46 protein-coding genes, 2 tRNA genes, 2 pseudogenes and 1 riboswitch are annotated in these 51730 nt (G+C 71.2%); of the genes and pseudogenes, 12 read left to right on the top strand and 38 right to left on the bottom strand.

Features of this window, described 5'->3' with window-relative positions; translation table 11 throughout:
• The 4 genes from VH969_RS30095 to VH969_RS30080 form a co-directional block, all read right to left on the bottom strand.
• Positions 1-1274: circularly permuted type 2 ATP-grasp protein (locus VH969_RS30095; RefSeq protein ID WP_331980404.1), on the bottom strand; the 1274-nt coding region annotated here is incomplete at its 3' end.
• 13 nt (positions 1275-1287) lie between these two features.
• Positions 1288-2148, bottom strand: a complete 861-nt coding sequence (locus VH969_RS30090; RefSeq protein ID WP_331980402.1) for an EamA family transporter — start codon at positions 2146-2148, stop codon at positions 1288-1290.
• 93 nt (positions 2149-2241) lie between these two features.
• The gene (locus tag VH969_RS30085) at positions 2242-3798 is read right to left on the bottom strand and encodes a hypothetical protein (protein WP_331980400.1); all 1557 of its coding nucleotides are present in this window, start codon (positions 3796-3798) and stop codon (positions 2242-2244) included.
• The gene (locus VH969_RS30080; RefSeq protein ID WP_331980398.1) at positions 3783-4538 is read right to left on the bottom strand and encodes an ABC transporter ATP-binding protein; all 756 of its coding nucleotides are present in this window, start codon (positions 4536-4538) and stop codon (positions 3783-3785) included. The genes VH969_RS30085 and VH969_RS30080 overlap by 16 nt, the downstream gene beginning before the upstream one ends.
• A gap of 71 nt (positions 4539-4609) precedes the next feature.
• On the opposite strand from VH969_RS30080, the gene VH969_RS30075 reads away from it, so the two are divergent.
• From VH969_RS30075 to rpsT, 3 genes and pseudogenes are all read left to right on the top strand, one after another.
• Complete coding sequence (locus VH969_RS30075) at positions 4610-5530, top strand: SPFH domain-containing protein (RefSeq protein ID WP_331980396.1); 921 nt, start codon at positions 4610-4612, stop codon at positions 5528-5530.
• 15 nt (positions 5531-5545) lie between these two features.
• Positions 5546-5737 (top strand): annotated as a pseudogene (locus tag VH969_RS30070) (type II toxin-antitoxin system antitoxin); the annotation flags it as partial.
• Between the two features lie 282 nt (positions 5738-6019).
• Positions 6020-6280 carry a 30S ribosomal protein S20 gene (gene rpsT, locus VH969_RS30065; RefSeq protein WP_331980394.1) on the top strand — a complete coding sequence of 87 codons (261 nt, stop codon included), beginning with the start codon at positions 6020-6022 and terminating at the stop codon, positions 6278-6280.
• A gap of 361 nt (positions 6281-6641) precedes the next feature.
• Here the strand turns inward: rpsT and holA are convergent, their stop codons facing one another.
• Complete coding sequence (gene holA, locus VH969_RS30060) at positions 6642-7619, bottom strand: DNA polymerase III subunit delta (RefSeq protein ID WP_331980392.1); 978 nt, start codon at positions 7617-7619, stop codon at positions 6642-6644.
• A 139-nt stretch (positions 7620-7758) separates the two neighbouring features.
• A riboswitch (SAM riboswitch) is annotated at positions 7759-7885 on the top strand.
• Positions 7886-7896: 11 nt separating this feature from the next.
• On the opposite strand from holA, the gene thrC reads away from it, so the two are divergent.
• The gene (gene thrC, locus VH969_RS30055) at positions 7897-9150 is read left to right on the top strand and encodes a threonine synthase (protein ID WP_331980390.1); all 1254 of its coding nucleotides are present in this window, start codon (positions 7897-7899) and stop codon (positions 9148-9150) included.
• Positions 9151-9850: 700 nt separating this feature from the next.
• Here the strand turns inward: thrC and VH969_RS30050 are convergent.
• The 7 genes and pseudogenes from VH969_RS30050 to nadD all read right to left on the bottom strand — a co-directional run.
• Positions 9851-12235, bottom strand: a pseudogene (locus tag VH969_RS30050) (DNA internalization-related competence protein ComEC/Rec2); the annotation flags it as partial.
• 2 nt (positions 12236-12237) lie between these two features.
• Positions 12238-13197 (bottom strand): ComEA family DNA-binding protein, encoded by a 960-nt coding sequence (locus VH969_RS30045; RefSeq protein ID WP_331980386.1) that lies wholly within the window; start codon positions 13195-13197, stop codon positions 12238-12240.
• A gap of 141 nt (positions 13198-13338) precedes the next feature.
• The gene (locus VH969_RS30040; RefSeq protein ID WP_331980384.1) at positions 13339-14196 is read right to left on the bottom strand and encodes a DegV family protein; all 858 of its coding nucleotides are present in this window, start codon (positions 14194-14196) and stop codon (positions 13339-13341) included.
• A gap of 6 nt (positions 14197-14202) precedes the next feature.
• Entirely contained in the window at positions 14203-14946 is a 744-nt protein-coding gene (gene octT / locus VH969_RS30035; RefSeq protein WP_331980382.1) for a diglucosylglycerate octanoyltransferase, read from the bottom strand.
• Between the two features lie 4 nt (positions 14947-14950).
• Positions 14951-15565 (bottom strand): histidine phosphatase family protein, encoded by a 615-nt coding sequence (locus tag VH969_RS30030; protein WP_331980380.1) that lies wholly within the window; start codon positions 15563-15565, stop codon positions 14951-14953.
• Positions 15562-15963, bottom strand: coding sequence for a ribosome silencing factor (gene rsfS / locus VH969_RS30025; protein ID WP_331980377.1), 402 nt, complete (start codon positions 15961-15963; stop codon positions 15562-15564). Before rsfS ends, VH969_RS30030 begins: the two co-directional genes overlap by 4 nt.
• Before the next feature lie 71 nt (positions 15964-16034).
• Positions 16035-16625, bottom strand: coding sequence for a nicotinate-nucleotide adenylyltransferase (nadD, locus tag VH969_RS30020; RefSeq protein WP_331980375.1), 591 nt, complete (start codon positions 16623-16625; stop codon positions 16035-16037).
• A 110-nt stretch (positions 16626-16735) separates the two neighbouring features.
• Between nadD and VH969_RS30015 the strand changes: the two genes are divergently transcribed.
• The gene (locus tag VH969_RS30015; protein ID WP_331980373.1) at positions 16736-18841 is read left to right on the top strand and encodes a RecQ family ATP-dependent DNA helicase; all 2106 of its coding nucleotides are present in this window, start codon (positions 16736-16738) and stop codon (positions 18839-18841) included.
• Between the two features lie 62 nt (positions 18842-18903).
• Here the strand turns inward: VH969_RS30015 and VH969_RS30010 are convergent, their stop codons facing one another.
• Complete coding sequence (locus tag VH969_RS30010; RefSeq protein WP_331980371.1) at positions 18904-20220, bottom strand: FAD-dependent oxidoreductase; 1317 nt, start codon at positions 20218-20220, stop codon at positions 18904-18906.
• Between the two features lie 114 nt (positions 20221-20334).
• Between VH969_RS30010 and VH969_RS30005 the strand changes: the two genes are divergently transcribed.
• Positions 20335-20970 (top strand): TetR/AcrR family transcriptional regulator, encoded by a 636-nt coding sequence (locus VH969_RS30005; RefSeq protein ID WP_331980369.1) that lies wholly within the window; start codon positions 20335-20337, stop codon positions 20968-20970.
• 40 nt (positions 20971-21010) lie between these two features.
• Here VH969_RS30005 and proB read toward each other — a convergent pair whose 3' ends face one another.
• From proB to VH969_RS29975, 6 genes are all read right to left on the bottom strand, one after another.
• Positions 21011-22120 (bottom strand): glutamate 5-kinase, encoded by a 1110-nt coding sequence (gene proB, locus VH969_RS30000; RefSeq protein ID WP_331980410.1) that lies wholly within the window; start codon positions 22118-22120, stop codon positions 21011-21013.
• A gap of 17 nt (positions 22121-22137) precedes the next feature.
• Entirely contained in the window at positions 22138-23580 is a 1443-nt protein-coding gene (gene obgE / locus VH969_RS29995) for a GTPase ObgE (RefSeq protein ID WP_331980367.1), read from the bottom strand.
• Positions 23581-23670: 90 nt separating this feature from the next.
• Positions 23671-23928 (bottom strand): 50S ribosomal protein L27, encoded by a 258-nt coding sequence (rpmA, locus tag VH969_RS29990; protein ID WP_331980365.1) that lies wholly within the window; start codon positions 23926-23928, stop codon positions 23671-23673.
• Positions 23929-23940: 12 nt separating this feature from the next.
• Entirely contained in the window at positions 23941-24252 is a 312-nt protein-coding gene (gene rplU, locus VH969_RS29985; RefSeq protein WP_331980362.1) for a 50S ribosomal protein L21, read from the bottom strand.
• A 148-nt stretch (positions 24253-24400) separates the two neighbouring features.
• The gene (locus VH969_RS29980; RefSeq protein ID WP_331980360.1) at positions 24401-27358 is read right to left on the bottom strand and encodes a translation initiation factor IF-2 N-terminal domain-containing protein; all 2958 of its coding nucleotides are present in this window, start codon (positions 27356-27358) and stop codon (positions 24401-24403) included.
• A 258-nt stretch (positions 27359-27616) separates the two neighbouring features.
• Positions 27617-28339 (bottom strand): TIGR03936 family radical SAM-associated protein, encoded by a 723-nt coding sequence (locus VH969_RS29975; RefSeq protein WP_331980358.1) that lies wholly within the window; start codon positions 28337-28339, stop codon positions 27617-27619.
• Positions 28340-28580: 241 nt separating this feature from the next.
• On the opposite strand from VH969_RS29975, the gene VH969_RS29970 reads away from it, so the two are divergent.
• Entirely contained in the window at positions 28581-30098 is a 1518-nt protein-coding gene (locus VH969_RS29970; protein WP_331980355.1) for a S8 family peptidase, read from the top strand.
• Here VH969_RS29970 and VH969_RS29965 read toward each other — a convergent pair.
• From VH969_RS29965 to ndk, 5 genes are all read right to left on the bottom strand, one after another.
• Positions 30095-32008 (bottom strand): TIGR03960 family B12-binding radical SAM protein, encoded by a 1914-nt coding sequence (locus VH969_RS29965; RefSeq protein ID WP_331980353.1) that lies wholly within the window; start codon positions 32006-32008, stop codon positions 30095-30097. The genes VH969_RS29970 and VH969_RS29965 overlap by 4 nt on opposite strands.
• Positions 32009-32105: 97 nt before the next feature.
• Complete coding sequence (locus tag VH969_RS29960) at positions 32106-32945, bottom strand: ABC transporter permease (RefSeq protein WP_331980351.1); 840 nt, start codon at positions 32943-32945, stop codon at positions 32106-32108.
• Positions 32942-33766, bottom strand: a complete 825-nt coding sequence (locus VH969_RS29955) for an ABC transporter permease (RefSeq protein WP_331980349.1) — start codon at positions 33764-33766, stop codon at positions 32942-32944. The genes VH969_RS29960 and VH969_RS29955 overlap by 4 nt, the downstream gene beginning before the upstream one ends.
• Positions 33766-34692: an ABC transporter ATP-binding protein gene (locus VH969_RS29950; protein ID WP_331980347.1), complete on the bottom strand. Its 927-nt coding sequence runs from the start codon at positions 34690-34692 to the stop codon at positions 33766-33768. Before VH969_RS29950 ends, VH969_RS29955 begins: the two co-directional genes overlap by 1 nt.
• Positions 34693-34775: 83 nt before the next feature.
• Entirely contained in the window at positions 34776-35183 is a 408-nt protein-coding gene (ndk, locus tag VH969_RS29945) for a nucleoside-diphosphate kinase (RefSeq protein ID WP_331980345.1), read from the bottom strand.
• A gap of 144 nt (positions 35184-35327) precedes the next feature.
• Between ndk and VH969_RS29940 the strand changes: the two genes are divergently transcribed.
• Entirely contained in the window at positions 35328-35690 is a 363-nt protein-coding gene (locus VH969_RS29940; RefSeq protein WP_414638636.1) for a GntR family transcriptional regulator, read from the top strand.
• A gap of 95 nt (positions 35691-35785) precedes the next feature.
• Here the strand turns inward: VH969_RS29940 and VH969_RS29935 are convergent, their stop codons facing one another.
• The 3 genes from VH969_RS29935 to VH969_RS29925 are packed head-to-tail and all read right to left on the bottom strand — an operon-like array spanning position 35786 to position 40158.
• The gene (locus VH969_RS29935) at positions 35786-36169 is read right to left on the bottom strand and encodes a DUF4233 domain-containing protein (protein WP_331980343.1); all 384 of its coding nucleotides are present in this window, start codon (positions 36167-36169) and stop codon (positions 35786-35788) included.
• A complete protein-coding gene (folC, locus tag VH969_RS29930; RefSeq protein ID WP_331980341.1) occupies positions 36166-37527 on the bottom strand; it encodes a bifunctional tetrahydrofolate synthase/dihydrofolate synthase in 1362 nt (453 codons plus the stop codon). Before folC ends, VH969_RS29935 begins: the two co-directional genes overlap by 4 nt.
• Positions 37528-40158 (bottom strand): valine--tRNA ligase, encoded by a 2631-nt coding sequence (locus tag VH969_RS29925; RefSeq protein WP_331980338.1) that lies wholly within the window; start codon positions 40156-40158, stop codon positions 37528-37530. It abuts the gene before it with no gap.
• A gap of 156 nt (positions 40159-40314) precedes the next feature.
• On the opposite strand from VH969_RS29925, the gene VH969_RS29920 reads away from it, so the two are divergent.
• Positions 40315-41298: a hypothetical protein gene (locus tag VH969_RS29920; RefSeq protein WP_331980336.1), complete on the top strand. Its 984-nt coding sequence runs from the start codon at positions 40315-40317 to the stop codon at positions 41296-41298.
• An 82-nt stretch (positions 41299-41380) separates the two neighbouring features.
• Positions 41381-41632 carry a mycoredoxin gene (locus VH969_RS29915; RefSeq protein ID WP_331980334.1) on the top strand — a complete coding sequence of 84 codons (252 nt, stop codon included), beginning with the start codon at positions 41381-41383 and terminating at the stop codon, positions 41630-41632.
• A 47-nt stretch (positions 41633-41679) separates the two neighbouring features.
• Here VH969_RS29915 and VH969_RS29910 read toward each other — a convergent pair whose 3' ends face one another.
• The 3 genes from VH969_RS29910 to VH969_RS29900 all read right to left on the bottom strand — a co-directional run bounded on the left by VH969_RS29910 (position 41680) and on the right by VH969_RS29900 (position 44014).
• Complete coding sequence (locus VH969_RS29910; protein ID WP_331980332.1) at positions 41680-43200, bottom strand: phytoene desaturase family protein; 1521 nt, start codon at positions 43198-43200, stop codon at positions 41680-41682.
• Positions 43197-43373 carry a hypothetical protein gene (locus tag VH969_RS29905; RefSeq protein WP_331980330.1) on the bottom strand — a complete coding sequence of 59 codons (177 nt, stop codon included), beginning with the start codon at positions 43371-43373 and terminating at the stop codon, positions 43197-43199. The genes VH969_RS29910 and VH969_RS29905 overlap by 4 nt, the downstream gene beginning before the upstream one ends.
• Before the next feature lie 71 nt (positions 43374-43444).
• Positions 43445-44014 (bottom strand): ArsR/SmtB family transcription factor, encoded by a 570-nt coding sequence (locus VH969_RS29900; protein ID WP_331980328.1) that lies wholly within the window; start codon positions 44012-44014, stop codon positions 43445-43447.
• An 84-nt stretch (positions 44015-44098) separates the two neighbouring features.
• Here VH969_RS29900 and fdhD point away from each other — a divergent pair, with 84 nt between their 5' ends.
• Positions 44099-44926 (top strand): formate dehydrogenase accessory sulfurtransferase FdhD, encoded by an 828-nt coding sequence (gene fdhD / locus VH969_RS29895; RefSeq protein ID WP_331980326.1) that lies wholly within the window; start codon positions 44099-44101, stop codon positions 44924-44926.
• On the opposite strand, the gene VH969_RS29890 is transcribed toward fdhD, so the two are convergent.
• The 6 genes from VH969_RS29890 to VH969_RS29865 all read right to left on the bottom strand — a co-directional run bounded on the left by VH969_RS29890 (position 44913) and on the right by VH969_RS29865 (position 50054).
• Positions 44913-45509: an RBBP9/YdeN family alpha/beta hydrolase gene (locus VH969_RS29890; RefSeq protein WP_331980324.1), complete on the bottom strand. Its 597-nt coding sequence runs from the start codon at positions 45507-45509 to the stop codon at positions 44913-44915. The genes fdhD and VH969_RS29890 overlap by 14 nt on opposite strands.
• 61 nt (positions 45510-45570) lie before the next feature.
• The gene (gene clpX, locus VH969_RS29885; RefSeq protein ID WP_331980322.1) at positions 45571-46872 is read right to left on the bottom strand and encodes an ATP-dependent Clp protease ATP-binding subunit ClpX; all 1302 of its coding nucleotides are present in this window, start codon (positions 46870-46872) and stop codon (positions 45571-45573) included.
• Between the two features lie 246 nt (positions 46873-47118).
• Positions 47119-47751 (bottom strand): ATP-dependent Clp protease proteolytic subunit, encoded by a 633-nt coding sequence (locus VH969_RS29880; RefSeq protein WP_331980318.1) that lies wholly within the window; start codon positions 47749-47751, stop codon positions 47119-47121.
• A 26-nt stretch (positions 47752-47777) separates the two neighbouring features.
• Positions 47778-48368 (bottom strand): ATP-dependent Clp protease proteolytic subunit, encoded by a 591-nt coding sequence (locus tag VH969_RS29875; protein ID WP_331980406.1) that lies wholly within the window; start codon positions 48366-48368, stop codon positions 47778-47780.
• A 131-nt stretch (positions 48369-48499) separates the two neighbouring features.
• Positions 48500-49861: a trigger factor gene (gene tig / locus VH969_RS29870; RefSeq protein WP_331980316.1), complete on the bottom strand. Its 1362-nt coding sequence runs from the start codon at positions 49859-49861 to the stop codon at positions 48500-48502.
• A 116-nt stretch (positions 49862-49977) separates the two neighbouring features.
• A tRNA-Pro gene (locus tag VH969_RS29865) sits at positions 49978-50054 on the bottom strand.
• Between the two features lie 74 nt (positions 50055-50128).
• On the opposite strand from VH969_RS29865, the gene VH969_RS29860 reads away from it, so the two are divergent.
• Positions 50129-50202: transfer RNA gene (locus VH969_RS29860), tRNA-Gly, on the top strand.
• 289 nt (positions 50203-50491) lie between these two features.
• Here VH969_RS29860 and VH969_RS29855 read toward each other — a convergent pair.
• Positions 50492-50659, bottom strand: a complete 168-nt coding sequence (locus VH969_RS29855; RefSeq protein WP_331980314.1) for a hypothetical protein — start codon at positions 50657-50659, stop codon at positions 50492-50494.
• Positions 50660-51185: 526 nt separating this feature from the next.
• Positions 51186-51404, bottom strand: coding sequence for a hypothetical protein (locus tag VH969_RS29850; protein ID WP_331980312.1), 219 nt, complete (start codon positions 51402-51404; stop codon positions 51186-51188).
• Positions 51405-51730: the final 326 nt, after the last annotated feature.

The following is a 51730-nucleotide window of genomic DNA, read 5'->3' as shown; positions in this document are numbered from 1 at the left end:
GGGTTCGCCCGGATGCGGCGGCGCAGTGCGGTCAGCTCGCGGCTGTTCGCGTTGGGCCCGAAGACGATCCCGTACCCGCCGGAGCCCTCGACGGGCTTCACGACCAGCTCGGCGACCCGGTCGAGGACCTGCTGCTTCTCGTCGGGCAGCCAGCAGCGGAACGTGTCCACATTGGGCAGGAGCATGCTCTCGCCGAGGTAGTACTTCAGGATGTCCGGCAGGTAGGTGTAGACGAGCTTGTCGTCGGCGACGCCGTTGCCGACCGCGTTCGCGATGACCACGTTGCCCGCGCGCGCGGCGTTGAGCAGGCCGGCGACGCCGAGCACGGAGTCCGGCTTGAAGTGCACGGGGTCGAGGAACTCGTCGTCGATGCGCCGGTAGACGACGTCGACGGCACGCTCGCCCTGCGTCGTGCGCATGTAGACGGTGTTGTCGCGGCAGAACAGGTCGCGGCCCTCGACGAGCTCGACGCCCATCAGCCGTGCGAGTAGCGAGTGTTCGAAGTAGGCGGAGTTGTGGACGCCGGGCGTGAGCACGACGACGTTCGGGTCGGGCACGTTCGCCGCGGCCGCGGCCCGCAACGCGCGCAGCAGGTGCACGGCGTAGTCGCCGACGGCGCGAACCCGGTGCTTGGCGAACAGGTCCGGGAACACCCGGGCCATCGTTCGCCGGTTCTCCATCACGTAGGACACCCCGGAGGGGCTGCGCAGGTTGTCCTCCAGCACGCGGAACACGCCGTCCTCGTCGCGCACGACGTCGATGCCGGCTACGTGCACGCGCACCCCGTTGGGCGGCACGAGGCGCGTGGCCTGGCGGTGGAAGTGCTCGCAGGACGTGATAAGCCGCTTGGGCAGCACGCCGTCGCGGATGATCTGCTGGTCGGTGTAGACGTCGGCGAGGAACGCCTCGAGCGCGCGGACCCGCTGCGCGATGCCGCGCTCGAGGCGGGCCCATTCGGCCGCGGTGATCACCCGCGGGATGAGGTCGAGCGGGAAGGGACGCTCCTGTCCGGACAGGGAGAACGTGATGCCCTGGTCGACCAGCGCGCGGTCCAGCGCGTCGGCCCGCGCGCCGAGCTCCGCGGGCACCGCCGGGGCGAGCGACTCGTACAACCGCCGGTAGGCCGGGCGCAGGGTCTCGTCGGACGCGAACATCTCGTCGTAGGCGCCGGCGTGCGCCCGTTTCGGGTCGAGGTAGCCGTCGAACAGCTCGCCCTTCCGCCCGGCGCGGCGCGACGTGCTGGCGGACCGGGCGGAGGCTGCTGATCGCGTCATCTGCGCATCTTGGTCAGGCGGCGGCGATGGCCGCAACCCCGGCGACCACGATGACCGCGCCGGCGAGCCGCCGCGCGGGGTTCGGCTCGCGCAGCAGCAGCCAGGCGCCGATGCTGCCGAGCACGATCGAGAGCTCCCGGGCGGGTGCCACGAGGCTGACCGGCGCGAGCCGCAACGCGAACAGCACGAGCACGTAGGCCAGCGGGGACAGTACGGCCACGGCGAGGACCGCGAGCCTGTTCTCGCGCCAGATCCGCGCCACGTCCGCGCGCCGGGCCAGCGCGTAGGGGGCGAGCAGCGCGGCCTCGAAGATCGAGGTGCCGCCCATCAGAATCAAGGGGGACACGGCGAACACCGTCACGGCGTGCGCGTCCCACAGCGTGTACGTGGCGATCGTGGTACCGCAGAGGATCCCGTACCCGACGCCGCCCGCCCACGAGCCCTCGCCGGAGGAGCCGAGCCCCCCGATGATCCACACCCCGAGCACGACGGCGGCCGCACCGGCGAGCGCGAGGCCGGCCGGTCGCTCGTGGAACAGCCAGATCGCGGCGGCGACCGACAGCATGGGCCCGGTGCCGCGGGCGAGCGGGTACACGACCGACAGGTCGCCGACGGCGTAACCCCGTTGCAGGATCACGAAGTACGCCGTGTGGATCACCCCACTGACGACCGCCGCGAGGAACCAGACGGCCTCGACGGGTTCGCCGGTGAGCAGTACCGCACCGACCGCGAACGGCAGCTGGATGGCCGCCGAGCACACGGCGGTGAGCCAGACGAAGAGCGCGCCGCCGCCGGGCACCCGCTTGGCGAACAGGTTCCACCCGGCGTGGGCGACCGCCGCCGCGAGCACGAGGGCGATCGCGGCGGGATGCATCCCTCCACCATGTCAGAGGGGCCGGATCCGCCGCGCGTGGTCGGTAGGCCAAGGGTGGCGAGGATCACCGGGCAGGTGCTCGGACGAACACGGTCACACCTGCTTCCGGACTTGGGCGAGCAGCTCCGGTCCCTTCCCGGCGAGCCGCCGCTGCGCGAGCCCGCCCAGGCCCCACCAGCACAGCACGCCGACGCCGATCCCGACGGGCAGCGCGAGCCACTGCACGGCCGGCGTGCCCGAGCCGAGCGCGAGGATGGCGATCTCGGGCAGCGCCACGACGCCCAGCAACAGGGCGATGGCCAGCTGCATGAGGCCGCGCACGAGGCCGGGGTTGCCGCCGGCCGCGAACGGGCTGGCCCGCTGGTCGGGCATCGGGTACGCGAGGTAGACCGACAGCACCATGATCAGCCCGGCACCGCCGCCGAGCAGCGCGGGCGCGAGCCCCACCACCCACGGGTAGAGCCCGGGATCGGTGACGCCGGGCAGCACGAGCGCGAGCACGAGCGTCACCGGTCCGACGATGAGCAGCCACGCGAGCTGGCGGCCACGCACGTCGACCGCCTCCGCGCCGGGCACGACGAGCGTGTGCCACAGCGCGCTGCCGTCCATGCCGTACAGGTTCCCGGCGAGCAGGCAGGCCATCGTCACGACCACGAGGCCGGCGAACGGCAGCGGTCCGGTGTCGCCCCCGGTGATCGCGGGCACGACGCCGACGACCACGCCCACGATCAGCATCGACAGCAGCGCGACCCGGCGGCGGGCGTCGCGCGCCCAGGTGCGCAGCTCCTTGCCGGCGACCGCGCCGATCCGTGTGGGCGGCAGCCGGTGCCCGATGCCGGACCGGGTGCGGCCCCGTCGCGGGCCGATGCTGACCGCCACGCGGGTCGTCCGCCGCTCCAGCAGCACGCCCCAGAGCGCGAGCAGCCCGGCGACGACGAGGAGGAGCGCGGCGACGCAGCCGAGTACGAGCGGCCACTGGCCGTCCGCGGCCGCGCCCACCGCGACGACTCCCCAGCCGGACGGCAGCACCCGCAGCACCGTGGACAGCGCCGGCGAACCGCCCTCGACGAGCAGGGGCCCGACGGTGTTCAGGGCGGCCTGGATGGCGAAGCCGGACAGGCCGACCAGCGCGGCGAGCAGCACGCCGAGGTCGCGGCCGCGGCGGGACCGCAGCACCGCGCCCAGCCCCGCCATCACGACGCGGGACAGCAGCACGACGAAGACGAGCTGCAGCGGCAGCACGACGAGCGCGACGACCGTGGCCGCGGCGCCGTCGGCGAGGACGACGAGCCCGGTGAACGCGAGGAACGTGACGATCGCGGGCACGCCGGCGAACGCCGCGCCGAGCAGGCCGCCGGCGAGCCGGCGCGGGGTGATCGGCAGGGCCGCGAAGTGCTCCGGGCGCAGGGTCTCGTCCCCACCGCCGGTGAACACCGGGCCGAACAGCCAGCCGACCGTCCACAGCAGATAGACCGCGGCGAGCACGTCCACTCCGACGCCTGGGCGGCCGAAATCCATGGTGGCGACGAGGATCGTGACCACCGCGGCGCACAGGCCGACGAGCGCGCCGGCACCGGTGAGCCCGGCCTGCGTGCCGCGCAGCGAGTGGCGCAGCACCCGCAGCTTCATCCGGATCAGGATGCCAACCACGACAACCCCTCCGAGCCACCGGTGCGCCCGCCGACGATGTGCACGAAGGCCTCCTCGAGGCTCGTGCCGCCGCGGACCTCGGCCACCGGGCCGGCGGCCACGACACGGCCGCGGGTGATCACGGCGACGTGCGAGCAGAGCTGCTCGACGAGGGCCATCACGTGGCTGGACAGCACGACCGCGCCGCCGGCGGTCACGAAGCGCTGCAGGATCGTGCGGATCGTGGCGGCGGACACCGGGTCGACGGCCTCGAACGGCTCGTCGAGCACGAGCAGCTTGGGGGCGTGCAGCAGGGCGGTGGCGAGGCCGATCTTCTTGCGCATGCCGGCGGAGTAGTCGATCACCAGGCGGTCACGGGCGTCGTCGAGCTCGAGGACGGCGAGCAGCTCGCCGGTCCGCTGCGCGACGGTGTCCTTGTCCATCCCGCGCAGCAGTCCCATGTAGGTGAGCAGCTCGGCGCCGGTGAGCCGCTCGGGGAGCGACATCCCGTCCGGCAGCACGCCGGTCAGCGCCTTGGCGCGCACCGGGTCCGCCCACACGTCGACGCCGAAGATCGTCGCGGTACCGCCGTCGGGGCGCAGCAGGCCGACCGCCATCGAGAGCGAGGTGGTCTTGCCGGCGCCGTTGGGGCCGACGAGCCCGAAGAACGAGCCGGCGGGCACGGAGAGGTCGACGTGGTCGACCGCGATGGTCGGGCCGAACTGTTTGAAGAGGCGTTCGAGCCGCAGCGCTTCCGTCATGGCGCCAGGCTACTATAAAGTGATATCACTTTGATAGTCAGTTCCGTCCGTCGAACCGTCGAGGAGGGGCCATGGAGACCGTCGACGCACCGATGCCCGAGCCACACGTGCGGGAGCGGCCCGCGTTCGGCGCCGCCGGTCTGCCGCTGCTGGCCCTGGCGATCGTGCTGGGCCTCGGCGGGGCCACGATGCTGCTGGTCGGGGTCCTCCTGCTGGCCGCCGACGGGCCCGGTGCCGGCCTGATCGTGCTGACCGTGGCCGGCGGCCTGGTGATCGTCGCCGGGTTCGTCGTGGGCGGCGGGCTGATGCAGGTCGCGCCCGGCGAGGCGCGGGTGGTGCAGTTCCTCGGCCGGTATGTGGGGACCGTGCGGCTGGACGGGCTGCGCTGGGTCAACCCGTTCACCGTCCGGCGGCGGATCTCCACGCGGATCCGCAACCACGAGACGGCGGTGACCAAGGTCAACGACGCGGACGGCAGCCCGATCGAGATCGCCGCGGTGGTGGTCTGGCGGGTGACCGACACGGCGCGGGCCATGTTCGAGGTGGACGACTACAACGAGTTCGTGACCATCCAGGCGGAGACCGCGGTCCGCCACATCGCGACGAGCTACCCGTACGACTCCCACGGCGCCCTGTCGCTGCGGGAGAACACGACGGAGATCACCGACAAGCTGTCCGCGGAGATCGCCGCGCGGGTCGAGTCCGCCGGCGTCGAGGTGATCGAGTCGCGGATCACGCACCTGGCGTACGCGCAGGAGATCGCCGGGGCGATGCTGCGCCGCCAGCAGGCCGGGGCCGTCGTCGCCGCGCGGCAACGAATCGTCGAGGGTGCGGTCGGGATGGTGCAGATGGCACTGGACAAGCTGGCCGACGAGGAGGTCGTGGACCTGGACGAGGAGCGCAAGGCGTCCATGGTGAGCAACCTGCTGGTCGTGCTGTGCGCGGACCGGGACGCCCAGCCCGTGGTCAACACCGGCACGTTGTACAACTGAGGCCGGTTTCGCTTCGTGGCCGAGCGGAAGAAGCTGCTGCTGCGTCTGGACCCCGCGATCCACGACGCGGTGGCGCGCTGGGCGAGTGACGAGCTGCGCAGTACCAACGCACAGATCGAGTTCCTGCTGCGCAGGGCGCTAGCCCAAGCCAACCGCCTCCCCGACGATGCCGGCCGCCTCCCCCGCCGCGGCCGCCCCCCGAAGTCCGCCGCTTCCCCGAAGTCCGCCGCTTCCCCGACCCCTGCGGCCTCCCCAGACGCTGCGGTGTCCCCAGACTCTGCGGCGTCCCCGGCACCTGCGAACTCACCAGTGCCCTCGGACACCTCGGACTACCCGGTCGAGGACCCCGACGACTAGCCCGCCGGTGACCCGCTGTTATCCTCGCCCGGTCGTGCCGTGTGGCATTCCGCCCTGGAGGAAGCTCACCGTTCCGGTGAGGCCACCTGAACGCGGCACGGACTTCCGTGATCGACATCGAGGAGTACACGCGTGGCAAACATCAAGTCCCAGATCAAGCGGATCAAGACGAACGAGAAGGCGCGCCAGCGCAACAAGTCCGTCAAGTCCTCGGTGAAGACCGCGATCCGCAAGTTTCGCGAGGCCGCCGAAGCCGGCGAGAAGGACAAGGCGATCGAGCTCATGCGCGACGCCGGCCGGAAGCTCGACAAGGCGGCCAGCAAGGGCGTGATCCACGCCAACCAGGCGGCGAACAAGAAGTCCGCCATGGCCAAGCGCGCGAACCAGCTCTGAGCTGACTTCCACTGTGCCGGCCGTCCCAATGGGGCGGCCGGCACAGTCGTCTCCGGCCTCCCGGCTGACCAGTACACAGCGCGGCTCTCGCCGGCGATTTCCGTCGGTACCCACCCGTAGTCTGGAACTCGGGGGATCCCCGGCCGGTTGTCCACAACCCGCGAGCCTGTCCACAGATTCGCAAGCACTGCCCGAAATCGTCAGCGAGCGCCACTACGGTGGAAACGGGGGGACCCCGGGGACTTGTCCACAACTCGCCGGTCTGTCCACAGATTCGCATGCGCCACCCGGAATTGTCGGCGGCCGCCACTAGGCTGGTGATCGGGGGCCGGCGGCCGACCTCGTCACCAGATCAGGTGGCTCAGCTGCGGCGACGGGCTTCGGCGAGGCGGAGCACCGCGTGCTGCAGCGCGTAGTCGGCGTCCACCGCGACGCCCTTGACGTCCGCGTTCACGTCCGCCACGACCTGCATCGCCGCCACCAGACCGGCCGGGTGCCAGCCCCGTGACTGCGATAGCGCCTTGCGCACCTTCCACGTCGGCATGCCCAGCTCCGACGACAGCCGGTACGGGTCCGCGCGTCCCGCACCCGCGACCCGGGCCACGGTCCGCACGGCGTCCGCCAGCGCGTCCGCGACCAGCACGTGCGGCACGCCCAGCTGCATCGCCCAGCGCAGCATCTCCAGCGCGCCCGGCACGTCGCCGGTGATCGCCTTCTCGGCCACCGCGAACCCCGTCACGTCGGCCCGGCCGCGGTGGTACCGGCGTACGTCTTCCACGGTCACCTGGCCGCCCGTGTCGGCGACGAGCTGCGCGGCCGCCGAGGCGAGCTCGCGCAGGTCCGACCCGACCGAGTCGATCAGCGCGCTCACCGCGTCCGCGTCGGACTTGCCGCCCGCGCGGCGGATCTCGTTCCGCACGAACGCCTCGCGGTCGGCGGGCTTGGTGATCCGCGGGCACTCGACCACATCCGCGCCCGCCGCACGCAGCACGCCCACGAGGTCCTTGGCGGGTTTGCGGCCACCGCCGGTGTGCAGGACGACCAGCTGCAAGCCGTCAGCCGGCTCCTTGACGTACGAGCCGATCGCCGTGGCGATGTCCTTGCCGGCGTCGTGTGCGCCCTCGAGGACGATCACCCGCCGCTCGGCGAACAGCGACGGGCTGACCAGCTCGGCGAGCTCCGGCGGCGTGAGGTCGGTGACCTTGACGCGGGTCAGCTCGGCGGCCGGGTCGGCGAGCTTGGCGGTGTCGACCGCGGCCCGGACGGCGCGCTCGACCAGCAACTCCTCCTCACCGAGCACGAGCTGCAGCGCTGGTGGGGTCACGGCTGGGGCCTTCACACCGCCATCCTCGCACCCCCGTGCGGGCCCGCGTCGGCGGCCACGCTCCGTGTCGGTCGAGGACTTCTCGAATGATGGACCTCAGATTGGCCCAGCACCCCGGCAGTGCCGTACCGTGTTCGGCGGGATAACTGAATACAGCTCATCCAGAGGGGCAGAGGGACCGGCCCGAAGAAGCCCCGGCAACCGGCGTCAGCCAACGAGTTCCGCGAGGAACGGCTACGACCACGGTGCCAATTCCGACCCGCACGCGGGACAGATGAGGAGAAACCTCGCGATGACGATCACTGCCACCACCACGACGCTGGACCTCGGGCCCGCACGTGCGCTTGCCTGCCGGGAATGTGGCAACCAGGTACCGCTCGCCGCCGAGTTCGCCTGTGCGGAATGTTTCGGCCCGCTGGAGGTCGCCTATGACTTCGGCGACGTGTCCCGCGCGGACATCGAGTCCGGCCCCAAGTCGATCTGGCGCTACCGGCGGCTGCTGCCCGTACCGTCCGATGTGGACCGCCACCCGAACACCGAGCCGGGCCTCACCCGTCTGGTGAAGGCCGACCGGCTCGCCGCCGCGCTGGGCGTGAAGTCCTTGTGGGTCAAGGACGACACCGGCAACCCGACGCACTCGTTCAAGGACCGGGTGGTCGCCGTGGCGCTCGCCGCCGCGCGCCAGCTCGGGTTCACCGTGCTCGCCTGCCCGTCGACCGGCAACCTCGCCAACGCGGTGGCCGCCGCGGCCGCGCGAGCAGGCTGGAACTCGGTCGTGCTGATCCCGTCCTCGCTCGAGCGCGCGAAGGTCCTCACCACGGCCGTGTACGACGGCGCGCTCATCGCGGTCGAGGGCAACTACGACGACGTCAACCGGCTCGCCACCGAACTCGCCGCAGAGCACGAGGACTGGGCGTTCGTGAACGTCAACGTGCGGCCTTACTACGCCGAGGGGTCGAAGACGCTCGGCTTCGAGGTCGCCGAGCAGCTCGGCTGGCGGCTGCCCGACCAGGTCGTCGTGCCGGTCGCCTCGGGCGCGCAGCTCACCAAGGTGGACAAGGGTTTCCGTGAGCTGACCGAACTGGGCCTCGTCGACGGCAGGGACTACCGCGTCTTCGGTGCGCAGGCGACCGGCTGCTCGCCGGTGGCCGCCGCGTTCAAGGCGGGCCAGGACGTGGTGCGCCCGGTGAAGCCGGATACGATCGCCCGCTCGCTCGCGATCGGCGCACCCGCGGACGGCCCATACGTACTCGACGCCGTCCGCCGCACGAACGGCGCGGTCGAGGACGTCTCCGACGAAGAGGTCGTCGACGGCATCCGCCTGCTGGCTCGCACCGAGGGCATCTTCGCGGAGACCGCCGGCGGCGTCACCGTCGCGACGGCGAAGAAGCTCATCGACACCGGCCAGCTCGATCCCGACGCGGAGACCGTCCTGCTGATCACGGGCGACGGCCTGAAGACGCTCGACGCCGTGGAGGACAAGATCGGACCGAAAGCGATCGTCCCTCCGTCGAGCGACGCTGTGCGCGAAGCCCTTGAGTCCTGACGCCCGGACGGGTAGGTCTTACTGCCGGGGAGGTGTCCGGAGACGTGAGAAGGGTGTTCAGGATCCCTCGGTGACGACCTGAGCACCCTTCTCACGGCGGTCGGTCTCGTGACGAGCGGTCCGGACAGCCTCGGAAGATCGCCTCCACCACGTTCCGGATGAAGCCCGGCGCGCCAATTCCGAGCGTCATGCCCAGGCGATGCCCACAGTCGCGTCGGCGTCCGCGCCACGATCGCAGGTCGCGGAAATCGTGCGACCGGAGTCCGATGTGGACAGCCAGGCAACCGGGCGCCGTCGCGCTCCAGGCTGGCCGTGCCACCGGCGTTCGTGGCGCAGCACGTACTCGCGGCCCGCCACGGTCGCCCACACGTCGTAGTCGCTCGGCGCATCGCACACCGACCGCAGCCCAGCGGCGCGGCCACGCCGTCCACCTGCAGCGTGAAGGTGTCCTGCTCGTCGGCGTGATTCGAGGTGGCGGCACGAGCCAGATCGGGCGTCGTGTGAGCGTTTCCGGCAGCGACGTCTCGGCGCTCAGCGTCACAGTGGTCGGCCACGGATCCCACTGGCCCGTGACGGCGATCGTGCCGAACCGGGCGTCCGGCACCCGGCTCGGTGGGCAGGTCCGCGCCGACGATCGAGTTGCGCAGCTGTCGAACACGGACACGCACGCCATCGGCTCCGCCGTGATCCACCTGCCCGCGGGCGGGGCCCGCGCCGACCCGCGCGTCACCGCACGTGGACCGGTATCGCCGGGCACGATCGCCGCGTCACCGGTGATATCCGTGCGCAGGACGAGCGCGCCCGCGTGGCGCAGTGCGCGGAGCGTGAGCGGACTCGGATGGCCGTACCGGTTGCCCGCCCCGACGCTCACCACCGCGATCCGCGGCCGGACCGCCGCGAAGAGCTCAGCCGTCGTGTACCGGCTGCCGTGGTGCGGCACCTTGAGCACGTCGGCGGACAGGTTCGTGCGCGCGTTGAGCAGGTGGGCCTGTGCGGCCAGCTCGACGTCACCGCTCAGCAGGATCCGCCCGGCAGGCGTGGTCGCACGCATCACCAACGACGCGTCGTTGATCTCCGTGCCGTCGGCTCCTGCCGCCGGCATCACCTCCCTTTCATCTGGTGCCAGCACCTCCATCGACAGTCCGGGCCAGTCCAGCCGCCGCCCGGCATCCATCTGCACGAGCGGCACCCCGGCCGCCGCGGCCTTCGCCCGCACCTCCTTCCACGCCCAGTCGGGTTCGCGGGCCGGGCCCACGCCAACGGCCCCGACCTCGTGATCGGCCAGCACCGCGTCAAGCCCGCCGACGTGGTCAGCGTGCAGGTGGGTGAGCACCACCAGCGGCACTCGGGACACGTCGAGCCGATCCAGGCACGCGGCCAGCGGGCCCGGCTCCGGCCCGGTGTCCACGACGACGGCCCGGCCCTCCTCGGCGGTCGACAGCACGAGCGCGTCGCCCTGGCCGACGTCGCAGGCGACCATCGCCCAGCCGGGCGGCGGCCAGCCCGGTGCGATCACCCGGATCGGGATCAGCACGACCAGCAGCCCGGCGAACGCCGCGCCGATCAGCACCCGCAGCCGCCGGCGCCGCAGCGCCGCAACGAGCAGCAGGACGCAGACCACCAGCAGCAGCCCGCCCCACCACCCGCTGGGCCAGGAGATCACCGCCCCCGGCGCCCGGGCGGCGTGCCGCGCGACGAGGATCAGCCAGTCCGCCTCCGGCCCGGCCAGCCGGACCAGCAGCTCCGCGAACCATGCCCACGCCGGGGCGACCAGCGCCGCGAGCACGCCGAGCACCGTGGCGGGTGCGACGACCGGCGCGGCCAGCATGTTCGCCAGCACCGACACGAGGCTGACCTGCCCGGCCATCCCGGCCACCACGGGCGCGGTGACCAGGTGCGCGGCGGCCGGCACGGCCAGCGCCTCGGCGATCCCGCGCGGCACGCCCCGCGCCGCAAGCCGATCGGCCCAGCGTGGCGCCAGCAGGACCAGCCCCGCCGTCGCCAGCACCGACAGGGCGAACCCGAAGCTGACGGCCATCGCCGGGTCCCACAGCACCAGCACGACCACCGCAGTGCCCAACGCCGGCAGCGCGGCTCGTTCTCGCCCGATCGCCAGGGCGAGCAGACCGACCGCGCCCATGACGCCCGCCCGCAGCACGCTCGGCTCCGGTCCCGCCAGCACCACGAACCCCACCAGGGCGACCATCGCCCCCGCAGCCGAACCACGAGGCCCGATCCGCAGCGCCCGGAGCAGCAGCAACACCGCCACGCAAACGATCGCGAGGTTCGAGCCGCTGACTGCCAGCAGGTGGGCCATTCCGGCGGCTTTGAACTCGCCGTCGACCTGCCGGGACAGCCGATCTGTGTCGCCGACGACAAGGCCGGGGAGCAACCCAGCGGGTTCCGGGTCGAGCACGCCGGTGGCGTGCCGTAGGCCGGACCGCAGCGTCTTCGCCATGCGCTGCCACACTGGCGCGCGGGTCACGTCCGCCGGCGGTCCACGAACCCGCAGCACTGCGACCGTCAGCTCCTCCGCGCGGCCGGGCGCCAGCCGGGCTGTGGCCGTCGCGTCCTGCCCGGGCAGCAGAGTCGACCAGCGGTGTACCGGGGCGATCAACACGACCCGGCCGCGGGAGGCAACCGGCGCGCCCGCGACCACCGCGTCCCGGACGCGGGCCGGCACCACGACCGCCCGCACGCCGCCCTGCTGACCGCCGAAACCCTCGGAGAACACCGGCCGTGGGCGTTCGCTGATCGTCACGCGGAACACGCCCGACGCGCCCTCGATCGCCCGGTCGCGAAGCGGGTCGCCGGCCGCCTCGCGCAACCGGCCTGTCGAGCCCACGCCGACCAGCAGCGCGCAGACGAGCAGCGACCAGCCCACCCCGAGGCACCACCATCGCACTGCCCCGGGCCGCCGCCGAGCGGCCAGCAGCACGACGACCGCGGCGGTGACCCCGACGCCACTACCGACCGCGACCCACCACCAAGCGGCGAGCAGGCCGGCCAGCGTCGCGAGCCAGGCCGTGAGCGCCGCCGGCACCAGCCGCCAGTCCGGTCCCGCGTCGACGTCGAGCTCCCGCAGGCTCACCGGGCCACCACCAGGTCCTTGAGCTTCGCGAACCGCGTCGGCCCGATCCCGTCGACCTCCTGGAGCTGGTCCACCGAAGCGAATCGGCCGTGCTCGGTGCGCCAGTCGAGGATCCGTTGCGCGGTCACGGGACCGACGCCGGGCAACGTGTCCAGCGATGCGATCGACGCGGAGTTGAGGTCGACCTGCCCCACCCCCGGTGCACCGGACGCCGCCGCGTCGGCGGATGCGCCGGCGTTCGGGGGTGCCGGCACGCCGACGTAGATCTGTTCCCCGTCGGTGAGGCGGCGGGCGAGGTTGAGCCCGCCGAGCTTCACGCCGGGTGCCGGGCCGCCGGTCGCCTCGAGGGCGTCCGCCACGCGCGCGCCGTCCGGCAACGTGACGAGCCCGGGCTTGGCCACCCGGCCTACCACGCTGATCACGATCGAGCCGCCCGCCGGGGACGACGTCGCGCTCGGCGGCCGGCCGGCGTCGTCCTGGGCGGCCGGCAGCGCGGGCGGCACCTCCGGTTCGCTGCCGGAGCCGGACATCACCAGCCCGGCTGCCACCGCCACGCCGAGCAGGACCGCGCCCGCGGCGGCCGCGGCGGCGAGCCGCCAGCGCGGGCGCCCGCTCGCCTGGACGGGCAGCCATCGTTCGGCGAGCCGGTCGACTCGCCTGCGCCACCACGGTTCCGCGGCCGGCGGTGGCGTGCCAAGCAGTACGCGGTCGGGGTCCCGTACCGGCGGCGGCTCGGGATCAGGCGGGTCGGCATGAGCGTCCCGTGGTGCGGAACCGTTGTCCGGCCACGAATCAGGCCCGGTACGCGCGTCGAGCGAGAGGTCCAGCCACGCTTCGTCCGCCGGCAGCGCCGCGTTGCTCACCGGACGGTCCACTCCGGACTGCCTGATGAGTCGGTCGAGCCGCCGGCGGGATCGGGCACTGCGGCGGTCGCGGCGTGAGGTCGTGTCGATCACGTCTTCGACGGTATGCCCGGCCACACCCGTGCCGTGCCGTTCGGCGCTCTGCTGTGGACAACCGGACCGGCTGTGGACAACCGGCGCGAGATTCCCTTCGGTGGCGCGGAATTGTCGGTGTCGTGTGCGAGGCTGGCGGATTCACCCGACGGCCGGGCACACCACCACGCCGAGCACGCCGGGGCCGGTGTGCGCGCCGATCGCCGCGCCCAGCTCGGACACAACGCAGCCCGACGCCGGCGAGATCTGCTCATCGAGCAGCGTGGCGAGCTCCGCGGCCCGCTGGTGCGCGCCGAGGTGGTGCACCGCGAGCTCGACCGCTTCCGCACCGCTCGCCGACGCGGCCTTCTCGGCCAGATCCACGAGCCGCAGCACGGCGCGGTGCGTCGTCCGCACCTTCTCCAGCGGCACGATCCGGCCGTCCTCGACGTGCAGCAACGGTTTCACCGCGAGTGCGGTACCCAGGAACGCGGCCGCCGATCCGATCCGCCCGCCGCGCCGCAGGTGCTCGAGCGTCTCCACCACGAAGTACGCCGTCGTCCGGCCCGCCGCGTCGACCGCGACGTCCTCGACCACCGCGCCGGATCCGCCGCCGGTCGCCGTCGTGGCCGCCCGCAACACCGCGAAACCCAGCCCCATCGCGGTCGTCCGCGAATCCACCACCCGCACCTGGTCGACGCCGACCTCCTGTGCGGCCAACCGCGCCGACTCCCACGTCCCCGACAGCTCACGCGACAGGTGGACGGACACGATGCCATCCGCGCCCTCGTCCAGCAGGCGCTTATACACCGAGACGAACTCGTCCGGGTTGGGCCGTGAAGTCGTGACCGTCCGTCGCGCCGCCATGGCCGCGCCGACCTCCGCCGGGCCGATGTCCACCCCGTCCAGGCCCGGTTCGTCGTCGATCAGCACATGCAGCGGCACGACGTGCACGGCGTGCCGGGCGGCGAATCCGTCCGGCAGGTACGCGCTGGAATCGGTGACCACGGCGACCGGCACGGTCGGTCAGCCTACGTGGTGTTCGTCCGATTTCCCCGCAAGCAATGACCCGATCAGCTCAGCCAGGGCCTTGCCGACCTGCTCGTGTCCTTCCCAGCCCCAGTGGATCCCGTCCGGGTTGCCGCGCCCGCTCAGCACGTGCTCGCCGACCAGCTCGACGAGATCCAGCAGCGGCACGCCCGCCTGGTCGCCCCATGCCCGGATCGCCCGCGCACCCGCGAGCCGGCCGGTGTGCACGAGCCCGTACGAGGCGGCCCGGTGCGTGGGCGGCAGCACGCCGACCGCCGGCAGATCCGGTCGCAGCGCCCGGATCGAGTCCAGGATCCGGTCGAGGTACCGCACGGTCAGCCCGGCCGGCAGCGCCACCGGCCGACCGCGGGTCGCCCGCGCCAGCCACGGCTGAGCGGCGATGTAGCGGTCCCGGACGAACCGGCGCAGCGGGTCGGGCCGCAGGTAGCGCAGGCCTTCGCGCAGGTAGGTGGGCAGCGGTGAGGGCAGCGTGTCCATGCTGCCGACGGCCAGCACCAGCACGTCCGCCTTCGGCAGTGTCGCCCATATCCGGGGATCGCCGGCGAGGGCCCAGAACGCGTCGCGCGCCGTCCAGCCACCGCCGGCGAACAGCTCGGTACGGCCGCCCAGCGCGGCCGCCGCGAGGTTGGGCCAAAGGCGCTCCTCGTCGGCCGGGTACGGGCCGTCCGGGCCGTGGAAGCTCAGGGAGTCCCCGAAGACGAGCAGGGTCGGCGCATGCATCGGCTCAGCCGGTGATCCCCGCGTTGTACACGCGCAACCGCCACGCCATGCCGCTCGATGTCCGCCGGGCAAGGACCGTCCAGTGGCAGTTGCCGATACCACCGAGCTTCGCCCACGCGGTGATCGGCAGCTCCAGCAGGTGCCCGGTCAGCGCGGTGATCAGCCCACCGTGGGCGCACAGCACGGCCGTGTCCTCGGTGGACTCGTCGAGGTCCGCGACCACCTCGGCGGCTCGTGAGGCGACCTCGAGCCGGGACTCGCCGCCGGGCGGGGTCCACGTCGGGTCGGTCTGCCAGATCTGCCGCGCGCCGGGCCACTGCTCGTCGACCTCGGCGCTGGTCATGCCCTGCCAGAGGCCGAGGTTGGTCTCCCGCAGCCGCTTGTCCACGCGCAGCGAAACACCCGTCGTGTCGGTGAACATCATCGCGGTGTCCATGGCGCGCCGCAGGTCGGAGGTCACGACGATGTCCGGGGAGAAGCGGGCCAGTGCGGGCACCGCGAAGCGCGCCTGGTTGCGCCCCACGTCGGTGAGGACGGAGTCCAGGTGCCCCTGCATCCGGCCGGTCGCGTTGTAGTCGGTCTCGCCATGCCGCCACATCACGAGCCGGCTGAGCGTCACGTCGGCCTGCCGTCGTTGCCACCCGGCTCGGCGACGGCCGGGCTCGGGTCGAACTCGATGCGCGGGCAGTCCTTCCACAGCCGCTCGAGGCCGTAGAACGCCCGCTCGTCGGCGTGCTGGACGTGCACGACGACGTCCACGAAGTCCAGCAGTACCCACCGTCCCTCGCGGGCACCCTCGCGGCGCACGGGCTTGGTGCCGGCGTCGCGCATCTTCTCCTCGACGTTGTCGACGATGGCCCCAACCTGCCGCTCGTTTGGGGCGGAGGCGATGACGAAGCAGTCGGTGATCACCAGTTGCTCGGACACGTCCAACACGATCACGTCGCTGGCCTTCTTGTCGGCTGCGGCGTTGGCCGCGACCAGTGCCAACTCGCGTGCGTCGTGCGTTGCGACCACGTCACTCCTCGATCATCGAACCTGCTGGTGCCGGTGTGTGAACCCTACGAGGGTACCCGCGCCCGCCGCGATCACCAGGCGCTGTACAGGTCGCGCTTGGAGATGTACTGGACGACCCCGTCCGGGACCAGGTACCACACGGGTTGACCTGCGGCGACGCGTGCACGGCAGTCGGTGGAGGAGATCGCCATCGCGGGCACGTCGACCAGGCTCACCGATCCGCTCGGCAGGTGGTCGTCGCCCAGCCGGTAGCCGGGCCGGGTCACGCCGACGAAGTGGGCCAGCGCGAACAGCTCCGCGGCCTGCCGCCAGGACAGGATCTGCTCGAGGGCGTCCGCGCCGGTGATGAAGTAGAGATCCGAGTCGGGGTGGGCGGCGCGCAGGTCGCGCAGCGTGTCGATCGTGTAGGTGGTGCCGCCGCGGTCGATGTCCACGCGGCTGACCGAGAAACGCGGGTTCGAGGCGGTCGCGATCACGGTCATCAGGTACCGGTCCTCGGCCGCGCTGACCTCGCGATGGCTCTTCTGCCACGGCTGTCCGGTCGGCACGAAGATCACCTCGTCCAGGTCGAACCGGGCCTGCACCTCGCTCGCCGCGACGAGGTGCCCATGGTGCACGGGATCGAACGTGCCACCCATGATCCCGACACGCCGACTCGACATAGCTGGTCAGCGTACGTGAACGGGGCCGCCGAGCCGACGAACCCGTGCGAATGGTCCATTCGCACGGGTTCGTCCTGGCCGCCGTCGGCCGGATGCGTCAGGGTGGAGGCGTGGACCAGGAAGCCCTCCGACAGTCAGCCGAACATCACCTCCGCGCACTCGCCGGCGACGGCGCCGCCCTGCGCGAGGACCAGTGGACCGCCATAAGGGCCCTGGTCGTCAACCGCACGCGGGCGCTCGTCGTGCAGCGCACCGGGTGGGGGAAGTCCGCCGTCTACTTCGTCGCGACGGCGTTGTTAAGAGCGCTGGGCGAGGGGCCGACGGTCATCGTCTCCCCGCTGCTCGCGTTGATGCGCAACCAGATCGAGGCGGCGGGCCGGGCCGGTGTGCACGCGGCCACGATCAACTCGGCGAACATCGACCAGTGGCACGAGGTCCAGGAGGACGTGCTCGCGGGCCGCACGGACGTGCTCCTGGTGAGCCCGGAACGGCTCAACAACCCGGAGTTCCGCGACACGGTGCTGCCCGAGCTCACGGCATCGGCCGGCATGCTGGTGGTCGACGAGGCCCATTGCATCTCCGACTGGGGACACGACTTCCGGCCCGACTACCGCAGGCTGCGCACGCTGCTCGGTGAGCTGCCGGCGGGCGTGCCGGTGCTCGCCACGACGGCGACGGCCAACGACCGGGTGGTGCGCGACGTGGCCGACCAGCTCGACCTCGGCGCGCGGGACACGCTGGTGCTACGGGGCGAGCTCGACCGCGAGAGCCTGCATCTGGGCGTGCTGCGGCTGCCGACCGCGCAGGCCCGGTTCGCGTGGCTCGCGGAGAACCTCGACAAGCTGCCGGGGTCGGGGATCATCTACACGCTCACGGTCGCCGCGGCGAACGACGTCGCCGCCTTCCTGAGCGCGCAGGGGTTCGCCGTCTCCGCGTACTCGGGCAAGACCGATCCTGCGACGCGCGAGCGGATCGAGCACGACCTGCTCGCGAACCGCATCAAGGCGGTGGCCGCGACCTCGGCGCTGGGCATGGGATTCGACAAGCCGGACCTCGGCTTCGTGATTCACCTCGGTGCGCCACCCTCGCCGATCGCGTACTACCAGCAGATCGGCCGTGCGGGCCGCGGTGTCGAGCGGGCCGACGTGCTGCTCCTGCCCGGCATCGAGGATCAGGACATCTGGGCGTACTTCGCCTCGCTGGCCTTCCCGCCGGAACGGGTGGTGCGCCGCGTGCTCGACGTGCTGTCCGAAGCCGACCGTCCACTGTCGACGGCGGCGATCGAGCCGCGGTGCGACCTGTCCCGCAGCCGGCTGGACATGGTGCTCAAGGTGCTGGATGTCGACGGCGCGGTGCACCGGGTGAAGGGCGGCTGGATCGCGACGGGGCGGGACTGGAAGTACGACGAGGAGCGGTACGTCGGTATCGCGGGTGCGCGCAAGGCCGAGCAGCAGGCGATGCTCGAGTACCAGCGCACAGAGAAGTGCCGGATGGAGTACCTGCTCAACCAGCTCGACGATCCACACGCTGCGCCGTGCGGGCGGTGCGACAACTGCGCCGGGCCTCGCTGGACGGCGGAGGTGTCGGGGGAAGCGGTCGCCCAGGCTCGGGAGCGCTTACGCAGACCCGGCGTCGACGTGGAGCCGCGTCGCATGTGGCCAAGCGGTATGGCCGCGCTCGACGTTCCACTTTCGGGCAAGCTCGCCGCCGGTGAGCTGGCTGAAACGGGGCGTGCGCTGGGCCGGCTCACGGACATCGGCTGGGGCAACCGGTTACGCGAGCTGTTCGCGCCGGGTGGGCCGGTCGATGGTCCGGTGCCGGGCGACGTGGTCGACGGCTGCGTGGCCGTGCTCGCGTCGTGGGGCTGGGCCGAACGTCCGGTCGGCGTGGTCGCGATGGGCTCGCTCACCCGGCCGGAGTTGGTCTCGAGCGTGGCGGAGCGGATCTCCACGATCGGCCGCCTGCCGTTGTTGGGCACGGTGGAGGTGCGGGACGCCGGTGAACGGCAGTCCAACAGCGCCCGTCGTCTCGCGCAGGTGTGGCGCGCGCTGGAGGTCGGCCCGACGCTGGCGGCGCAGTTATCCGGTGTGGACGGTCCGGTACTGCTGGTCGACGACCGCGTGGACAGCGGCTGGACGATGACTGTGGCGTGCAAGCTACTCCGGGACGCGGGCGCTCCTGCGGTTCTCCCGTTCGTCCTGGCCACGACGTCCTGACCCCGCCATCGCTCCACGTATGTGGCGCGGCCGCGTCGCGACTGCGCCACCCGCCCTCGGAATCAGTCGTTTCCGAGGTCGCCGAACACCTTTCGCTTGAGAGGAGGGATTGCCGAGAACACACGCAGCGCCACCTTGAACGCCGAGCGGGCGAGCCGGTTTCCCGACACGGTCTGCTCCGCGGTGCGCAGCGACGCTTTCACCGCGGTGAAGCCGTAGTCGATCATCTGGGTCTCGTAGTCGTGGATCCCGGCGAGGAGGTCCTGATCGCCGCGCGCGGCGGCGATCAGGTTGCGGCTCAGCAGCTGCGCGTCCCGTAGGGCGGTGTTGGCGCCGATGCCGCGGAACGGCGTCATGCTGTGGATGGCGTCACCGAGCAGGGTGATCGTCGACGTCTCCCACTGCGGCACCGGAACCGACGTGCGGATCGGCAGCATGGAGACCGTCTGCACGGGCGATTCGGCTACCAGCCGGCGCACTGCCGGGTGCCATGCCTCGATCAGCGCGCCGACGAGATCACGCAGCGCCGCGCCGTCCATCTCGGACAGCTCGGCGTCGCTGCCGGCGAAGCGGGTGCCGTACGAGGCGTAGCCCCACATGATGTAGCTACCGGTGTTGTCGAAGAGGACGTCGTCCACGGCAGCGGTCTCGTCGTTGCCACCGATGCCGTCCGCGGTGGGGCCGGCGTCGACCTCGTGTGGGGCGACGAACATGCCACAGCCGGCCGGCGGCATGACGTTGTTCGGCCCGGTGAGGAGCCGCTCGGGCAGGTGCCGCTTGCTCGCCTCGGTGAGCGGGTACTTGCCGACGACCGTGCGGATGCCGGTGTCGACGCGCTCGGCGTGCGGCAGGTACTGGGCGCGCACCCGCGACTTGGCGCCGTCGGCGGCGACGAGCACCTCTGCGGTGGCGGTGGTGCCGTCCGCGAAGTGCAGGGTGATCGTGCCGTCGGCCGCCCGGTCGTAGCGTTCGAACTCCTTGCCGTCGTGGAGAACGCCGTCCAGGCCGGTGGAGAGCACCTGGTGCAGCGTGATGCGGCTGACAGAGTGGTGGGCGTCGGCCGGGTCGCTGTCGGCGCCCGAGGTGAGCTCGTCCTCGACGTGGAGGAGTTCCTCGAGTTGCTCGGTGACGAAGCCGAACGAGTTGCTCGGGGCGCCGACGGTGGCGACGAAGGCCTGCCACAACCCGGGCGGCAGACACTCGTGCAGCGCCTGTGAGCCGCGTCTGTTGATGTGCACCCGGTAGCCCTGCAGACGTTCGGTTCGCAGCTCGCTGCGCTCGTACACCGCCACCTCCACGCCGGCCCGGTGCAGCGCCTGCGCGAGGCACAGGCCACCGGTGCCGCCGCCGACGATCGCGACTCGGAACTGTTCGGACATCACTCGCCTCCCTGACTGGAACCACGTCGAGACCAATAATCATCTGAACGTTTGATTAAGTCAATCGTCCATCTGAATTTGTCATCCAGTGCGCTGATCGCCTAGTGTTGGCGCGTGACCGCCGGCCGGAACCCCCGCCGCGCGCCGAACCCCGGCGAGCGCCAGCGCGACCCCGAGCGCACGCGCGCGCGGATCCTCGACGCCGCGAAGGTCGAGTTCGGGACCAAAGGGTTCGCGGGTGCGCGGGTCAGCGACATCGCGGACCGCGCCGGCGTGAACAAGCAGCTGATCTCGTACTACTTCGGCGGGAAGGAGGGCCTCTACACCGCGCTGAACAACCAGTGGCGGCAGGTGAGCGACCAGCTCTCCGGGCCGGCCCGGCCCCTCGACGAGGTGGTCGCCAACTACGTGATGAGCACGCTGCACGACCGCGACGGGGCCCGCCTGATGGTGTGGTCGAACATGTCGCCCGCGGACGGGCCGCCGGACACCGGGCAGGAGCGCGAACTCATGCGGTCGCAGCTGGCCGACCTGCGCCGACGCCAGGAGGCCGGCGAGCTACCGGCTGACCTGGACCCGGCCTGCGTGATGCTGGCGTTGTTCGCCGCGGCCAGCGCGACGGTCACGCTGCCGCGCACCGCGAAGGCGATCTGCGGCGACGACGTCGAGTCCGAAGATTTCACCCGCCACTACGCGGACCAGCTCGGCCGACTGATCCGTCATCTCCGGAACCGTCAGGCGGAGGCGTAGTCGGCCGGCGGGAATCTGCCTCAGAACAGATACCCGAGGGTCAATGGCGCAGCGGGACCAGGTCGTCGGCGTGGACGATTTCTCTTCGGTGTTCCGGGGCCAGGTCGTGGGTCTTCCGGCCGATCAGTGCGGGGAGCTCCGCCGCGTCGTAGGCGACCACGCCGCGTGCCACGGTGCGGCCGTCGGCGTTCGCGAGCTCCACGACGTCGCCGGCCTCGAACTCCCCCGTCACCTCAGTGATCCCGGCCGCGAGCAACGACCTGCGACGGCCGACGACCGCCGCGACGGCGCCGTCGTCCAGGTACAGGCGCCCCTTCGGGTTCGCCGCGTAGGCCAGCCAGAACCGGCGCGGGGTCAGGCGGCGGGCGCTCGCGGCGAACGCGGTGCCCACGTCGGCCGCGCCGAGGGCGCGCGCGGCGTCGGTGGCGGCGGCGATCAGGACCGGCACGCCCGCGGTCGACGCCAGCCGGGCCGACGTGAGTTTCGACGCCATGCCACCGCTTCCGACGTCCGACGCCGCGTCGTCGGCCTGCACGTGGACCACGTCCGACGCGTCGACGACCTCCGTGATCCGGGTGGCGCTGCCGCGCCGCGGATCGCCGTCGTACAGGCCGTCCACATCGGACAACAGGACCAGGGCGTCGGCGCCGACGAGATACGCGACGAGCGCGGCCAGGCGGTCGTTGTCGCCGAAGCGGATCTCCTCGGTGGCTACCGTGTCGTTCTCGTTCACCACCGGGACGACGCCTAGCGCCAGCAATCGGGAGAGCGTCCGCTGCGCGTTGCGGTAGTGCGCGCGCCGCACGACGTCGTCGGAAGTCAGCAACACCTGTCCGACCGGGAGACCGAAGCGCGCGAACGACGACACGTACGCGTGCCCGAGCACCAATTGACCCACGCTCGCGGACGCCTGCTGGGTCGCGAGATCCCGCGGGCGGCGGTTCAACCGAAGCGGGGCGAGCCCGGACGCGATCGCGCCGGACGAGACCAGGACGACCTGGCTGCCGGCACGCCGCCGGGTGACGAGCGCGTCGACCAGGGCGTCGAGCCGCTCGGGGTCGAGACCACCCGCCGCGGTGGTCAGCGACGACGACCCGACCTTGACGACCACCCGGCGGGCCGCGGCGATCCGTGCCCGGGTACCGGACAGGACGTCGGCCTGGCCATTCACGAGCGTTCGCCGGAGTCGTCGAGGCCCCGGCGCGCCCGCTTGGCGGCACGGCGATCGGCGGCCCCGACCCGGTCGTTGCGCTCGAGTCGCGGATCCTCGCCGCGCTCGTACAGCTGCGTCGCATAGCCCGCCGGCGTGGAGGGCTCCCAGTCGAACGTCACGTCGCCGATCGTGACCGGACAGCCGGGCTCCGCGCCCGCCTCGGCCAGCGCCTGCTCAACGCCGAGCCTGGCCAGGCGGTCGCCCAGGTAGCCGACCGCCTCATTGTTGTCGAACGCGGTCTGCCGCACCCAGCGCTCCGGCCGCTCGCCGCGGACGATGAACGCGCCCGGCTCCTCGGGGTCCTCGACGACCGTGAACCCGGCGTCGTCCACCGCGGGCGGGCGCAACACGATCCGCGACGACTCCAGCGCCGGCCGGCTCGCGCGGTCCTCCTCGACGATCTTGGCCAGCGCGAACGACAGCTCGCGCAGCCCCGCCCGGCTCGCGGTCGACACCTTGAACACCGGCAGCCCCCGCGCCGCGAAGTCCGGCTCGACGAGGTCCGCCAGGTCGCGCGCGTCCGGCACGTCGACCTTGTTGAGCACCACCACGCGTGGCCGCGACGCGAGGCTGCCGCCGAGCGCGGGCGTGTACCGCGCGAGCTCCGCCTCGAGAGCGTCCACATCGGACATCGGGTCGCGGCCGGGCTCGAACGTGGCGCAGTCCACCACGTGCACCAGCACCGAGCAGCGCTCGATGTGCCGCAGGAAGTCCAGGCCCAGGCCCTTGCCCTGCGACGCGCCCGGGATCAGGCCCGGCACGTCCGCCATCGTGTACGTCGACTCCCCCGCGGTCACCACGCCCAGGTTCGGCACGAGCGTCGTGAACGGATACTCCGCGATCTTGGGCCGGGCCGACGACAGCACGGAGATCAGCGACGACTTGCCAGCCGACGGGAAGCCGACCAGCCCGACGTCGGCCACCGAGCGCAGCTCGAGCACGAGGTCCCGTGCCTCGCCCGGCTCGCCGAGCAGTGCGAACCCGGGCGCCTTGCGGGCCTTGGACGCGAGCGCCGCGTTGCCGAGCCCACCGCGCCCGCCACGAGCCGCGGCGAACCGCGTGCCGTGACCGATCAGGTCGGCGAGCACCTCGCCGTCCTCGGTCAGCACGACCGTGCCGTCCGGCACGCGAAGCTCGAGCGCCTCGCCGGCCGCGCCGTCGCGGTTGCTGCCCTGCCCCTGCTTGCCGTTGGACGCGCGCGCGTGCGGCCGGAAGTGGAAGTCGAGCAACGTGTGCACGCCGGAGTCGACGACGAGCACCACGTCGCCGCCGTTCCCGCCGTTGCCACCGTCCGGGCCACCGAGCGGCTTGAACTTCTCACGGTGCACCGAGGCGCACCCGTTGCCGCCGTTGCCCGCGGCCACGTGGATCACCACGCGGTCGACGAATCTGGACACTGAGAACCTTCCAGAGAAAGCAGATGAGGGGCGAGCCGCAGTACCGCCGGCCCGCCCCTCATCTGGGGGTCTTGCTCCAGTCGCCGGGCGTCAGCCCTCGACCGGGACGATGTTCACGGTCTTGCGACCGCGCTTCTCGCCGAACTGGACCGCGCCCGCGGCCAGGGCGAACAGCGTGTCGTCGCCGCCACGACCGACGTTGACGCCGGGGTGGAACTTGGTGCCGCGCTGGCGAACGATGATCTCGCCCGCGTTCACCACCTGGCCGCCGAACCGCTTCACGCCGAGACGCTGGGCGTTGGAGTCGCGCCCGTTGCGGGAGCTGGACGCACCCTTCTTGTGTGCCATTGCTGTCAGCTCCTACTTGGTCTTGATGTCGGTTACCTCGACGCGGGTCAGCTTCTGGCGGTGACCCTGCCGCTTGTGGTAGCCGGTCTTGTTCTTGAACTTGTGGATCCGGATCTTCGGACCCTTGGTCTGGTCGACGACCTTGCCCAGCACCGACACCTTGGCGAGCTTCGCCGCGTCGGTGGTGACGTCGTCGCCGTCGACGACGAGCAGCGCGGGGAACGAGAGCTCCGCTCCCGGCTCACCGTCGAGCTTCTCGACCTCGACGATGTCGCCGACGGCGACCTTGTACTGCTTGCCGCCGGTCTTGACGATCGCGTACATCGGGACGGAAATCTCCTGCTACTCGGTCTCGAAACTGAGGGCTGCGCATGCGGTCGGCGCCGCGCACGAGTCGGCCCACCGAAAGGCGGGCCGACATACAGGGTACGTGGCCGCCGAATCGAGGGGCAAACCGGGGTCGAGCACCGTCCTAGCCGTCGTGGGTCGCCGACACGGGCGGGCCGGCGGGGCGGGACGCGCCCCGCCGGACCGGCCGCCGCGGCGGCGGGCTCATGCCGGCGGCGGGCGACTCGAGCGGCTCGACCCCGTCGACCGACGAGGACTGTTCGCCCTGGTCAGCGGCCTGCTCGCGACCGTTCGACTGCTCGGGGGCGGCGTCGGCGGCCCGGGTGAAGCTCTCGGTTCCGGCCGGCGCTGTCGAAACGGCCGGCGTCTCGACCGGCTCGATCGTCGCGCTCGGCTCCCCGGCACTGCGCCGCGACCGGCGGCGCACCCGCAGCCGGTGGGCCGGCTCGGCGGCGGGCTCGGCGGCGGGCTCCGCGGCCGACTCGCCAGTCGGCTCCACCGGCTCGGCTGCGGGCTCGGCAGCGGGCTCCGCGGCCGACTCGCCAGTCGGCTCCGCCGGCTCGGCTGCGGGCTCGGCGGGCGGTTCGGTGGCCGGTTCGGTGGCCTGCGACTCCGGCGCGGTCACCTCCGCAGCGGCCTCGTCGGCAGCCGCGGCCGAGTCCGCGGCAGAGTCCGGCGTCGCGGGCTCGTCCTCGGTGTCCTGAGCCTCGCCGTTCGCCCGGCTCGTGGCCTTGGCGATGTCGCGCACGGCCTTGGCGGCTTCCTTCGCCGCCGCCTCCTTGGCCGCGGCCTCCTTGACGCTGTCCTTGTCCTCGCCACGCCCCCGGGAGCGGCGCCCGCCGCCGCCCGAGCCGTTGGTGGCGGCCGGCTTGCCCACCGGCTCGGTCGAGACCAGCACGCCGCGGCCCTTGCAGTGCTCGCACGTCGTGCCGAACGCCTCCAGCAGGCCGGTGCCGACCCGCTTGCGGGTCATCTGCACGAGCCCCAGCGAGGTCACCTCAGCGACCTGGTGACGGGTCCGGTCGCGCCCGAGGCACTCGGTCAGCCGGCGCAGCACCAGGTCCCGGTTGGACTCCAGCACCATGTCGATGAAGTCGATCACGATGATGCCGCCGATGTCGCGCAGCCGCAGCTGGCGCACGATCTCCTCGGCCGACTCCAGGTTGTTGCGGGTGACCGTCTCCTCGAGGTTGCCGCCCGATCCGGTGAACTTGCCGGTGTTGACGTCGATGACGGTCATCGCCTCGGTGCGGTCGATCACGAGGTACCCGCCCGACGGCAGCCAGACCTTGCGGTCGAGCGCCTTGAGCAGCTGCTCCTCGATGCGGTACTCGGCGAACACGTCCGTCTTGCCGACGTGCTTGCGGACGCGGTCGGTGAGCTCCGGCGCCACGTGCCGGACGTAGGCGTCGACGGTCTCCCACGCGTTCGAGCCCTCGATCACCAGCGCGGAGAAGTCCTCGGTGAACAGGTCGCGCACGACCTTGACCAGCAGGTCCGGCTCCTCGTAGACGAGCGCTGGCGCGCTGACCTTCTTGGTGCCGTTGGTGCCCTGCGTCTTGTCCTGGATGACCTGCCACTGCGCCTGCAGCCGCCGCACGTCGCGGGCCAGCTCGTCCTCGCTGATGCCCTCCGACGCGGTGCGGATGATCACGCCGGCGTCCTCCGGCACGACCCGCTTGAGCACGTCCTTGAGCCGGCGCCGCTCGTTCTCGGGCAGCTTGCGGGAGATGCCGGTGGCACCACCGCCGGGCACGTAGACCAGGAACCGGCCGGGCAGCGAGATCTGGGTGGTCAGCCGGGCGCCCTTGTGGCCGACCGGATCCTTGGTGACCTGCACCAGCACGCTGTCGCCCGTGGACAGTGCCTGCTCGATCTTGCGGGCCTTGCCCTCGAGACCGGCGGCGTCCCAGTCGACCTCGCCGGCGTACAGCACGGCGTTGCGGCCGCGGCCGATGTCGACGAACGCGGCCTCCATCGAGGGCAGCACGTTCTGGACGCGGCCGAGGTAGACGTTGCCGACCAGCGAACCCGAGCCCGACGAGGTGACGAAGTGCTCGACGAGCACGCCGTCCTCCAGCACGCCGATCTGCACGCGGTCGCCACGCTCGCGGACCACCATCGCGCGGTCGACCGCCTCGCGCCGGGCCAGGAACTCGGCCTCGGACAGGATCGGCGCGCGCCGCCGGCCCGCCTCGCGGCCGTCGCGGCGGCGCTGGCGCTTGGCCTCCAGCCGGGTCGAGCCGCGCACGCTGCGCACCTCGTCGCGACCGTCGGACTCGCCCTTGTCCTTGTCGTCGCGCGCCTCGCGGACATGCACGACCGTGTTCGGCGGATCGTCCTCGGTCGGGCCGCCCTCGTCGTCCGCGCCGCCCTTGCGCCGGCGGCGACGGCGCCGCCGCCTGCTCGCGCTGTCGCCGTCGTCGGCGTCATCGCCGTCGTCGTCGGCCTCGGCCTCCTCGGCCTTGCCCTTCCGGCGACGGTCGGACTTCTCCGGCTTGTCCTTGTCTCCCGCCTTGTCTTCCTTGTCCGCCTTGCCCGACTCGTCGGGCCGCTCGTCGCCTTCGCCCTCGTCGCTCTGGCCGCCCTTGCCCCGGCCACGACCCCGGCGACCACGACGGCGGCGCGGCCGGCTCTCGTCGGTGCCGTCCTCGTCCACGTCCGCCCCCTCGTCGGCCGCGTCCTCGTCCTCGACGTCCTCCGGCTCGGGCTTCTCGACCTTGCGTGGCGGCGCCGCGACCGGCTCGGGGGCCTTGAACAGCGGCGCGGCGGACGCGAACACCGGCGTCGGCGGCACCTGGCGGGCGGCCGGGGCGGCGGGCGCCTCGGGCTCGTCGGGAGTGGTCGAGACGCCGAACGCCTCGGCGACCTTGAGCGCCACGTCCTTGTCGATGCTCGACTGGACGCTGCGGCCGGTCACGCCGGCCTCGGTGACCGCCTGCAGCACCTCACGGCTGCTGCGGCCGAGCAGCTTCGCGAGCGCGTGAATACGGATCTTGGCCGGCAGGTCGGCCAGCGCGGCGGCGGTGGCTGTACCGGTATCCCCGCCGGTCTTTCCGGCGGGTGTCGTCTTATCCGACATGTAGCTCCTTCACCCCCGGGCGCGTACACCAGGGGCCGGTGCCGAGCACCGACCCTCGCGGACGCGGCCGCACAGGGGCCTCGTTGTTCAGCTTCACCGTGCTCCTCCGGTGAAGCATGTTGTCGTTCCGCCGCTGGGCGGCGGGAATCCTCGCCTCTCGCCGTGGGGGCCGCCGGGCGCATGCTCGCCGGCCTGTCACGGCAGGTCAGTCACAACGTCGCTCCGAACGGGCCCGCTCCCCGGGCGCCTGCCGAGCTGTCAGCTCACCCGATCGGGGGCCAACGGGTCGGACAGACCTCCGCTGTCGTCGAGCCGCCCCTGGGCCATCCGGGTCGCCTTCGCGGGCACCGGCGGCTCCAGAGCGGCGACGACGCGAAGCGCGCTCAGCACGTCGTCCGGTCGAACGACAGGTGTGGTCTGCCGAACGACCACATCGAGTATCCCACACGGCGAGCCGGCGGGTGCCGGGTCCGGCGGGTGGGTCTCGTCATGCACGGTCGCGCTCACGATCGCCGCGCGGGCGTCGATGGTGCGCATACCGTGCTTGGTCAGGCGCTCTACCTCGACTACCGGCTCGGCCAGCATCTTCCCGACCGCCGCCCGCAACGCGTCCGCGGACACGTCCGGCAGCTCGATCGACCACCGGCTGACCTCGACGCGATCGGCCAGCGAGTCCCCACCGGTGGCCTCGACCGCCTCCAGCAGGTCCAGGTCTGGTGGCATGGCCGTGTCCAGCATCGCGACGAGGTCCGCCGGCGCGACCGGCTCGACGAGCTGGATCTCGACGTACTCGGCCTCGCTCGCGACACCGGTCGGCGCCGCGCCGATCCACGAGATCTTGGGGTGCGGGTTGAAGCCCTGGGAGTAGGCCATCGGGACGTGCGCCCGGCGCAGCGCCCGCTCGAAAGCGCGGGCGATGTCGCGGTGAGACGTGAACCGAAGCCGGCCACGTTTCGCGTAACGCAATCGCAGCTTCTGCACCGCTGGAGCCGAGGGGTTGGGCCGGTCCTGCCTGGTCAGAGTTACTCCTTCTGGTGGGTTCGGGCTACTCCGGTGGGTGATTCCGCGCGCCTGCTGGCACGGTACCCCCACGCCGAATTCCGGTTGCGTGCTTGTCTGTGCGAAGCGCTGTGACTACCGTCCGGTCATTGGACAGCCGGTGTCCCGGACCGGCCGCCCCAACCATTGGAGGTCACCCGTGCCTCTGCTGCGCCGTGTACCGGTGGCAGCGGTCATAGCCCTGGTGCTCGCCACGAACCCGGTGACAACCGGTGCGGTGGCGAGTGCGCAACCGCCGGACAAGCCTCCGGCGTGTGCGGCCACCCTGCCCGACCTGCGGTATCTGGTGTTGTTCGACACCTGGACCCCGCGCGCACGGGCGGCGAGGACGATCAGCGCCTCGTGCGGCCGGCTGACCGGGTACTACCCGCAGATCGGCGTCGCGGTGGCCACGTCCCCCGACTCGCGGTTCGCGAACCGGATCGGGCCGGAACGGGCGTTCAGCGCGCAGCGGGTGATGCGTTCCCAGCAGGGTCCGCGCAAGACCGACGAGACCGACTCCACGCAGGCGCAGGTGACCGCGAACCCGGCGGCGGTGTCCACCGCGGACCTCACCGCCGAGCAGTGGGACATGGACATGATCCACGCGGACCGCTCGCGGCGGATCGACGACGGCAGCCGCGACGTCGTGGTCGGCGTGCTCGACTCCGGCGTGGACCCCAACCACCCCGACCTGCGCGGGGCCCTGGATCCCGCGCTGTCGGCGGGCTGCCTGTCCGGGGTCGCGGACCGGTCGCGAAGCGCGTGGATGCCGACGGCGTCGGCGCACGGCACGCACGTCGCCGGCACGATCGCGGCCGCCGACGACGGGCACGGCATCGCCGGCGTCGCGCCCGGCGTGCGGATCGCGTCGGTGAAGGTGGTCGACGACGACGGGTTCATCTTCCCGGAGTACGCGGTGTGCGGGCTGATGTGGGCGACCGCCAACAAGATGGCGGTCACGAACAACAGCTACTTCGTCGACCCGTGGCTGATGACGTGCAACCGGGACAGCGAGCACGTGGTGTTCGAGGCGGTGCGCCGCGCGGTCGACTACGCCACGAAGCAGGGCACGCTCACGGTCGCCGCGGCCACCAACGAGGGCGCGGACCTGTCCGACCCGAGTGGACAGACCGCCGACGGCCCGGACGTGTCCGGCATGGAACGGCGGACGCTGGACAGCAGCTGCCGGGTCCTGCCGGCCGGGCTGCGCGGCGTGATCGCGGTGTCCGCGGTGGGGCGGGACAAGCTGAAGGCGGGCTACAGCTCGTACGGCCTGGGCGTGATCGACGTGACCGCACCGGGTGGCGAGCCGCGGGCGGCCGCGCCGGCTGCCGCGGCCGCGCCCACGCCGAAGCCGGCGTGCGTGTTGTCGACCGTGCCGGACGGGTACGGGCGGTACTGCGGGACGTCGATGGCGACGCCGCACGTCACCGGGGTGGCCGCGTTGCTGGCGAGCAGGCATCCGGACGCGTCGCCGCCGGAGCTGACGCGGATGCTCACGGACCAGGCGGAGTCGGTGCCGTGCCCGGCCGACTACGACCTGGACGACACCGGCGCGCAGGACGCGTACTGCGACGGGTACGCGCCGTACAACGGGTTCTACGGCCACGGCATGGTGGACGCCGAGGCGGCGGTGACCGAGTCCGGTGACTCGTCGGACGCCCAGTCGGATTCGCTGATGAAATCCGGCGTTCGCTAGACCGGAGTCAGTGGCAGCAGCTTCTTGCCCGTCGGGCCGATCTCGATGTCCGTGCCCATGCTCGGGCACACGCCGCAGTCGAAGCACGGGGTCCAGCGGCAGTCCTCGAGCTCGCGCTCGTCCAGGGCGTCCCGCCAGTCGTCCCACAGCCAGGTCTTCTCCAGGCCCGAGTCGAGATGGTCCCAGGGCAGCACCTCGTCCTCCGCGCGCTCGCGCGTGGTGAACCAGGCCAGCGAGACGCCCAGCGGCTCCAGCTCCGCGGCCGCGGCCGCGGTCCAGCGCTCGTAGGAGAAGTGCTCGCTCCAGCCGTCGAAACGGCCGCCCTCGCGCCACACCCGCTCGATGACCCGGCCCACCCGGCGGTCCCCGCGGGACAGCAGGCCCTCGATCAGGCTCGGCTTGCCGTCGTGGTAGCGCATGCCGATGTTGCGACCGAGGTTCCGGTCGGAGTTGACCGCCTCGCGCAGCTTGCGCAGGCGGTCGTCGACCGTGTCCGGGTCGCACTGGGGTGCCCACTGGAATGGAGTGTGCGGCTTGGGGACGAACCCGCCGATGGAGATGGTGCAGCGGATGTCCTTGCGGCCACTGGCCTCCCGGCCGGCCCGGATGACCTCCTGCGCCATCTTCGCGATCTGCAGCACGTCGTCGTCGGTCTCGGTCGGCAGGCCGCACATGAAGTACAGCTTCACCTGGCGCCAGCCGGCCGCGTACGCCGCGCTGACCGTCCGGATGAGATCGTCCTCCGACACCATCTTGTTGATGACGCGGCGGATCCGCTCGCTGCCGCCCTCGGGCGCGAACGTCAGTCCCGAGCGCCGGCCGTTGCGGGACAGCTCGTTCGCCAGGTCGATGTTGAACGCGTCGACCCGCGTCGACGGCAGCGACAGGCCGGTCTGGGTGCCCTCGTACCGATCCGCCAGGCCCTTGGTGATCTCCGCGATCTCCGAATGGTCGGCGCTGGACAGGGAGAGCAGCCCGACCTCTTCGAAGCCGCTCGCCTCTAGTCCTTTTTGGACCATCGCGCCGATGCCCTGGATCGACCGCTCGCGCACCGGCCGCGTGATCATGCCGGCCTGGCAGAAGCGGCAGCCGCGGGTGCAGCCGCGGAAGATCTCCACGCTCATCCGCTCGTGGACGCTCTCCGCGAGCGGCACCAGCGGCTGCTTCGGGTACGGCCACGCGTCGAGGTCCATCGTCGTGCGCTTGGCCACCGTCGCCGGGACGCGCTCGCGGTTGGGCGTGACCGGGTTCAGCGCGCCGTCGGTGTAGCCGACGTCGTAGAACCGCGGCACGTACACGCCGCCGGTCTCCGCGAGCCGGGTCAGGATCTCGTCGCGGCCGCCGGGCGAGCCCTCCTGCTTCCAGCGCCGCACGATGGCGGTGATCTCGAGGACGGCCTCCTCGCCGTCGCCCAGCACGGCCGCGTCGAGGAAGTCGGCGATCGGCTCGGGGTTGAACGCGGCATGGCCACCCGCGATCACGATCGGGTGATTTTCGGTCCGGTCGGCCGCGTGCAGGGGGATGCCGGCGAGGTCGAGCGCGGTGAGCAGGTTCGTGTAGCCGAGCTCGGTGGCGAAGCTGACGCCGAGCAGGTCGAACGCGCCGACCGGCCGGTGGGCGTCGACGGTGAACTGCGGGACGTCGTGCTCGCGCATCAGCGCCTCGAGGTCGGGCCACACCGCGTACGTGCGCTCGGCGAGCACGTCGGGCAGCTCGTTGAGCACCTCGTAGAGGATCATGACGCCCTGGTTGGGCAGGCCGACCTCGTACGCGTCGGGGTACATCAGGGCCCAGCGCACGGTGGCGGCGTCCCAGTCCTTGACGGTCGAGTTCAGCTCCCCGCCGACGTACTGGACCGGCTTGGAGACCTTCGGCAGCAGCGGCTCGAGCATGGGAAAGACGGACTGCATAGTGCCCCAAGCGTAACTCCCGGCCCGGCACGCCATTCCCGCGCCGGTCCCGTGCGGCGATCCGCGTGCGCGATCACCGGCCCGCCGGGCCGGCCGGTCAGCGCAGCAGCAGCACGCCCAGCCGGCGGGACGCCACCAGTACGCCGATCGCCGCCATCACGAGGAAGTACAGCAGGTGGCCGAGCAGTGACACGTCGACATAACCCGTGCACAGCGACCGCATGATCTCGATCGCGTGGTACAGCGGCAGGCACTGGACGCCGACCTGTACGGGGCCCGGATAGACCGCGAGCGGGAAGAACGTCGTCGAGAACAGGAACATCGGCATCAGCGCGAGCTGGACGAGGTCGAAGTCCTGCCACGAGCGCATGAAGGTCGTGCACGCCATGCCGATCGCCGCGAACGAGAACGCGATCAGCAGCGCGGCCGGCAGCGCCAGCAACGCCCACGGCGAGGTGATCAGGCCCATCACGAGCATCACCGACAGGAAGCCGAACGCGTACAGCGCGCCGCGCAAAAGCGCCCACGCGATCTCACCGATCGCCACGTCCAGCGGGCCGAGCGGGGTGGCCAGCATCGCGTCGTAGAGCTTGGCGTACTTGAACTTGAAGAAGATGTTGAACGTCGCGTCGTAGACCGCGCCGTTCATCGCCGACGCGGCCAGCAGCGCGGGCGCGACGTACGCGACGTAGCTGATCGGCTCCCCGCCGGGCCCGGTGACGTCGCCGACGAGCTTGCCGAACCCGACGCCCATCGCGAACAGGTAGAACACCGGCTCGAAGAAGCCCGACACGACCGCGAGCCACGCGCGGCGGTTGACCAGGAGCGAGCGTTCGACGAGCACCCGCGCGCGCCCGGCGTAGAGGCCGGTCGGCAGCACGCGAAGCAGCAGGCCGACCCGCGGCGGGGCCTCGACGGTCTCGAGCGTGTCGGTCATCGCGCGAGCCTCCGCCGGAAGTTGCGCACGCCGAACCAGACGCCGACCGCGGTCACCCCGCCCAGGAAGGCGATGTGACCGAGCGCCGGCCACCAGGTCAGCGTGCCGAACGCGGCGTCGCGGCCGACCTCGGTGCCGTGCCAGATCGGCGTGAGCCACGCGAGCGGGCGCAGCCACGGGGGTAACTGCTCGACCGGGAAGAACGCGCCGGCGAACAGCGTCATCGGCATCACGACGAACCGGAACAGCGTGGCGAACTGCTGCCCCTCGGTCTCGAGCGTGGCCGAGTACGCGACGACCGGCGCCGCGAACGCCATCCCGGTGAGCACGGAGATGACGAGCGTGACCAGCACGCCGGGCCCGGTCAGCGTGCCCAGCAAGCCGGCCACCAGCAGGTACGCCGCGCCCGAGGTGAACAGCCGGATCGCGATCCAGGTCAGCTGACCGCCGAGGATCTGCGCGGGCGTGATCGGTGACGCGGCGATCGCGAGGTAGGTCTGCTGCCACTTGAACGCCGACAGCACGGGGTAGGTCGACTCGAACGACGCGATCTGCACGGCCGTGACGACGAGCAGCGCGGGCGCGAGGTAGACGACGTAGCGCAGGCCGCTCGTCGCGTCGGTCGGCTGCACCTGCGAGCCGAGGCCGAACCCGAGCGCGAGCAGGAACAGCACCGGCTGCACGACGCTCGACACGACCGTGGCCCGCCAGTTGCGCTTGTACCACGTCCACATGCCCTCGACGACGATCAGCGCCGCCGGCCCCATGCCGAGCGCGCGGCCGGTGCTGCGCACCGGAGTGTCCACTTGAGACAGAGTCATCAGTCCACCAGGGTCCTTCCGGTCAGCCGCAGGAACACGTCCTCCAGCGTGCTCCGGCGGACCAGGCTCGACACCGGCCGCACCCCGCGCCCGTGCGCGGCGGCGAGCACGGCCTCGCCGTCCCGGGCGTAGAGCAGCACGCGGTCGGGCAGGACCTCGACGCGGTCGGCGAGCCCGTCGAGCGGGTGGTCGCCGTCGTCGCCGGGCGGGAAGCGCAGCTCGAGCACCTCGCGCGTGGAGTAGCGGCTGATCAGCTCGGCGGGGCTGCCCTCGGCGACGATGCGTCCGCCGTCCATCACGACGAGCCGGTCGCAGAGTTGCTCGGCCTCGTCCATGTAGTGCGTCGTGATGATGAGCGTGACGCCGCGCTGCTTGAGCCGGAACAGCCGGTCCCACAGCAGGTGGCGGGCCTGCGGGTCGAGCCCGGTGGTCGGCTCGTCGAGCAGCATCAGCTCGGGGTCGTTGATGAGCGAGCGGGCGATCGTCAGCCGCCGTTTCATGCCGCCGGACAGGGGTTCGACCTCGTCCTCGGCACGCTCGGTGAGCTGGGCGAAGTCGAGCAGCTCGGCGGCCTTGGCGCGGACGTGGGCCTTGGACAGGCCGAAGTAGCGGCCGTATACGTGCAGGTTCTGCCGGACCGTGAGCTCGTTGTCGAGGTTGTCCAGCTGGGGGACGACGCCCAGGCGGGCACGGATGCGGGGACCGTCGCGGTCCGGGTCCATGTCGAGCACGCGCAGCTCGCCGTCCGAGCGCGGGGAGACGCAGCCGACCATCCGCATGGTCGAGGATTTCCCGGCCCCGTTGGGTCCCAGGAAGCCGAACGCCTCCCCGCGCCGGACGTCGACGTCGATGCCCCGCACCGCGGCGAAGTCACCGAAGCGTTTGACCAGTCCACGCGCCCGCACGAGCGCCCCGTCGTCTCCCACATTCGGCAGACTAAAGGCACCCACCGACAACCCGAACCGGTTTACGCCACGGGCTCAAGGCAGGCTCCTGGTGCCGCCCTAGGTCAAACGCCGGGGAACCAGAGGTCGATCTCGCGCTTGGCGGACTCCGGGGAGTCCGAGCCGTGCACGATGTTGTACTGCACCTCGAGCGCGAAGTCGCCGCGGATGCTGCCCGTGTTCGCCTGGACCGGGTTCGTGGCGCCGGCCAGCTGGCGGAACGCGGCGATGGCGTTCTCGCCCTCGACGACCATGGCCACCAGCGCGCCGCCGGTGATGAACTCGAGCAGCGACTCAAAGAACGGCTTGCCGGCGTGCTCGGCGTAGTGCTGCTCGGCGGTGGCCCGGTCGACGTGGCGCAGCTCCAGTGCGGCCAGCCGCAGTCCCTTGCGCTCGATCCGGGCGATGACCTCGCCGACCAGGCCACGGCTCACACCGTCGGGCTTGACCAGGACCAACGTACGCTCGCTCACGACGCCCCCTCGCAGGCTCCGGGACGCCGCTCGCGGCCGCCCTGTGACATTGGTTCGCTCGCAAGCTCGCTCACGACACTCCTTCTCATAAACGTTGTTCGGCCGCAGCCTAGCGTCCGGCCTGGAGCCGATACCGTGATGGCCGTGCCCGCAGACCTGATCACCATCGACGCGGACGCGGCGCAGCCGCCGTTCGAGCAGGTGCGCTCGCAGCTGGCCCGCCAGATCAGCGACCGCACGCTCGCGGTCGGTACCCGGCTGCCGACCGTCCGCGCGCTCGCCACGGACCTGGGCCTCGCCGCGAACACCGTCGCGCGGGCGTACCGGGAGCTGGAAGAGGCCGGGATGGTCGAGACGCGCGGCCGGGCGGGCACGTTCGTCAGCGCGCTCGGCGATCGCAGCCGGGTGGCGCTGCGGGAGGCGGCGTCCGGGTACGCGGCCACCGTGCACGCGCTGGGCATCGGCGCGGACGAGGCCCTGGAGGCCGTTCGCGCCGCGCTCCGGTAGCCGGCGGTACCGCGCTCCGGTGGCCGGCTCGGGCCTGACGGTTCGGGGGTGGCGGACGCGAGCTGTGGACAACTGGGCGGTGCGAGTGGCGCCTGTCAGTCCTCGGTGGGCCGCTGCTGGCTCGGGAGGCGGCCCTCGGCCATTCGTCTGGCCACGTCCCAGCGCATCCACAGCAAGACCGTCCACACGAGACCGAAGATCAGGCCCAGGATGCCCAGTGCGGGCAGGGCCACCCAGCAGACGATCAGCACGGCCTGCAGGCCCGCCGCGACCCAGATGCCCCACGGCCGCCGCAGTACCGCGCAGGTCAGCAACAACGCCGCCGCGACCGCGACGACGAGCACGCCCTGCCACGTCGCCATGCCGCTGCCCAGGTTGGCCACCACCGGGATCGACAGCAGCACCACGACGGTCTCGAGCAGCAGCGTCAGCGCCATGACGCCGGCGAACGAACGCATCGGGTCGACGGGCTTGGTCACGCGGGCTCCTTGCCGAACAGCGCACGTGCCTCACCCGCGGTGACCACCGAACCGGTGACCACCACGCCCACGCCGGACATCGGCTCGCCCGCGTCCTCCTCCGCCAGGGCGATCGCCGCCTCGAGCGCGTCGTCCAGCCTCGGGTACACGTTCACCCGGTCCACGCCGAAGATCTCCGTCGCCACGTCGGCCAGGTCCTGCGGGTCCATCGCGCGCTCCGACGAGTTCGTCGTGATCACGACCTCCTGTAGGACCGGCTCCAAGGCCGACAGGATGCCCTGCACGTCCTTGTCCCGCATCGCGCCCACCACCCCGACGAGCTTGCGGAACGCGAAATCCTCCTCGAGCGCCTCGGCCAGCGCGCGGGCGCCGTGCGGGTTGTGCGCGGCGTCGACGAACACGCTCGGCGCCGAGCGGACCCGCTCCAGCCGGCCGGGTACGGCAACCGACGCGAAGCCCTCGCGGACCGCCTCCGCGTCCAGCGACCGCTGCGCGCCGGCGCCGAAGAACGCCTCCACCGCGGCCAGCGCCAGCGCCGCGTTCGCCGCCTGGTGCGGGCCGTGCAGCGGCAGGAAGACATCGTCGTACGCGCCGCCGAGGCCCTGCAGCTTCAGCACCTGGCCGCCGACCGCGATGTCACGGCGCAGCACGCCGAACTCCAAGCCGGCCCGCGCCACGGTCGCGTCCACCTCCGCGCACCGTTCCAACAGGACGGTCGCGACCTCCGGCGTCTGCTCGGCGAGCAGCGCGATCGAGCCCGGCTTGATGATTCCCGCCTTCTCCCGCGCGATGCCGGTGAGGTCCGAACCGAGGTACTCGACGTGGTCCACGCCGATCGGGCCGACGACCGCGACCCGGGCGTCCGCCACGTTGGTCGCGTCCCACGTCCCGCCCAGGCCGACCTCGAGCACGGCGGCGTCCACCGGTGCGTCCGCGAACGCCGCGAACGCCATCCCGGTGAGCACCTCGAACTTCGACATCTGCACGTCGGCGCCGCGGTCGACCATCGCGACGTACGGCTCCACGTCGCGGAACACCTCGACGTAGCGTTGCGCCGCGATCGGGGCGCCGTCCACCGCGATCCGTTCGGTCACCACCTGCAGGTGCGGGCTCGTGAACCGGCCGGTCCGCAGGCCGATGCGGGTCAGCAGCGCGTCGATCATCCGCGCCACCGACGTCTTGCCGTTCGTGCCGGCGACATGCAGCACCGGGTACGACTTGTGCGGGTCGCCGAGCAGGTCGACCAGTGCCGAGATCCTGGTCAGCGACGGCTCGATCTTCGACTCGGGCCACCGGGTGTTGAGCTCCGCCTCGACCTGGCGCAGATCGTCCTGAACCGACTCTTCCACAGTGGACACTCAGGCCGGCGGGAGCGCGTCGAGCCGGGCCTTGATCCGCTCGATGTCGGCCGCGGCGAGTTCGCGCCGGGCCTTGATCTTCGCGACCACCTCGGCCGGCGCCTTGTCGGTGAAGTTCGGGTTGTTCAGCTTCGCCTCGGTGCCGGCCAGCTCCTTCTCCGCGACCGCGAGGTCCTTGGACAGCCGCTTGCGCTCGGCCGCGACGTCGACCGTGCCGGACAGGTCCAGCTCGACGTGCACCGTGCCGTCGGCCAGCGCCACCTCGAGCGACGCGCTCGCGGTGAACGACTCCCCGGGCGCCTCGAAGCGGGCGAGCGCGGCGATCGCGGGCTCGAGCGTGGTCAGGCCGGCGGCGTCGGCGCCGGAGAGCCGCGCCCGCACCCGCTGGTTCGGCTTGACCCCCTGGTCGGAGCGGAACCGGCGGACCTCGGTGACCAGCTTCTGCACGCCCTCGATCCGGCGCGCCGCGGCCCCGTCGGCCGCGTGCCCGACCGCCTTCGGCCACTCGGCGATCACCAGCGACTCACCGCCGGTCAGCGTCGTCCACAGCCGCTCGGTGACGAACGGGATCAGCGGGTGCAGCAGGCGCAGCACGACGTCGAAGACGTGGCCCAGCACGGCCCGCGTGGCGTCGGCCCGCGACCCGCCCTCGGACATCTGGACCTTCGCGAGCTCGAGGTACCAGTCGCACAGGTCGTCCCACGTGAAGTGGTAGAGCGCGTCGCACAGCTTGGCGAACTGGTACTCCTCGTACAGTTGGTCCACTTCGGACACAACGGAGTCGGTGAGGTCGAGGATCCAGCGGTCGGCGTCGGTCAGCGACTCGCGCGGCGGAAGCTCGCCGGCCGCGGTCGCGCCCTGCATGAGCGCGAACCGGGTGGCGTTCCACAGCTTGTTCCCGAAGTTGCGCGAGCCGGCCGCCCACTCCTCGGAGATCGCCATGTCCGCGCCCGGATTGGCGCCGCGGGCCAGCGTGAACCTGGTCGCGTCCGCGCCGAACCGGTCGAGCCAGTCGAGCGGGTCGATGACGTTGCCGCGCGACTTGGACATCTTCTTGCCGGTCGGGTCGCGGACCAGCCCGTGCAGGTAGACGTCGTCGAACGGCTGCGCGCCGTCCATCGCGTAGAGGCCGAACATCATCATCCGGGCGACCCAGAAGAAGAGGATGTCGTAGCCGGTGACCAGCAGGTGGTTCGGGTAGAAGCGCTCGAGGTCCGCGGTCCGGTCGGGCCAGCCCAGCGTCGAGAACGGGAACAGCGCCGAGGAGAACCACGTGTCGAGCACGTCGGGGTCCTGGCTCCAGCCCTCGCCCTCGGGCACCTCGTCGTCCGGGCCGACGCAGACGACCTTGTCGTCCGGGCCGTACCAGACCGGGATGCGGTGGCCCCACCACAGCTGGCGCGAGATGCACCAGTCGTGCATGTTGTCGACCCAGTCGAAGTAGCGCTTGGCCAGCTCCGGCGGGTGGATCGTGGTCCGGCCGTCGCGGACCGCGTCGCCCGCGGCCTTCGCCAGCGGCGCGACCTTGACGAACCACTGCAACGACAGGCGCGGCTCGACGACCGTGCCGCAGCGCGTGCAGTGCCCGACCGCGTGGACGTAGGGCCGCTTCTCGGCGACGATCCGGCCCTGCGCGCGCAGCGCCGCGACGACCGCGGGCCGCGCCTCGAACCGGTCCAGACCTTCGAACGGGCCGTGCGCGGTGATCACCGCGCGCTCGTCCATGATCGTCAGGGCAGGCAGGTCGTGGCGCCGGCCGATCTCGAAGTCGTTCGGGTCGTGTGCGGGTGTGACCTTCACCGCGCCCGTGCCGAACTCCGGGTCGACGTGCTCGTCGGCGACGACCGGGATCATGCGGCCGGTGAGCGGCAGCTCGACCTCGGTGCCGATCAGGTCCTGGTAGCGCTTGTCGTCGGGGTGGACCGCGACCGCGGTGTCGCCCAGCATCGTCTCGGCCCGGGTCGTGGCCACGACGATCGCGTTGTCGCCGTCGCCGTAGCGGATCGAGATCAGCTCGCCCTCGTCGTCGGAGTGCTCGACCTCGATGTCCGACAGGGCGGTGTGGCAGCGCGGGCACCAGTTGATGATCCGCTCGGCGCGGTAGATCAGCCCGTCCTCGAACAGCCGCTTGAAGATCGTCAGCACCGCGCGGGACAGCACCTCGTCCATGGTGAACCGCTCGCGGCTCCAGTCCACGCCGTCGCCGAGGCGCCGCATCTGGTTCAGGATCTGCCCGCCGGACTGGGCCTTCCACTCCCAGACGCGGTCGACGAACGCCTCCCGGCCCAGGTCGTGGCGCGACTTGCCCTCGTTGGCGAGCTCGCGCTCGACCACGTTCTGGGTGGCGATGCCCGCGTGGTCCATACCAGGCAGCCAGAGGGTCTCGTAGCCCTGCATCCGGCGGCGGCGGGTCAGCGCGTCCATGAGGCTGTGCTCGAGGGCGTGTCCCATGTGGAGGCTGCCGGTGACGTTCGGCGGGGGGATGACGATGCAGAACGCGGGCTTCCCGCTGGCCGGATCGGCGCCGAAGTAACCGGCGTCCACCCATCGCTGGTACAGCTCCGCCTCTACCGCCGCGGGCTCCCAGGCCGGCGGTAGGTCGGTGGTCTGTCGCGATGAGGTGTCAGTCACGCTGGGAAGTCTACGAACCTGGCTGACCGGCTCGCACTCGAGTTCCCCCCGACGGCGGTTGTTAACACGGCGAACTGCCGAATCGATGTGCTGGTTACCTGATATTTGTGGTTTTGCCTGGTTGACGAATCAACCACAGGACACTTTGGGGAGCTGGTGAACCCACGCCCGCCCGCCGCTCCGGCGCCTGACGACGCCGCGTGGACCGGCGCAGCGCGCCGTGCGACGGCGAACGCCGACGTGCGGCAGCTGCTGCGCAGCGCGCGGCGGCGCCGGCATGCCCGCTGGCTGGCGGCCGGCATGGTGGCGGTGGCGCTCGGCGCGGCGACCGTGGTGCTGTACCAGACGGGCACGTTCGACCGCCTGTTCGGCGACGAGCCGGTGCCCAAGGCGAAGACCGGGGCGCAGCCGGCGGCTCCGCACAAGGGCCCGATGTTCGACCCGGCCCGCCCGTTCGACTCGACCCCGGCCGCCGACTGGGCCGACGGCGCGGACGGCATCGCGGCCCCGCCGGCCCGAGCGGTCAACGGCTTCTCTCCCGAGCAGGTCAAGACGGCGACCGAGCAGGTTCGCGACCTGCTGGTGGCGAGCCGGCTCGACCGCCGGATGCTGATCGACCACGACCCCGCCGGCTTCCTCGCGAAGCTGGCGCCCGACGCGCGGCGGCAGCTGTCGCCGCTGTTCGGCGCCGGTCGCGAGCCCGAGGTCCAGTCGCTGGTCAGCATGGTCGCCAAGGGCAACGCGCTGCTGCCGGCGGAGCCGAAGGTCGACGGCGAGATGTCGGTCGCCGCCGGCGATGCCGGGGAGCTGCTGGTCCATACCAACTACGTGTTCGTGTACCCGTTCCAGCCCGAGGGGCCGACGCGCCTGGTGGACGCGATGAACATGCTGGTCGTGGTGCGCGCGGACGTCGACTACGTGCTGCGCGACGGCGACCGGTGGACGTCGGGCAGCCAGGGCCTCTGGTACGGCGACGCGACCGGCTACGCGTACTCGATCGGCTGCGCGGCATACCGGAACGGGTACCTGGCCCCGGCCGCCTCGGAGCGCTCGGTGACCGCGAACCCGAACCGCGAGCCGGCGACGTACTTCGACCCGTCGAGCCCACTGCCGAAGACGAGCGGCTGTCCCGCGCGGTGATCGTGTTCACACGGACGCGGGCATTACTCGAGGGGCATGCGCGTTAATACCGGTGAAGTAGTTCATTCACCGGGAGCGTGCGATGACCCAAGGGCCTGAGAAGCTGACGATGTACTCGACGACGTGGTGCGGCTACTGCCGCAGACTGAAGTCGCAGCTGGACCGGGAGGGCATCGAGTACGCCGAGGTCGACATCGAGCAGGAGCCGGGCGCGGCCGAGTTCGTCATGAGCGTGAACGGTGGCAACCAGACCGTGCCGACCGTGCACTTCCCGAACGGCAGGGCGCTGACCAACCCGACGCTGGCCCAGGTGAAGGACCAGCTCGCCGCCTGAGCTGACGCTTCGAGACCGGCCCCGCCGCGACGGGGCCGGTCTCGTGTTCAGCTGAGGACGGCCATCGCGGCGTTGTGGCCGCCGATGCCGCTCACGCCGCCGCCGCGCTGGGCGCCACTGCCGCACAGGAGCACGTTCGCCACGTCGGTCGACACCCCCCAAGGGCCTGTCTCGCCGGCGTACGGCCAGGTCAGGTCGCCGTGGAAGATGTGGCCACCGGGCATCGCCAGCTCCTGCTCGAGGTCCAGCGGCGTGCGGGCCTCGATGCACGGGCGGCCGTCGGCCTCGGTGGCCACGCAGTCCTCGATCGGGTCGGCCAGGTGGCGGTCCAGGGCGGCGATGTAGCGCTCGACCAGCGACTCGCGCAGGCCGTCGTTGTCGTCGGTGAACAGTGAAGCGGGCAGGTGCAGGCCGAACAGCGTCAGCGTGTGCAGCCCCGGATCCACAATGGACTCGTCGGTCAGCGTGTGGCAGTACATCTCACCAGGCAGCGGGTCCGGTACCGAGCCCGCCGCGCTCGCCGCGTACGCCGACTCAAGCTCCACATAGGACTCGTCGAGGTGGAACGTGCCGGCGAACGCCTGGCGCGGGTCGACCCCGCTGCGCAGCCGTGGCAGCCGGCGGAGCAACACGTTGATCTTCAGCTGGGCGCCGACGGGGGGCGTGGACGTGTTGCCCCGCAAGCGGTCCAGCACCGCGGGCGCCACCCCGGACAGCACGTGGCCGGCCGCCACGGTGACCTCGGCGTCCTCGCGGACGTAGGTGACCTCGGCCGTCTTCCCGTCCGCCGCGACCGACGAGACCTCGGCGCCGGTCAGGATCTCCGCGCCCGACTCGCGCGCGACCCGCGCCAGCTCCGCGGTCACCGCGCCCATCCCGCCGGCCGGCACGCGCCACTCGCCCGTGCCGTCGCCGATCAGGTGGTAGAGGAAGCACCTGTTGGCCAGCAACGACTCTGACGTCAGCGACGCGTGCGTGCCGATCAGCGCGTCGGTCGCGACCACTCCACGCACGACGTCGTTCGTGAACTGCTCCTCGATCGCCTCGCCGATCGGACGCTCGAAGACCTGGCGCCACAACGGTTCCCCGGCCGCCTCGACCACGAGCGAGCGCAGTCCCTCCCGCGTCGGCAGCGGGCCGAGCATGGTCGGTGCGACCGCCTTGGCCATCGCGGCGAGCGCGGAGTACCAGCGCGTCCAGCTGCCGAACTCGGCGTCCGAGCCGGTGAGCGCGCGGAACGAGTCCGCCGTGACCGGGCCCGGCTCCCGCTCGACGAGCAGCCCGGGCGAGCCCTCGACGGGCGTGTACGACGACACCGCCCGCGACCGCAGCAGGATCCGCAGCCCCAGGTCCGCGACGATCGCGCTGGGCAGCAGGCTCACCAGGTACGAGTAGCGGGACAGCCGGGCGCCCATGCCGGGGAACGGCGTGGCGCTCACGGCCGCGCCACCCACGTGGTCGAGCCGTTCGAGGACCAGGACCGAGCGGCCGGCACGGGCCAGGTAGGCGGCGGCGACCAGCCCGTTGTGGCCGCCGCCGACCACCACCACGTCGTAGCGTTGCGTCATCCGGGCCACGCTACTAGGCGACGCGCCCGCAGGGACCCACCCTTCGGACGGGGTGCGGGTCGCTGTTCGTCGGTGTGATCGCGCGCGGCTCGGGCGGCGCGCGCGGCCTCCGCGTCGTCGGCCATCTCCTGGCGGCGGGTGCGGGCGATGATGTCGGCGGTGAACGGATCCATGACGATCTCCTTTTCCGGGCAGGTTGGATCAGGCCATCGGGACCACCCGTGGCCGTGGGACAAGACGAAGGTCAGTCGGGCTTGACCATGGTCGAGAAGAACAGGTTGACCGAGCGCGCACCCTCGGGCCGCTTGGCCGGATCGGTCCGCCGGTCGCGGAAGCGATCCATCAGCTTGCGGACCTCGCGGTGGATCTCCTCGACCTCGGCCGGGGTCATGAAGTCGTGGGTGTTGTCGATTCCGGTGGCCGCCTGCCACTCCGCGGGCAGGCTGCCCGAGCGCAGGTTCCGATCCTTGATCATGGCGAACTGGTAGTCGAGGAACGCGATCGACGCGGCCTGCGCGGCCAGCCGGGTCTCCTCGTCGGACGAGCCCTCGGCACCGAACCGCTGGCTCTGGTTGACGAGCCGCCACGGCTTCTCGCGGCCCTGCCCGCCCTCGGCCTTCTCGACGTAGTCGTACCTCGCGAGAAGGTTCAGGTGGTACGAGCAGTTGGCCACGCTCTCCCCGGTCTCCTGCGCGCACTGGGTCGCGGTGGCCGTGCCCTCGCGCGACAGGATCTCCAGCAGCTGCCAGCGCAACGGGTGCGCCATCGCGCGCAGTGCCTTCGGATCGGTGATGTCACGCATGTCCTCTGCCATGCTTCACAACATACCTTGCTAAACAACTCTTTAGCAAGAACTCTTTCTAAAGACTTCTTGCTATCCGATCGGTAGGCTGTATGCATGGGACGGGTGACCGTGCGACGGCCGGTCGTGCGACTGACCGAGGACGGCCGTCGCCGCCAGCAGGACGCGCTCGCCGCCGAGGAGCCGCTCGAGCTCCGGATCAACGGCACGCCGCTCGCGGTCACGATGCGCACGCCGGGCCACGACGTCGAACTGGCGCACGGCTTCCTGCTCACCGAAGGCGTGATCGGCGGCGCCGGGGACGTGTCGACCGCGCGCTACTGCGACAGCGTCGACGACGCGGGCCGCAACACCTACAACGTGCTGGACCTGGCGCTCGCCGAGGGCGTCGCGCCGCCGGACACCGGCGTCGAGCGCAACTTCTACACGACGTCCTCGTGCGGCGTCTGCGGCAAGGCGGCGCTGGACGCGGTCAAGCTGAAGACCCGGTTCTCCCCCGCCGCCGACGACTGCAAGGTCCTGCCGGAGACGCTCGTGGCCCTTCCCGACCTGCTGCGCGAGCAGCAGCGGGTGTTCCAGACCACCGGCGGCCTGCACGCGGCCGGGATCTTCACGGTCGCCGGCGAGCCCCTCGTCGTGCGCGAGGACGTCGGCCGGCACAACGCGGTCGACAAGGCCACCGGCTGGGCGCTGCTCGACGGCCGCGTCCCGCTGGGCGGCACCGTGCTGATGGTGTCCGGCCGCGCGTCGTTCGAGCTGGTGCAGAAGGCCGCGATGGCCGGCATCCCCGTGCTCGCCGCCGTGTCCGCGCCGTCGTCGCTCGCGGTGGAGCTGGCCGAGGAGCAGGGCATCACGCTGGTCGGGTTCCTGCGCGGCACGAGCATGAACGTCTACACGCGACCCGAGCGGATCATCGGTTCGTGACCATGCGGGTGTGCCGGTCGCGCACCCAGTCCAGCACCGCGGGCCAGGGCCCGTAGCCGGCGTCGGTGTTGAGGTGCGCGCCGCCGGGGATCACGTCGAGGTCGACCTTCAGCTGGGCGGCCATCTCGACGGCGTCCTGGATCGCGCAGGCCTTGTCGTCGTCGCCGACCACGAGCTGGGTCCACGAGGCCGCGCGGCGCACGCCCGCGGCGTCCAGCGGTGCCGGGACGAAGCCGTGCACGTCGGGGTGCTCGAAGTCCGGCCCCAGCGGGGACACGAGCAGGACCCGGTCGAACCGGATCGCGAGCTCCGCGTGCTCGCCGGCGAGCCGCGCGGCGTGGTGCAGCCACAGCGCGGCACCCGCGGAGTGGGCGAGCACGATGCGTTCGTCGGCGTGCGGCGCGGCCTGCAGGTGGTGGCGGAGCTCGGCGAGCCACACGTCGAGGTCGGGCCGGTCGGGATCGGCGAGCTGCGGGACGTCGACCTCGCCGCCGAGGTTCGCGAGCTCGCCGGCGAGCCAGCTCTGCCAGTGCCGGGGCCCGGATCCAGTGTGGCCGTGCAGGAGCAGGACGTAGGGCAGCATGACTCATCCTCGCATCGAGGAGGATGTCAGCGAGACTCCAGCGATACTCGAGTTCCGGCGATCAGGCCGACTTCTCGCGGCGCTCGCGGCGGGACGGCTGGCGCGCCACGATCGTCGGGTTCACGTTCTCGCGGACCGTCTGCTCGGTGATGACGACCTTGGCGACGTCGCTGCGGCTCGGGATGTCGTACATCACCGGCTGCAGGACCTCTTCCATGATCGCGCGCAGGCCGCGGGCGCCGGTGCCGCGCAGGATGGCCTGGTCGGCGACGGCCTCCAGCGCGGTGTCGGTGAACTCCAGCTCGACGCCGTCCATCTCGAACAGCTTCTGGTACTGCTTGACCAGCGCGTTGCGCGGCGCGGTCAGGATCTGCACCAGCGACGCCTTGTCGAGGTTGGTCACGCTCGCGACGACCGGGAGCCGGCCGATGAACTCGGGGATCAAGCCGAACTTGATCAGGTCCTCGGGCATCGTGTCGGCGAAGAAGTCGGCCGTGTCGATCTCGGCCTTCGACCGGATCTCCGCACCGAAGCCCAGGCCGCGCTTGCCGACACGGTCCTGGATGATCTTCTCCAGCCCGGCGAACGCGCCGGCCACGATGAACAGCACGTTCGTCGTGTCGATCTGGATGAACTCCTGGTGGGGGTGCTTGCGGCCACCCTGCGGCGGCACGCTCGCGGTGGTCCCCTCGAGGATCTTCAGCAGCGCCTGCTGCACGCCCTCGCCGGAGACGTCACGGGTGATCGACGGGTTCTCGCTCTTGCGGGCGATCTTGTCGACCTCGTCGATGTAGATGATCCCGGTCTCGGCCCGCTTGACGTCGTAGTCCGCCGCCTGGATGAGCTTGAGCAGGATGTTCTCGACGTCCTCGCCCACGTAGCCGGCCTCGGTGAGCGCGGTGGCGTCGGCGATCGCGAACGGCACGTTGAGCAGCTTCGCGAGCGTCTGGGCCAGGTAGGTCTTGCCGCAGCCGGTGGGGCCGAGCAGCAGGATGTTCGACTTGGCCAGCTCGACGGTCTCGTCGCGGGAGTCGCGGCCCTCCCGAGCCTCCGGCCGGGCGCGGTCGCCCGCCTGGATGCGCTTGTAGTGGTTGTAGACCGCGACCGCGAGCGTCCGCTTGGCCTCGTCCTGGCCGATCACGTACTGGTCGAGGAAGTCGTCGATCTCCGCCGGCTTGGGCAGCTCGTCGAGCTTGACGTCGCCGGCCTCGGCCAGCTCTTCCTCGATGATCTCGTTGCAGAGGTCGATGCATTCATCGCAGATGTACACGCCGGGGCCGGCGATGAGTTTCTTCACCTGCTTCTGGCTCTTCCCGCAGAAAGAGCACTTCAGCAGGTCGCCGCCGTCGCCGATACGCGCCATGACCGATGACCTCTGTCCCCTCCGGCGTACCCCGCAGCGCACGCCTGGATGTCTGGCTGGAACGAACCTCGAGAGCAGTGTCGCGCACCGCGCTCCAGGCCCGGTCGTGTACCTGTTGCCTTCGACGGTACCTGCCAACCCCCACTCAATGGGAGAACCTGCCCATCGAGATGTCGGATTCGGCCGATCAGGTGGCCCGCGTGCGCGGGCCCCGATCACCCCTCCGACCAGGGTTCGGAAGGCGCCTCACGGCCTGGTAGCGGAGAGCTTCCGGTACGGCAACACCTCGTCGACGATGCCGTACTCCTTCGCCTCGTCGGCAGTGAGAATCTTGTCGCGCTCTATGTCTGCTCGAATGTCGTCGGCCGACTTGTTCGTGTGCCGGGCCAGCGTCGACTCCATCAGGCGGCGGACCCGCTGGATCTCGTTGGCCTGGATCTCCAGGTCGGAGACCTGGCCGTAGACGCCCTCCATCGCGGGCTGGTGGATCAGCACCCGGGCGTTGGGCAGGGCGAAGCGCTTGCCGGGCGTGCCGGCCGCGAGCAGCACGGCGGCGGCGGAGGCGGCCTGGCCCAGGCAGTAGGTCTGCACGTCGGGGCGGGCGAACTGCATGGTGTCGTAGATCGCCATCAGCGAGGTGAAGGAGCCGCCCGGGGAGTTGATGTACATCGTGATGTCGCGGTCCGGGTCGACCGACTCCAGGTAGAGCAGCTGCGCCATGACGTCGTTGGCCGACGCGTCGTCGATCTGGACGCCGACGAAGATGATCCGCTCTTCGAACAGCTTGTTGTAGGGGTTGGACTCCTTGACCCCGTAGCTGGTCCGCTCCACGAAGGAGGGCAGCACGTACCGGGCCTGCGGGGCGTAACGGTCAGTCACAGTCAAGTCTCCTCGGTCTGGCCCGGTCAGTTGCCGCTGCCGTTGGGTGAGTGCACCCGGGTGACCACGTGGTCGACGAAGCCGTACTCGCGGGCCTCCTCGGCGGTGAACCAGCGGTCGCGGTCGGCGTCGGCGGTGATCCGCTCGACGGACTGCCCGGTCTGCTCGGCGGTCAGGCGCGCCATCTCCAGCTTCCACTTGCCGAGGATCTCGGCGCGGATGGCGATGTCGGAGGCGGTGCCGCCCACCCCGCCGGAGGGCTGGTGCATCATGATCCGCGCGTGCGGCAGGGCGTAGCGCTTGCCGGGGGTCCCGGACGAGAGCAGGAACTGGCCCATCGACGCGGCCATGCCCATCGCCCAGGTCGCGACGTCCGGCTCGATCAGCTGCATCGTGTCGTAGATCGCCATGCCCGCGGTGACGGAGCCACCCGGCGAGTTGATGTAGAAGGTGATCTCCTTCTCCGGGTCCTCGGCGGCCAGCAACAGCAGCTGAGCGGTGATCCGGTTGGCGATGTCGTCGTCCACCTCGGAACCGAGGAACACGATCCGCTCGCGGAGCAGCCGCTCGTACACCGAGTCGTTCAGGGTGAGCCCTGCGGTCGTCGACCGCATCATGGGCGTCGTCCGCAGTGGTTGCGTCACGTTTGCCTGCTTTCGCTGGTTATGACCTTTGTTTGTGTCACGTTCGACATTAACGAAGCTGGGCATGACGGCATGCCCGAGATTGCTCAAGTTCGCTCAGAGCGTCACTGTTCCGCATTCGCGGGCTCGGCCTCGACCTGCTGCTCGCGGGGTGCGAACAACTCCTCGAGGTCGACGTCGTGGCCCGAGGCATCCTTGACCGAGGCGAGACGCACCACCGAGGCGAGCGCCTTGCCCCGCCGGACGTCGGCGAAGATCGCGCCGAGCTGGCCCGACTGCTGGGCGCGCTGGACGTACTCGTCCGGGCTGATGCCGAAGCGCTGGGCCTGGTAGATGATCCGCTCGGTCAGCTCGTTGTCGTCGACGTTCACGTTCTCCGCGTCGGCGATCGAGTCGAGCACGAGCTGGGTCTTGACGGCCTTCTCGGCCTCTTCGCGGACGTCGGTGTCGAACTCCTCGCGGGTCTTGCCCTGCGAGGTGAGGAACTCGTTGAAGCGCTCGTCGTCGTGGTCGAACGTGTGGACGGCGTCGTGCTGGCGGATCTCGACCTCGGAGTCGACGACGCTCTCGGGGAGCGGGACGTCGGTGACGTCGAGGAGGGCCTCGAGGACCTTGTCACGGGCCTGGACGCCCTGCTGCATGCGCTTGACGCGGGTGAGGCGCTCGCGGAGGTCGGACTTGAGCTCGTCGATCGTGTCGAACTCGCTGGCCAGCTGGGCGAACTCGTCGTCCGGCTCGGGGAGCTCGCGGACCTTCACGGTGTTCACCTTGACCGTGACCTCGGCGTCGCGGCCGGCATGCTCGCCGGCGACCAGCTTGGTCGTGAAGTTCTTCTCCTCGCCGGCGCTGGTGCCGATGATGGCCTCGTCGATGCCCTCGATCATCTCGCCGGAGCCGACCTCGTAGGACAGGCCGGAGGTCTTTGCCTCCTCCACTTCCTCGCCGTCGACGGTCGCGGACAGGTCGATCGAGACGAAGTCGCCGTTCTCCGCGGGCCGGTCGACGCCGGTCAGGGTGCCGAACCGGGCGCGCAGCTCGTCGAGCTGCTCGTCGACCTCGGTGTCGGTCAGCTCGAGGTCGTCGACCGTGACGGACAGCTCGCCGAACGCGGGGACGGTGATGTCCGGGCGGACGTCGACCTCCGCGGTGAACTCGAGAATCTCGCGGTCCTCGAGCTTGGTGACCTCGATCTCCGGACGGCCCAGCACGCGGACCTCGCCCTCGGTGACCGCCTCGGAGTACTTGACCGGAATCGCCTCGTTGACGACCTCGTCGAGGATCGGCGCGCGCCCGATCCGCTGCTCGATGACCCGGGCCGGGGCCTTGCCGGGCCGGAAGCCCGGGATGCGCACCTGGTTGGCGATCTTGCGGTAGGCGCGGTCGAAGTTCGGCTTGAGCTCGTCGAACGGCACCTCGACGTTGATCCGGACCCGCGTGGGGCTCAGGTGCTCGACGGTGCTCTTCAACGTGATCTCCTAGGCTGGCTTGACTGACGCATGGTCTGCGACGAGTTTATGGGTCTGGCCAGGTCGCGACCGACCCGGGGCGGCCGTCGGACCGCCCCTCGCTGGTCGGGCTTCGCTGGTCGGGCTGACAGGATTTGAACCTGCGACCCTCCGCTCCCAAAGCGGATGCGCTACCAAGCTGCGCTACAGCCCGCTGCCCCACGGTGCGTTCGGGGGTGCCCCGACAGCGTATCGCGAGGCGCTAGGCTGTTTCGGCAGGACGCCACCGCGGGTGTAGCTCAATGGCAGAGCCCCAGCCTTCCAAGCTGGTCATGCGGGTTCGATTCCCGTCACCCGCTCCACTTTTCCTCGCACGTCAGACGGGGTCGCTCGAGCGCAAGCGCGGTGAACAGGTCGACGCAGCGCCGGTACGCCGTGTCGAGACGATCACGTGAGCTATCGGCCGAAGTCCTCGCGCGGCGGCTCGTCCGCCTCGTCGGCGACGCTCTTGCCGTCGCCGGGGGCGCTGGCGAAGAAGGCTGGCGGCCATGACCGGTCACCTACCGGCTGAAGGTGGCGACGTACCACGCAAGCACCCCTGGCACCCGCGCCTCAGGCAAGTTTCGGACCAGGCGCATCAGCTTGTCCCGCTCAGCGCTCACCACCTCCAGCTACCTCCCCTCGTGACCAGGCAACGCCATTCACAGCCTCGTCGATCTCTGTGACCCGCCGGCACTCCGCGACATAGGCCTCGTGGAACTCCGGATCGCGCAAGTCCTCCGCCAGGTCTTCCCAATAGCCCGTCGGTGCGGTCGCCATCGCACATCACCTCCAAAGCGAGTTGTAGCCGGTCGCTGCACGATGTCTTTCGCCACCCTTGATGCTTGCCGACCCCGCTGCTAGGTGCCGGCATGGCGAGGGGAACGGCGGAGTGTGAGCACGGTGTCAGCAGGTGTAACCACATCCGAAGGGCTCGTAGCTTGTCCCTGGCGGGACCGTCGGCCGGAGGCGCCACCGTGTACCGAGTTCGGTCAGTACGGCAGCCGCATCCTCTGGCACGTCCCGGACGATCGCCCGCGCCTGGATCCGCCGGACACTGATGCGGCTCTCTCGATCGCGTCCTGCCAGCCCGCTGCGCCATCGAACCTAATCGACATCGCGAGTGTCGCGAGCTCCTCACCCGCAGCTTTCAGCGATACCGGCTGCCTCCTGATGACATACCGTGCCCTCGACTCAATCACCACGACGTTCGGATCGATGCCAAACGCACCACGCACAACCTTGGTGACGTCATCGCCGAAGCGGCGGGTCTGGTCGATCAGACTCGGCTGAGGATCAGCTGTCGTCATCGCCCAGCAAGTACGCGATGTCCTGCGGCTCGTTCCAGGCGGCCCCACTGCTCGCCGATCAGCGTGTAACTGGCGGCTCGCTCAGCGATCTCCTCGAAGGAGAGGCCGTGATCCCGCAAAATCTTCTCGCGCCGCGCCACCAGCTCGTGCGAGTCGGCGACGTGTACGTACGTCATTTGTCGGTCCTCCTTCCCGCTCAACCGCTCGTTGGTCATGTTGAGGTTGTACCGCAGACCTCTGACAGTAATGATGTTGCAGGAGTCGGGGCGACGCTACGTGGTCGTGCGGATTCACCTGAAGGTCGCAGGACTTGCAGCGTTCGCACGTCTGATCGGGAGGTTGTCGACCTTCTTCACCCTCCTCTTTGGACGTTGCAGCGCTCCCCGCCTTCTCGACCATCTGGTCGGTGTCGTCGGCGGGCTGCGGTTCTATGCTGGGCACGATCCGGACGCACGGTTGGGGACACGATGACCACACTCGACAACCGGCCCAATACGGCCCTGCTGGTGATCGACGTGCAGAACGGCATCGTCGGGCAGGC

The organism is Actinophytocola sp. (assembly GCF_036555685.1).
Classification (GTDB): Bacteria; Actinomycetota; Actinomycetes; order Mycobacteriales; family Pseudonocardiaceae; genus Actinophytocola.
This window is presented reverse-complemented; position numbering and strand designations above follow the sequence as displayed.

Bases quoted from the DNA above. Each gene is read 5' to 3' on its own strand.
- VH969_RS30090 (WP_331980402.1), bottom strand. From the start codon at position 2,148: ATGCATCCCGCCGCGATCGCCCTCGTGCTCGCGGCGGCGGTCGCCCAC.
- VH969_RS30080 (WP_331980398.1), bottom strand. From the start codon at position 4,538: ATGACGGAAGCGCTGCGGCTCGAACGCCTCTTCAAACAGTTCGGCCCG.
- VH969_RS30075 (WP_331980396.1), top strand. From the start codon at position 4,610: ATGGAGACCGTCGACGCACCGATGCCCGAGCCACACGTGCGGGAGCGG.
- thrC (WP_331980390.1), top strand. From the start codon at position 7,897: ATGACGATCACTGCCACCACCACGACGCTGGACCTCGGGCCCGCACGT.
- octT (WP_331980382.1), bottom strand. From the start codon at position 14,946: ATGCATGCGCCGACCCTGCTCGTCTTCGGGGACTCCCTGAGCTTCCAC.
- nadD (WP_331980375.1), bottom strand. From the start codon at position 16,625: ATGTCGAGTCGGCGTGTCGGGATCATGGGTGGCACGTTCGATCCCGTG.
- VH969_RS30010 (WP_331980371.1), bottom strand. From the start codon at position 20,220: ATGTCCGAACAGTTCCGAGTCGCGATCGTCGGCGGCGGCACCGGTGGC.
- rpmA (WP_331980365.1), bottom strand. From the start codon at position 23,928: ATGGCACACAAGAAGGGTGCGTCCAGCTCCCGCAACGGGCGCGACTCC.
- rplU (WP_331980362.1), bottom strand. From the start codon at position 24,252: ATGTACGCGATCGTCAAGACCGGCGGCAAGCAGTACAAGGTCGCCGTC.
- VH969_RS29980 (WP_331980360.1), bottom strand. From the start codon at position 27,358: ATGTCGGATAAGACGACACCCGCCGGAAAGACCGGCGGGGATACCGGT.
- VH969_RS29965 (WP_331980353.1), bottom strand. From the start codon at position 32,008: ATGCAGTCCGTCTTTCCCATGCTCGAGCCGCTGCTGCCGAAGGTCTCC.
- VH969_RS29960 (WP_331980351.1), bottom strand. From the start codon at position 32,945: ATGACCGACACGCTCGAGACCGTCGAGGCCCCGCCGCGGGTCGGCCTG.
- VH969_RS29955 (WP_331980349.1), bottom strand. From the start codon at position 33,766: ATGACTCTGTCTCAAGTGGACACTCCGGTGCGCAGCACCGGCCGCGCG.
- VH969_RS29915 (WP_331980334.1), top strand. From the start codon at position 41,381: ATGACCCAAGGGCCTGAGAAGCTGACGATGTACTCGACGACGTGGTGC.
- VH969_RS29910 (WP_331980332.1), bottom strand. From the start codon at position 43,200: ATGACGCAACGCTACGACGTGGTGGTGGTCGGCGGCGGCCACAACGGG.
- VH969_RS29905 (WP_331980330.1), bottom strand. From the start codon at position 43,373: ATGGATCCGTTCACCGCCGACATCATCGCCCGCACCCGCCGCCAGGAG.
- VH969_RS29900 (WP_331980328.1), bottom strand. From the start codon at position 44,014: ATGGCAGAGGACATGCGTGACATCACCGATCCGAAGGCACTGCGCGCG.
- fdhD (WP_331980326.1), top strand. From the start codon at position 44,099: ATGGGACGGGTGACCGTGCGACGGCCGGTCGTGCGACTGACCGAGGAC.
- VH969_RS29890 (WP_331980324.1), bottom strand. From the start codon at position 45,509: ATGCTGCCCTACGTCCTGCTCCTGCACGGCCACACTGGATCCGGGCCC.
- clpX (WP_331980322.1), bottom strand. From the start codon at position 46,872: ATGGCGCGTATCGGCGACGGCGGCGACCTGCTGAAGTGCTCTTTCTGC.
- VH969_RS29875 (WP_331980406.1), bottom strand. From the start codon at position 48,368: ATGATGCGGTCGACGACCGCAGGGCTCACCCTGAACGACTCGGTGTAC.
- VH969_RS29855 (WP_331980314.1), bottom strand. From the start codon at position 50,659: ATGGCGACCGCACCGACGGGCTATTGGGAAGACCTGGCGGAGGACTTG.
- VH969_RS29850 (WP_331980312.1), bottom strand. From the start codon at position 51,404: ATGACCAACGAGCGGTTGAGCGGGAAGGAGGACCGACAAATGACGTAC.